This window comes from Streptomyces sp. NPDC001822, assembly GCF_042892135.1.
In the GTDB taxonomy this organism is placed as follows: Bacteria; Actinomycetota; Actinomycetes; order Streptomycetales; family Streptomycetaceae; genus Streptomyces.
Genome location: NZ_JBIATW010000016.1, coordinates 112698 through 170040, shown reverse-complemented (window position 1 = coordinate 170040; position 57343 = coordinate 112698). Strand labels below are relative to the sequence as shown.

44 protein-coding genes (1 of these 44 running past the window's edge) are annotated in these 57343 nt (G+C 72.0%); 21 read left to right on the top strand and 23 right to left on the bottom strand.

Annotated elements, in window-relative coordinates; all coding sequences use genetic code 11:
* Both ACFYY2_RS29635 and ACFYY2_RS29630 read left to right on the top strand, forming a co-directional pair.
* Nucleotides 1-354 (top strand): phospholipase D-like domain-containing protein (locus ACFYY2_RS29635; protein ID WP_388748641.1); only part of this gene is annotated, 354 nt, incomplete at its 5' end.
* A gap of 111 nt (nucleotides 355-465) precedes the next feature.
* A complete protein-coding gene (locus ACFYY2_RS29630; RefSeq protein WP_388748639.1) occupies nucleotides 466-894 on the top strand; it encodes a hypothetical protein in 429 nt (142 codons plus the stop codon).
* 127 nt (nucleotides 895-1021) lie between these two features.
* Here ACFYY2_RS29630 and ACFYY2_RS29625 read toward each other — a convergent pair whose 3' ends face one another.
* A complete protein-coding gene (locus tag ACFYY2_RS29625) occupies nucleotides 1022-2221 on the bottom strand; it encodes a GDSL-type esterase/lipase family protein (protein WP_388748637.1) in 1200 nt (399 codons plus the stop codon).
* A gap of 57 nt (nucleotides 2222-2278) precedes the next feature.
* Complete coding sequence (locus tag ACFYY2_RS29620) at nucleotides 2279-2851, bottom strand: TetR/AcrR family transcriptional regulator (RefSeq protein WP_388748635.1); 573 nt, start codon at nucleotides 2849-2851, stop codon at nucleotides 2279-2281.
* Between the two features lie 253 nt (nucleotides 2852-3104).
* Between ACFYY2_RS29620 and ACFYY2_RS29615 the strand changes: the two genes are divergently transcribed.
* The 7 genes from ACFYY2_RS29615 to ACFYY2_RS29585 all read left to right on the top strand — a co-directional run bounded on the left by ACFYY2_RS29615 (nucleotide 3105) and on the right by ACFYY2_RS29585 (nucleotide 10840).
* Complete coding sequence (locus ACFYY2_RS29615; RefSeq protein WP_388748633.1) at nucleotides 3105-3449, top strand: SAV_915 family protein; 345 nt, start codon at nucleotides 3105-3107, stop codon at nucleotides 3447-3449.
* Between the two features lie 15 nt (nucleotides 3450-3464).
* Nucleotides 3465-4799 (top strand): diaminopimelate decarboxylase, encoded by a 1335-nt coding sequence (gene lysA, locus ACFYY2_RS29610; protein WP_388748631.1) that lies wholly within the window; start codon nucleotides 3465-3467, stop codon nucleotides 4797-4799.
* Between the two features lie 493 nt (nucleotides 4800-5292).
* Complete coding sequence (kdpF, locus tag ACFYY2_RS29605; RefSeq protein ID WP_329034804.1) at nucleotides 5293-5382, top strand: K(+)-transporting ATPase subunit F; 90 nt, start codon at nucleotides 5293-5295, stop codon at nucleotides 5380-5382.
* Between the two features lie 8 nt (nucleotides 5383-5390).
* Nucleotides 5391-7055 (top strand): potassium-transporting ATPase subunit KdpA, encoded by a 1665-nt coding sequence (kdpA, locus tag ACFYY2_RS29600; protein WP_388748628.1) that lies wholly within the window; start codon nucleotides 5391-5393, stop codon nucleotides 7053-7055.
* Complete coding sequence (kdpB, locus tag ACFYY2_RS29595; protein ID WP_388748626.1) at nucleotides 7052-9151, top strand: potassium-transporting ATPase subunit KdpB; 2100 nt, start codon at nucleotides 7052-7054, stop codon at nucleotides 9149-9151. The genes kdpA and kdpB overlap by 4 nt, the downstream gene beginning before the upstream one ends.
* Before the next feature lie 21 nt (nucleotides 9152-9172).
* Nucleotides 9173-9850 carry a potassium-transporting ATPase subunit C gene (locus ACFYY2_RS29590; RefSeq protein ID WP_388748624.1) on the top strand — a complete coding sequence of 226 codons (678 nt, stop codon included), beginning with the start codon at nucleotides 9173-9175 and terminating at the stop codon, nucleotides 9848-9850.
* 174 nt (nucleotides 9851-10024) lie between these two features.
* A complete protein-coding gene (locus ACFYY2_RS29585; RefSeq protein WP_388748622.1) occupies nucleotides 10025-10840 on the top strand; it encodes an SAM-dependent methyltransferase in 816 nt (271 codons plus the stop codon).
* A gap of 81 nt (nucleotides 10841-10921) precedes the next feature.
* Here ACFYY2_RS29585 and ACFYY2_RS29580 read toward each other — a convergent pair whose 3' ends face one another.
* Entirely contained in the window at nucleotides 10922-11599 is a 678-nt protein-coding gene (locus tag ACFYY2_RS29580; protein WP_388748620.1) for a DUF998 domain-containing protein, read from the bottom strand.
* Nucleotides 11600-11834: 235 nt separating this feature from the next.
* On the opposite strand from ACFYY2_RS29580, the gene ACFYY2_RS29575 reads away from it, so the two are divergent.
* Together ACFYY2_RS29575 and ACFYY2_RS29570 are read left to right on the top strand one after the other, a co-directional pair.
* Entirely contained in the window at nucleotides 11835-12098 is a 264-nt protein-coding gene (locus ACFYY2_RS29575; RefSeq protein ID WP_388748618.1) for a DUF5133 domain-containing protein, read from the top strand.
* 115 nt (nucleotides 12099-12213) lie between these two features.
* Nucleotides 12214-12852 (top strand): TMEM175 family protein, encoded by a 639-nt coding sequence (locus ACFYY2_RS29570; RefSeq protein WP_388748616.1) that lies wholly within the window; start codon nucleotides 12214-12216, stop codon nucleotides 12850-12852.
* A 74-nt stretch (nucleotides 12853-12926) separates the two neighbouring features.
* On the opposite strand, the gene ACFYY2_RS29565 is transcribed toward ACFYY2_RS29570, so the two are convergent.
* From ACFYY2_RS29565 to ACFYY2_RS29530, 8 genes are all read right to left on the bottom strand, one after another.
* A complete protein-coding gene (locus tag ACFYY2_RS29565) occupies nucleotides 12927-13283 on the bottom strand; it encodes a hypothetical protein (RefSeq protein ID WP_388748614.1) in 357 nt (118 codons plus the stop codon).
* A gap of 153 nt (nucleotides 13284-13436) precedes the next feature.
* Entirely contained in the window at nucleotides 13437-15155 is a 1719-nt protein-coding gene (locus ACFYY2_RS29560) for an acyl-CoA dehydrogenase family protein (RefSeq protein WP_388748612.1), read from the bottom strand.
* A gap of 73 nt (nucleotides 15156-15228) precedes the next feature.
* A complete protein-coding gene (locus tag ACFYY2_RS29555; RefSeq protein WP_388748610.1) occupies nucleotides 15229-15795 on the bottom strand; it encodes a PadR family transcriptional regulator in 567 nt (188 codons plus the stop codon).
* A gap of 121 nt (nucleotides 15796-15916) precedes the next feature.
* Entirely contained in the window at nucleotides 15917-16846 is a 930-nt protein-coding gene (locus ACFYY2_RS29550; RefSeq protein ID WP_388748608.1) for an oxidoreductase, read from the bottom strand.
* A 74-nt stretch (nucleotides 16847-16920) separates the two neighbouring features.
* The gene (locus ACFYY2_RS29545) at nucleotides 16921-18573 is read right to left on the bottom strand and encodes an MFS transporter (protein WP_388748606.1); all 1653 of its coding nucleotides are present in this window, start codon (nucleotides 18571-18573) and stop codon (nucleotides 16921-16923) included.
* Between the two features lie 102 nt (nucleotides 18574-18675).
* Nucleotides 18676-19230, bottom strand: coding sequence for an NUDIX hydrolase (locus ACFYY2_RS29540; protein ID WP_388748604.1), 555 nt, complete (start codon nucleotides 19228-19230; stop codon nucleotides 18676-18678).
* A gap of 67 nt (nucleotides 19231-19297) precedes the next feature.
* The gene (locus tag ACFYY2_RS29535) at nucleotides 19298-20437 is read right to left on the bottom strand and encodes a PP2C family protein-serine/threonine phosphatase (RefSeq protein WP_388748602.1); all 1140 of its coding nucleotides are present in this window, start codon (nucleotides 20435-20437) and stop codon (nucleotides 19298-19300) included.
* Between the two features lie 234 nt (nucleotides 20438-20671).
* Complete coding sequence (locus tag ACFYY2_RS29530) at nucleotides 20672-21016, bottom strand: hypothetical protein (protein WP_388748600.1); 345 nt, start codon at nucleotides 21014-21016, stop codon at nucleotides 20672-20674.
* Here ACFYY2_RS29530 and ACFYY2_RS29525 point away from each other — a divergent pair.
* From ACFYY2_RS29525 to ACFYY2_RS29500, 6 genes are all read left to right on the top strand, one after another.
* Nucleotides 21015-21359 carry a DUF4232 domain-containing protein gene (locus tag ACFYY2_RS29525; RefSeq protein WP_388748598.1) on the top strand — a complete coding sequence of 115 codons (345 nt, stop codon included), beginning with the start codon at nucleotides 21015-21017 and terminating at the stop codon, nucleotides 21357-21359. The genes ACFYY2_RS29530 and ACFYY2_RS29525 overlap by 2 nt on opposite strands.
* 280 nt (nucleotides 21360-21639) lie before the next feature.
* The gene (locus tag ACFYY2_RS29520) at nucleotides 21640-22728 is read left to right on the top strand and encodes a tetratricopeptide repeat protein (RefSeq protein ID WP_388748596.1); all 1089 of its coding nucleotides are present in this window, start codon (nucleotides 21640-21642) and stop codon (nucleotides 22726-22728) included.
* A complete protein-coding gene (locus ACFYY2_RS29515) occupies nucleotides 22725-23840 on the top strand; it encodes a polyprenyl synthetase family protein (protein ID WP_388748593.1) in 1116 nt (371 codons plus the stop codon). Before ACFYY2_RS29520 ends, ACFYY2_RS29515 begins: the two co-directional genes overlap by 4 nt.
* A gap of 166 nt (nucleotides 23841-24006) precedes the next feature.
* Nucleotides 24007-24804: an SDR family NAD(P)-dependent oxidoreductase gene (locus ACFYY2_RS29510; protein WP_388748591.1), complete on the top strand. Its 798-nt coding sequence runs from the start codon at nucleotides 24007-24009 to the stop codon at nucleotides 24802-24804.
* Nucleotides 24805-25236: 432 nt separating this feature from the next.
* Nucleotides 25237-27144, top strand: a complete 1908-nt coding sequence (locus tag ACFYY2_RS29505) for an ATP-binding cassette domain-containing protein (RefSeq protein WP_388748657.1) — start codon at nucleotides 25237-25239, stop codon at nucleotides 27142-27144.
* Nucleotides 27145-27224: 80 nt separating this feature from the next.
* Nucleotides 27225-28427, top strand: coding sequence for an MFS transporter (locus ACFYY2_RS29500; RefSeq protein WP_388748589.1), 1203 nt, complete (start codon nucleotides 27225-27227; stop codon nucleotides 28425-28427).
* 94 nt (nucleotides 28428-28521) lie between these two features.
* Here the strand turns inward: ACFYY2_RS29500 and ACFYY2_RS29495 are convergent, their stop codons facing one another.
* Together ACFYY2_RS29495 and malX are read right to left on the bottom strand one after the other, a co-directional pair.
* Nucleotides 28522-29739 (bottom strand): MalY/PatB family protein, encoded by a 1218-nt coding sequence (locus ACFYY2_RS29495; protein ID WP_388748587.1) that lies wholly within the window; start codon nucleotides 29737-29739, stop codon nucleotides 28522-28524.
* Nucleotides 29736-31403, bottom strand: a complete 1668-nt coding sequence (malX, locus tag ACFYY2_RS29490; protein ID WP_388748585.1) for a maltose/glucose-specific PTS transporter subunit IIBC — start codon at nucleotides 31401-31403, stop codon at nucleotides 29736-29738. Before malX ends, ACFYY2_RS29495 begins: the two co-directional genes overlap by 4 nt.
* Nucleotides 31404-31803: 400 nt before the next feature.
* Here malX and ACFYY2_RS29485 point away from each other — a divergent pair, with 400 nt between their 5' ends.
* Complete coding sequence (locus ACFYY2_RS29485; RefSeq protein ID WP_370375332.1) at nucleotides 31804-31881, top strand: 50S ribosomal protein bL37; 78 nt, start codon at nucleotides 31804-31806, stop codon at nucleotides 31879-31881.
* Between the two features lie 142 nt (nucleotides 31882-32023).
* Here ACFYY2_RS29485 and ACFYY2_RS29480 read toward each other — a convergent pair whose 3' ends face one another.
* Nucleotides 32024-32236 (bottom strand): MbtH family protein, encoded by a 213-nt coding sequence (locus ACFYY2_RS29480; RefSeq protein WP_388748583.1) that lies wholly within the window; start codon nucleotides 32234-32236, stop codon nucleotides 32024-32026.
* A 229-nt stretch (nucleotides 32237-32465) separates the two neighbouring features.
* On the opposite strand from ACFYY2_RS29480, the gene ACFYY2_RS29475 reads away from it, so the two are divergent.
* Together ACFYY2_RS29475 and ACFYY2_RS29470 are read left to right on the top strand one after the other, a co-directional pair.
* The gene (locus tag ACFYY2_RS29475) at nucleotides 32466-33572 is read left to right on the top strand and encodes an alpha/beta hydrolase-fold protein (protein ID WP_388748581.1); all 1107 of its coding nucleotides are present in this window, start codon (nucleotides 32466-32468) and stop codon (nucleotides 33570-33572) included.
* A gap of 590 nt (nucleotides 33573-34162) precedes the next feature.
* Nucleotides 34163-35506 carry an MFS transporter gene (locus ACFYY2_RS29470; RefSeq protein WP_388748579.1) on the top strand — a complete coding sequence of 448 codons (1344 nt, stop codon included), beginning with the start codon at nucleotides 34163-34165 and terminating at the stop codon, nucleotides 35504-35506.
* 97 nt (nucleotides 35507-35603) lie between these two features.
* Here ACFYY2_RS29470 and ACFYY2_RS29465 read toward each other — a convergent pair whose 3' ends face one another.
* Nucleotides 35604-36098 carry a hemerythrin domain-containing protein gene (locus ACFYY2_RS29465; RefSeq protein ID WP_388748577.1) on the bottom strand — a complete coding sequence of 165 codons (495 nt, stop codon included), beginning with the start codon at nucleotides 36096-36098 and terminating at the stop codon, nucleotides 35604-35606.
* Nucleotides 36099-36217: 119 nt separating this feature from the next.
* Here ACFYY2_RS29465 and ACFYY2_RS29460 point away from each other — a divergent pair, with 119 nt between their 5' ends.
* A complete protein-coding gene (locus ACFYY2_RS29460; protein WP_388748575.1) occupies nucleotides 36218-38257 on the top strand; it encodes a prolyl oligopeptidase family protein in 2040 nt (679 codons plus the stop codon).
* A gap of 44 nt (nucleotides 38258-38301) precedes the next feature.
* Here ACFYY2_RS29460 and ACFYY2_RS29455 read toward each other — a convergent pair whose 3' ends face one another.
* From ACFYY2_RS29455 to ACFYY2_RS29420, 8 genes are all read right to left on the bottom strand, one after another.
* Nucleotides 38302-39999: an ABC transporter ATP-binding protein gene (locus ACFYY2_RS29455; protein ID WP_388748573.1), complete on the bottom strand. Its 1698-nt coding sequence runs from the start codon at nucleotides 39997-39999 to the stop codon at nucleotides 38302-38304.
* Nucleotides 39989-50881: an amino acid adenylation domain-containing protein gene (locus ACFYY2_RS29450; protein WP_388748571.1), complete on the bottom strand. Its 10893-nt coding sequence runs from the start codon at nucleotides 50879-50881 to the stop codon at nucleotides 39989-39991. The genes ACFYY2_RS29455 and ACFYY2_RS29450 overlap by 11 nt, the downstream gene beginning before the upstream one ends.
* A 60-nt stretch (nucleotides 50882-50941) precedes the next feature.
* Nucleotides 50942-52729: an ABC transporter ATP-binding protein gene (locus ACFYY2_RS29445; protein WP_388748569.1), complete on the bottom strand. Its 1788-nt coding sequence runs from the start codon at nucleotides 52727-52729 to the stop codon at nucleotides 50942-50944.
* A gap of 43 nt (nucleotides 52730-52772) precedes the next feature.
* A complete protein-coding gene (locus tag ACFYY2_RS29440; protein WP_388748567.1) occupies nucleotides 52773-53825 on the bottom strand; it encodes an iron-siderophore ABC transporter substrate-binding protein in 1053 nt (350 codons plus the stop codon).
* Nucleotides 53826-53941: 116 nt separating this feature from the next.
* Entirely contained in the window at nucleotides 53942-54787 is an 846-nt protein-coding gene (locus tag ACFYY2_RS29435) for an ABC transporter ATP-binding protein (protein WP_388748565.1), read from the bottom strand.
* Nucleotides 54788-54826: 39 nt separating this feature from the next.
* Nucleotides 54827-55888 (bottom strand): FecCD family ABC transporter permease, encoded by a 1062-nt coding sequence (locus tag ACFYY2_RS29430; RefSeq protein ID WP_388748563.1) that lies wholly within the window; start codon nucleotides 55886-55888, stop codon nucleotides 54827-54829.
* Nucleotides 55885-56943 (bottom strand): FecCD family ABC transporter permease, encoded by a 1059-nt coding sequence (locus ACFYY2_RS29425; RefSeq protein WP_388748561.1) that lies wholly within the window; start codon nucleotides 56941-56943, stop codon nucleotides 55885-55887. Before ACFYY2_RS29425 ends, ACFYY2_RS29430 begins: the two co-directional genes overlap by 4 nt.
* Before the next feature lie 111 nt (nucleotides 56944-57054).
* Nucleotides 57055-57343 carry the 3' end of a lysine N(6)-hydroxylase/L-ornithine N(5)-oxygenase family protein gene (locus ACFYY2_RS29420; RefSeq protein WP_388748559.1) on the bottom strand. 1058 nt of this gene lie beyond the right edge of the window, so the window shows 289 of its 1347 coding nt (coding positions 1059-1347); the start codon falls outside the window, past its right edge — the gene reads right to left on this strand; the stop codon is at nucleotides 57055-57057.

The following is a 57343-nucleotide window of genomic DNA, read 5'->3' as shown; positions in this document are numbered from 1 at the left end:
CCGCACACCGACAAGCGGGTGTGCCAGCTGGCGGGACAGCACCACTACGAGGACCTCACCGCCTGCGGCGTGAAGATCTACCAGTACCAGCCCACCATGCTCCACACCAAGACGCTCACCGTGGACCGCGTGGCCTCGCTCATCGGGTCGACGAACTTCAACCGCCGCTCCCTGGACCACGACGAGGAAGTGATGCTCACGGTCCTGGACCCGGATTTCACCGCGACCCTGGACGAACACTTCGAGGAGGACGTGCAGCGCAGCGTGCTCATCGAGGAAGGCCGCTGGAAGCGGCGCTCCGTCGGCCAGCGGGCGCGGGAGGTCGCGATCCTGCCGATCCGTCGCTGGCTCTGAGGCGGGGCCGGCCGGGGTTCGCCCGGTCCCCCGGCCATCGGGGTGTGGCGCACCGCGCGCGGGGCATACGGGCATTCACCTGCTGTTCGGCGGGCGAGAGGGAGTGATGTCATGATCGAGTCTGTCGAGGCACAGCCGGGGGCGACCGCGGTGACGACGGAGCCCGTGCCCGATCTGCAACTACAGCTGCTCATCCAGTTGCTGGACAGGGAGATGCGGTCCAGCCTCCCGATCACCCTCACCCTCACCGGGGGTGTCCTGCACGGCGACGTGATCGGACACGAGGCGTGGAAGGCGGACTGGGCCAGGAGCCTGCGCCAGGTCGAGGGCGAGGGAGCGAACCTCATCGCGGAGTTCCCGGAGACCGTCGACCAGGGGATCAGGGAGCTGGGGGCCGGCGACGGGCCCTCGCAGCTGCCCCGCTGGATTCATCTCCGGGACGCGACACTGCTGTTCGGCGGCACGGGATCGCTGCGGCTTCCCCTGTGGCGCGGTCGGCTGGCCGATGTGTCGGGCTGGGCACTCGGCCGGCCGCAGTGACGCGCAGTCCGCGGCGGCACTCGGCGCCGGGAAGCGACGGCCGTGCGTGGGGGCCGTGTGTGAGGGCCGTATGTGGGGGCCGTGTGTCAGCGCGAAGCCGACGAGGACACCGACCGCCCCCGCCGGATCAGTCGCCCGACACCGCGAGTGGGCCGTCCGCGGCGAACGCCAGCCCAGCGAACCGTTCCCCCATGCGCAGGTGGGTGGCGGCGTCGGGGTGCAGGCCGTCGGGCAGCGGGAGTTCGGCGTGGTCCGCCTCACCGTAGAGCTCACGGCCGTCCAGGTAGTACAGGTGGGGGTCCTCCGCCGCACGCTGCTCGACGATGCGCGCCAGTTCGTCCCTGACGACGGTCAGGGTGAGTTTCCCGGCGGCGGTCTCCGCCGGATCGCCCGCCGCGCGGAACCGCAACCGGCCTTCGCCGAGCGCGGTGAGGTCGGGGGCGCTCGGCCCGGGCGTGTCCTCGTGGATGGGGCACAGGACGGGTGAGACGACCAGCAGCGGTGTGGTCGGGTGCCCTTCGCGGACGGTGTCGAGGAATCCGTGGACGGCGGGCGTGAAGGCGCGGAGGCGCATCAGGTCGGTGTTGACGAGGTTGATGCCGATCTTGATGCTGATCCGGTCGGCCGGGGTGTCCCTGAGCGCCCGGGCGGTGAACGGGTCGAGCAGGGCGCTGCCGCCGAGCCCGAGGTTGATCAGCGCCACACCGCCGAGAGCGGCGGCGCGGGCGGGCCAGGTGGCCGTCGGACTCGCGGCGTCGGACCCTTGACTGATCGAACTCCCGTGGTGCAGCCACACCTTGCGGCCCCCGGCAGGCATCGCCTCGACGGGGGCGTCCGCGCGCAGCGCGACCAGCAGTGTCGTCTCGTTGTGCGGGAGCCAGATCTCGACGTCCTTCACGCCGGGAGCCAGTCCGGCGAAACGGGCGGTGCCCACGTCCCCCGGCCGGACCTCGGCGGATCCCGTGCTCATGTCGATGGTCAGGGTGTCGCCGCCGGCCACCGTGGTGCTGTCGGCGAGACTGCCGTCGACGAGCAGGTCGTAGACACCGTCCGGCCGGGGCGGTGCGCCCACGTAGGTCCGCTTGGTCGGCAGGGTGTCCAGCTCCAGGACGGTGGCACGGGTACGCAGCGCGAGCCGCACCCCGGACGGCTGCGCCTCCGCCATGGCGAGCTGTGCGTCGGTGTTCCAGGCCCGCGCCCGGGCGGGAAGACGGTGCGGCAGCAGGCCGCGCTCGGTGCGTTCCAGTTCGAGGAAGCCACGCAGGAGGTGTCCGGTGAGCGGAATCTCCGTCAGCTCACCGTGCGTGCTGTCGTGGTGGGTGTTCATTCGCTGCCGCCTGTCCGGTCACGCGTGGCTGGTGGGGTTCGAGAGGGCCGGCTGGTGTCAGCGGGTCGCGGGCCAGTTCCGCAGCAGGGCGTCCAGTGCGTCCAGGACCCGCTCCCAGGTCTCCTGCGTGCCGGGTGAGCTGTGGCTGAAGCTGCCGCCGCTCTCCAGGCTGATGTAGCCGTGGAACACACTGCCCAGCAGCCTGACGGCGTGTGTCTGGTCCGGCTCCGTCAGGTCGTAGCCGCGCAGGATCGCCCGCGTCATCTGCGCGTGCCTCACTCCCGCGCTCGCGGCCGCCGCGTCGGGGGACAGCCGGAGCTGTGCCGCGGCGTAACGGCCCGGATGTTCCCGGGCGTAGTCGCGGTAGGCGTTCGCGAACGCCTCCAGGGCGTCCTTGCCCGCCCGTCCGGCCAGCGCCGCGGCGACGCGTTCCGCGAGTTCCGCCAGGGCGAGGAGGGCGATCCTGGTCCTGAGGTCCTGGGAGTTCTTCACGTGCGAGTACAGGCTCGCGTCCTTGACACCGAACCGCCGGGCGAGGGCCGCGACGGTGACCTTGTCGAAGCCGGCCTCGTCGGCCAGTTCCGCCCCGGCCTGAGCCAGTCGTTCCGCGTTCAGTCCCGCACGCACCATGGGCACCATCCTCATCGACGACTTCGATTATGCATCTGCCTAACTCTCCTAGGCAAATACCTATACCTATTCGGCACAGCATCACCGCTCCGCCCGTCCGTGTCAGCGACCTGTATGGACATGGGCCCCCTGCGTCAAGGAGGTGTCAGGGGCCGTCCCGGACAGCAGCAGGCCGGGGATAGCTTCGGTGCGCGCCCCGGATCGCCTCTCGCTCCCGGGCTCCGCCACCCGTCACGCACCCCTTGGAGAAGCCATGTGCCTGATCTCGTACGAAAGTGAACCCGAGCCCGAGGAACCGCTCCCGGCCGGGCCCCTCCATGTGCCCGTCCGGCCGGGAAGAGGTACGGAGGCGGCCGCCGTCCGGCTGTTCCGCACCCCCTTGGGCACCCGCACGGCCGTCGGTTTCACGAGCGCGGCGCGCCTGGCGGCGACGCTCGGCAGCGGCCAGGCGTCCATCCGGCTCTCGGAGGCGCTGCTGCGCACCCTGTGCGAACCGCTCGGGGCGCACCTGGTGACGGTCGACCCGACTCTGTCCGCTCCCGCGGTGGTCACCGCCTCCACACCCCGGCCGGTCCGCACTCCGGTCCGTACCGCCTGAACGGGAGCTGTTTCCATGACCGTCACCACACCGTCCGTGAACACCGCGGGCACCGACGACCTGTCCGTCTGGCCCGCCTCGACCGGACGTCTGCCCCGGGGGGACCTCGCCGTGGGCGGGGTTCCGCTGTCGGAGATCGCCCAGCGCTTCGACACACCGGTCTACGTACTGGACGAGGGCGAACTGAGGGCCCGGTGCAGAACCTACCGGGACGCCTTCCCGGAGGCCGAAGTGATGTACGCCGCCAAGGCGTTGCTCTGCCGGGCCGTCACCCGCTGGGTCGAGGAGGAAGGGCTCGGCATGGACGTGTGCTCGGCGGGCGAGCTGGAACTCGCGGTCGCCGGCGGATTTCCGCCGGAGCGCATGCTCCTGCACGGCAACGCGAAGTCCCCGCGCGACCTGGAGACCGCACTGCGGCTCGGGGTGGGAAGGATCGTGATCGACAGCCCGTCGGAGATCGCGCGCCTGGCCGCCGCCGTGGGGCCGCACGGTTCCCAGCGCGTCATGATCCGGGTCACGCCGGGCATATCCGCCGGCGGGCACGAGAAGATCCGTACGGGCACCGACGGCCAGAAGTTCGGGCTCTCCCTGACGGACGGGTCCGCACAGCACGCGATCGCCCGCGTCCTGAGCCAGCCGCAGTTGCGGCTGACCGGTCTGCACTGCCACATCGGCTCCCAGATCACGGACATCAAGCCCTATGTCACCTCCCTGCGCCGCATGGTCGGCCTGATGGCCAGGGTGCGCGACGTCCACGGCGTGGTCCTCCCCGAACTCGATCTGGGCGGCGGGCACGGCGTCGCCTACAGTCCCGGCGAGCCGTCGCTGGCGCTCCCCGCCCTCGCCCGCGCCCTGCGCGCGGAACTGGCGGCGAGCTGCGCCGCCGCACGGCTGGACGTACCGCGTCTGCTGATCGAGCCGGGGCGTGCCGTCGCGGGCCCTGCCGGGGTCGCGCTCTACCGCGTCCTGGCCGTCAAGCACGGCGGCGGCCAGGTCTTCGTGGCCGTCGACGGGGGCATGAGCGACAACCCCCGGCCCGCCCTCTACGGGGCGCGCTACGTCCCGCGCATGGTCGGCCGGGACTCCTCGGCCGCCCCCGTACGGGCGACCGTGGTGGGCAGGCACTGCGAGGCGGGGGACATCCTGGCCGCCGATGTCGAACTGCCCGGCGACATACGCCCGGGCGATCTGATCGCTGTGCCGGTGGCCGGCGCGTACCACCTGTCCATGGCCTCCGGATACAACATGGTCGGCAGGCCTCCGGTGGTGGCGGTCGGCGAGGGTTCGGCGCGGCTGCTCGTACGGCGGGAAACCCTCGACGACTTCCGCGCGAGGGACGTCGGGGAATAGGAGCGGCCGGAATCCGCAATTCGCGCTCGGGGGGCTGTCCCGGTATACCCCCGGGCCGTGCAGCAATGCGGGACGAGTGACGACCGCCCCGCGCCCGAGGATGTGCGGCCCGGCGTGTGACCATGCGCTGAAAAGCCTCGGGATGCGGAAATCGCGACCGTTAACCGAACGGTTTCGCCCGCCGGTTCTCAGTCCCCTCGCGCGGTGTTCTTGCTGGTCGTCGGCGTATCGGCGACCCGGGAACCCCGCCTCGGACCCCGGCCGGCCCTGCCGGCGTAGAGACCGCATCAAGAAAGCCTCGGCTCCCGTATGGAGCCCGTCAAAGGCGCTCGGGGGAGCACCGGTCCTGGGGTTTGCTTTCCATCGGCCACACCGGCCGATCCCATTTCATTCACTTCACACAGGAGCCCACGATGGCCGATCTGGCCTTCGTCATCACCACGGCAGCGGTATTCGCACTGGTGGCGTTCGTCGCGAGGGGAGTGACGAAGCTGTGACCGCCGAGAACATCGCCGGCCTGGTCGTGGCCGTCGCCCTGCTGGTCTATCTCGTCGTCGCGCTCGTACACCCGGAGAGGTTCTGAGCACCGAAATGAACCCTCTGACAGCAGGTGTGCTGCAGCTGCTCGCGCTGATCGGCGCGCTCGCGCTCGCATACCGTCCCCTCGGCGACTACATGGCCCGGGTCTACTCCTCCGAGAAGCATTACAAGCCGGAGAAGTGGATCTACAAGGCCATCGGCGCCAACCCGTCGACGTCGATGCGCTGGCCCGCCTACCTGCGGGGCGTGCTCGCCTTCTCCGTGGTGAGTGTCCTCTTCCTGTACGCGCTCCAGCGCCTGCAGGGCCACCTGCCCGGCTCGCTCGGCTTCGTGTCGATCGACCCGGACCAGGCGTTCAACACGGCGGCCTCCTTCGTCGCCAACACCAACTGGCAGTCGTACTACGGCGAGCAGGCCATGGGCCACGTCGTGCAGACCGGCGGCCTGGCGGTGCAGAACTTCGTCTCCGCGGCCGTGGGAATGGCCGTCGCCGTCGCCCTCGTGCGCGGTTTCTCGCGCCACCGCACCGGCGAGCTCGGCAACTTCTGGACGGACCTGGTCCGCGGCACCCTGCGCATCCTGCTGCCCATCTCGGTGATCGGCGCGATCGTGCTGGTCGCGAGCGGCGTGATCCAGAACTTCGCCGGCATCCACGACGTCGCGCAGTTCAACGGCGGCTCGCAGCAGTGGAACGGCGGCGCGGTGGCCTCGCAGGAGGTCATCAAGGAGCTCGGAACGAACGGCGGCGGCTACTTCAACGCCAACTCCGCCCACCCCTTCGAGAACCCCTCCCCGTTCACCAACCTCTTCGAGATCTTCCTCATCCTGGTGATCCCGTTCGCCCTGACCCGGACGTTCGGGCAGATGGTGGGCAACCTGCGCCAGGGTTACGCGATCCTCGCCGCGATGGTCACCGTCTGGGTCGGATTCACGGCCCTCATGATGTGGACCGAGTTCTCCCACCACGGCCCGGCCCTCGACCTCGCGGGCGGAGCGATGGAGGGCAAGGAGACACGCTTCGGTGTGGCCGGGTCGTCGATCTTCGCCGTGGCGACCACCCTGACGTCGACCGGTGCGGTGAACTCCTTCCACTCCTCGTACACGGGGCTGGGCGGCGGTATCACCCTGCTGGGCATGCAGTTGGGCGAGATCACCCCCGGCGGTGTCGGTTCCGGCCTCTACGGCATCCTGATCATGGCGATCATCGCGGTGTTCATCGCGGGGCTCATGGTCGGCCGTACACCGGAGTACCTCGGCAAGAAGATCGGCACCCGCGAGATCAAGCTCGCGGCCTGCTACATCCTGATCACCCCGGCGCTGGTGCTCGGGTTCACCGCCGTGGCGATGGCTCTGCCCACCCCCGGCGACTCCATGACCAACAGCGGGGCCCACGGGTTCTCCGAGATCCTCTACGCCTACACCTCCGGCGCCAACAACAACGGCTCGGCGTTCGCCGGGCTCAACGCCGACACGCAGTGGTTCAACAGCACCATCGGCATCGCGATGCTGCTGGGCCGTTTCCTGCCCATCGTGTTCGTCCTGGCCCTGGCCGGCTCGCTCGCCGAGCAACGCCCGGTACCCGCCACCGCGGGCACGCTGCGCACCGACAAGCCTCTCTACGCGGGGCTGCTCGTCGGCACGATCATCATCATCACCGGACTGACCTACTTCCCGGCCCTCGCGCTGGGACCGCTCGCCGAAGGACTCGCCTCATGAGTACCGTCACCCCCACCCGTGCGCCGCACGACGACCTCTCCGGCGGCGGCACGGCGGACTCGGGCCGAGTGGGCGGAGGCCTCTTCGACCCGAAGCAGATGCTCGCCTCCCTCCCCGACGCGGTCAGGAAGCTCGACCCCCGCGTCATGATCAAGTCACCCGTCATGTTCGTGGTGCTCGTCGGCTCGGTGGTCACCACCGTGCTGGCGGTCAAGGACCCCGGTGACTGGTTCGGCTGGGCGATCACCGCCTGGCTGTGGCTCACCACCCTCTTCGCGAACCTCGCCGAGGCGGTCGCGGAGGGCCGGGGCAAGGCCCAGGCCGACACCCTGCGCAAGGCGAGGACCGGCACGGTCGCCCGACGGCTCGAGGGACACGACGAGGTCGAGGTCCCCGGCACCGACCTGCGGATAGGCGACCTGGTCGTCTGCGAGGCGGGGGACGTCATACCCGGCGACGGCGACGTGGCCGAGGGTGTCGCGTCCGTCGACGAGTCCGCCATCACCGGCGAGTCCGCCCCGGTCATCCGGGAGTCGGGCGGCGACCGCAGCGCCGTGACCGGGGGCACGAAGGTGCTGTCCGACCGGATCGTCGTCAGGATCACCACCAAGCCCGGTGAGACCTTCATCGACCGGATGATCGCCCTGGTCGAGGGCGCGGCCCGTCAGAAGACCCCCAACGAGATCGCGCTCAACATCCTGCTCGCGTCGCTGACCGTCGTCTTCCTGCTCGCCGTCGTGACGCTGCAGCCCTTCGCGGTCTACGCCGGCGCCCGGCAGTCACTCATCGTGCTGACGGCCCTGCTCGTCTGCCTGATCCCGACCACCATCGGCGCGCTCCTCTCCGCGATCGGCATCGCGGGGATGGACCGCCTGGTCCAGCGCAACGTCCTGGCCATGTCCGGACGTGCGGTCGAGGCGGCGGGCGACGTCTCGACGCTCCTGCTCGACAAGACCGGCACGATCACGCTCGGAAACCGGCAGGCCGCCGAGTTCGTGCCCACCCGTGGGACGACGGAGGCCGAACTGGCCGACGCCGCACAGCTGTCGTCGCTGGCCGACGAGACTCCCGAGGGCAGGTCGATCGTGGTGCTCGCGAAGGAGAGGTACGGGCTGCGCGAACACGGCAGGGGCGAGCTCGCCGAGGCCACCTGGGTCCCCTTCACCGCCCAGACCCGCATGTCGGGTGTGGACGTGGACGGCCGCAAGGCGCGCAAGGGCGCGGCCGGTTCGGTCATCGCCTGGGTGCAGGAACGCGGCGGCCATGTCGCCGACGACGCCTCACTCCTCGCCGACCGGATCTCCGAGGCCGGCGGGACGCCGCTGCTGGTGGCGGTCGAGGACGGCGCCGGCGCCAGGATCCTGGGCGTCGTCCACCTCAAGGACGTCGTCAAGGCAGGTATGCGGGAGAGGTTCGACGAACTCCGCCGCATGGGCATCAAGACCGTCATGATCACCGGCGACAACCCGCTGACGGCGAAAGCCATCGCCGAGGAAGCCGGGGTGGACGACTTCCTCGCCGAGGCCACTCCCGAGGACAAGATGGCCCTCATCAAGCGGGAGCAGGCCGGCGGCAAGCTCGTCGCGATGACGGGTGACGGGACCAACGACGCGCCCGCGCTCGCGCAGGCCGACGTGGGCGTGGCGATGAACACCGGCACCTCGGCCGCCAAGGAGGCCGGGAACATGGTGGACCTGGACTCCGACCCCACCAAGCTCATCGAGATCGTGGAGATCGGCAAGCAGCTCCTCATCACCCGGGGAGCCCTGACCACGTTCTCCATCGCCAACGACGTCGCGAAGTACTTCGCGATCATCCCGGCCATGTTCGCGGTGGTGTACCCGGGCCTCGACAAGCTCAACGTGATGGGTCTGGCGTCGCCGGAGTCCGCGATCCTGTCGGCCGTCATCTTCAACGCGCTGATCATCGTCGCCCTCGTGCCGCTCGCCCTCAGGGGAGTGCGCTACCGGCCGACCGGCGCGGACAGGATGCTCCGGCGCAACCTCGGGATCTACGGACTCGGCGGCCTGGTCGCCCCGTTCATCGGCATCAAGGTCATCGATCTCCTCATCTCCCTCATCCCCGGGCTCTCCTGAGCCAGAAACGGCTGATCAGCCATGAACACCTCTCTCAAGAACACCGCCCGGCTGCTCGGGGCGGGGCTGCGCGCCCTGCTCGTCCTGACCGTCATCTGCGGCGTCCTCTACCCGCTCGCCGTCACGGGTGTCGCGCAGTCGCTGTTCAACGACAAGGCCGACGGTTCCGAGATCAGTGACGCGAGCGGCAGGACCGTCGGATCGTCGCTGATCGGGCAGACCTACAACCTGCCGAAGCAGAACCCCGACGATCCCGACGAGGCCGTGGCCCCCGATCTCAGGTGGTTCCAGCCCCGGCCGTCCAACGGCCTGGGCACCAACAGCGTGAACCAGCGGTACACGCTGATCCTCTCCGGCGCCACCAACCGCGCCGCGGACAACGAGGACCTGATCGGCTGGGTCAAGGACGCCAAAGCCGCGGTCGTGGCCGACAACTCCACCGCGGCCTACAAGGTCCGGCCCCAGGACGTGCCCGCCGACGCGGTCACCTCCTCCGGGTCCGGGCTCGATCCCGACATCTCCCCCGCCTACGCGAAGCTCCAGATACACAGGGTCGCCGAGCGCAACCACCTCACGGTGGAGCGGGTGACCGCGCTGGTCGCCGCGCACACCGAGGGCCGCACCCTCGGCTTCATGGGTGAGCCCCGCGTCAACGTCCTGGAGCTGAACAGCGCGCTCAAGGACCTGGGCAAGGGCTGAACCCCGGAGCACGGCGAGCGCAGGGCGGCGGCGGATCCTCCGTGGATCTGCCGCCGCCCTGCGCTCGCGGTCGAATACGGCAGCCGAGTTGTCGTCTCCTCACACCTTCGGCACACAAGTTCCCTATTCTGGTCGCCGAGTGATCAACCATTGCTGCCCACACAGGAGTTCACCGTGCCCCGACCCGACGACGATGCACCCGCCCCGCGCATCGACACCAGCCGACCGCATCCCGCCCGGATGTACGACTGGTTCCTCGGGGGCAAGGACAACTACCCGGTGGACGAGGCGATGGGCCGTCAGATGCTGGCCGTCGAACCCGGCGTACCGGTCATGGCCAAGGTGAACCGCGCCTTCATGCACCGTGCGACGCGCTGGCTGACGAGCCAGGGCATCCGGCAGTTCCTCGACATCGGCACCGGCATACCCACCGAGCCCAACCTCCACCAGGTCGCCCAGCAGGCGGCACCCGACACGCGCGTCGTCTACTGCGACAACGACCCGATCGTGCTGGCGCACGCCGAGGCCCTGCTGAAGGGCACCCCGGAGGGTGCGATCGACTACGTCGAGGCCGACGCCCGCGATGTCGACTCCATCCTCGAACGGGCCGGGAAGACCCTGGACTTCAGCCGGCCGGTCGCCCTGTCGATGATCGCCCTGCTGCACTTCGTCAGCGACGAGGACGGTGCGTACGAGCTGGTGGAGCGGCTGACCGGGGTGCTCGCGCCGGGCAGTCACGTGGTGATCTCCCACCTCACCGCCGACTTCCATCCCGCGGCGGCCGGCAAGGTCGACGAGCTGTACAAGGCCAACACGCTGACGCTGGCGCCCCGGAGCCGCGACCGCTTCGCCCGCTTCTTCGACGGCCTCGACATCGTGGAGCCGGGCATCGTGGCGGCGGAGGCCTGGCACCCGGAGCTAGGAGAGCCGGTCCCCGGCCAGGACGACGTCATCAGCGCCGGATACGTGGCGGTGGGCCGCACGTCGTAAGGGATCGACCGTACGGGCGGCGGGCGGCGGGCGGCGGCACCGTCCCGTCCGCCGCCGTACGACCGGCCGTGAGCACGCCGTTCAGGCGGTCTGCCCGTCGTCGCCTTCCCATCGTGCGCAGGTGACGACCACGATGAGAGGCCAGAAGGACTGGGCGAACGTGATGACCCGTTCGGCCAGCCCGGCGGTGTCGAGCAGGAACAGGGCGAGCAGGAACCACCCTCCGCCGAGCCACATGAACACGGACGCGCCGACGGACGGCCAGGGGCGCAGACCCCACGGGGCGGTCCCGGCGGGCAGCGGTGCCGCCCCCCGTCGAACCGGCGCCGCCACCGCCACGGCTCCAGGCCCGTCCCGCCTGCTCACGGCACGGCGTCGCATGGCCAGGACCGGCCAGACCGCGAGCAGCGAGAACCCGATCGCCACGACCACACCGTGGGAGAAGGAACCACCACTCAGCGGGGCCGGGAAGAAGGCCAGCAGGATCGCCGAGAGTCCGCCGCCCGCCAGCGCCGCGCGGCCGAAGGGGGCGGCGGGGCGCAGCCCGCACGCGGTGACGACGTGACAGAAGCCCAGGGCGACCAGAGCCGATGTCATCACCCAGTAACCGTCGGCCCCGTCGGCGGCGAGGATGCTGATCGTCGAGGTGGCGGGGTCGTACCCGGGACCTTGCAGTTCGGCCGACACGGACCAGCCTGCGACCAGGAGGACCGGGGCCGCCATCGAGGAGAGCAGGATCCACCAGGGGACAGTACGCATCGGAGAACGGTAGAACGCCGGGGCCCGCGAGCCGGGGTGCACACGCAGGCGGGAACACCGATCGGCCCGGCGGTTGTTCACCCTGTACCCGGACGAGGGCCCGCCCGCCTCTCCGCACGACGAGTCCGCACGCTCGGACGTATTCCGCCGTCGAGGGGGTAGGCGCGTGATGCCGGCCCACCCGACGACGCGTGTCCGGCACCGGACCTGGATCGACCCAGAGGAGAGACCTGCTGTGCTGACACCCAGTCCCCAGGACCTGCGAGTGGCCCTCGCGCGCTACGCCGACGCCCGCATCGAGGACGCGCGTCATCCCACCGAAGCCACCGCGCGCGCCGTCGAGGACGCGACCTACACGCTCTGCGTGATGACCGGCACCAGGGACATTCCGCAGGCGCTCCACATCGCCGACACCATGCTCGGCATGCGGACCTCCGCCTCCCCCGCGACCGGTCCGCAGGACGGCCGCCAGCAGGGTGACAGTCTCCAAGCGGCCTGATCCGCCGTCAGCACTTCGGCAGGGACGGCGGGGTGGCCGGGCCCGGAGGGCTCCGGCTTGCCCGCCGTCGGCGTAATCCGGGCCGTCGTGGCGGCGGCCCGGGGAGTCTGAACGGGTGGACGACACCCTGGCCGGGAGCGGCGCGGAGAAGAACGCGGAACGCCTGACGGCCCTGTCCGACGGCATCTTCGCGATCGCCATGACGCTGCTGGTGCTCGACGTCCGCATCCCGCCGGGGCTGAGCACCGACGGCTTCAGAGAAGCCTTCATCGACGTGCTTCCGGACCTGGGCGCCTACGCCCTGAGCTTCTGGATCCTCGCGGGCTTCTGGCGGGACCACCGGCGGATCGTGCGGATGGTGCCTCCCGTGGAGAAGCTGCCGCTCAGGTTCGCGCTCGTCTGGCTCGGCGCCATCGCGCTCATCCCCTTCCCGACGTCACTGCTGTCCGAGTACGCCGACCAGCCCCTGGCCGTCTCGGTGTACGCGGGCACGGTGTGCGTCACCAACCTGCTGGAACTCGCGGTGCTCAGAACGAGTCTGCGCGGCTCCGGACCACACGGCCGGACCACGCAGTACACGGCCCGCTCGGTGTCGGCGGACCTGGTGTGCACGGCCGCGGTGTTCGCCGTCAGCGTGCCGCTCGCCTACGGATTCTCGACCCCCGTCGCCCTGTGGTCCTGGCTGGTCCTCGCGCCGGCCAAGATCGTCCTGAACCGCAGATACCCGGACACGCCACCGCCGGTGACCGGCTGACACATCGGAACGTTCCGGTGCCGGGCGAGGGCCGGGCAGGGGCCGGCGCCGTCACCCCTCCTGCCGGCCTGCCGTCACGCCGGGGCGGCGGCGAGGCTTTCGTAGTACGCGCCCAGCTTCCGCAGGTAGAAGAGGTCACCCGTGTCCTGATCCCGCTCGAAGCGCGGGGCTTCCTTGATCTGGTCCTTGGTGCACCGGACCCTGATCACCCGTTCGGCGTCGTCGACGGCGGTCACCATGCCGGCCGGGACGACGACACTCCTCCCGAACTTCCAGACCCCGGCATCGACGACCAGGTGGTCGTAACCCGGGACGGGCGAGAGCCTGACCACGGTGCCGACGCTCCCGTCGGGCGCTTCCACACCGTATTCGACCAGGTCGTCGCCCAGGGAACGGTTCAGCTCGGCCGGACATGCCCAGACGGTGTTCATTGTCGCCTCCTCCTGGCAGCCGACCGTTCCGGCCGCCGGACCTTCCATATGCCCCGCCGAGCGCACCCGATGCGCGGAGGGAGGAGGAGTTGTCGGCCAATCGGGCGTGCCGCCCGGGACATGCCGCCGCCCCGGGGACGGCGGCGTCACCCCCTACGGAGCCATCTCGTACGCGCCCGCGAGGGCTTCGACGCGCTCCCAGATCCGGCCCGAGCGGGCGCCGTCGATGACGGGACGCCGCACGGCGGCGAGCGCCCAGTCCTGCTGTGCCCCGGTGGCGGAGTCCTTGCCGTGCAGTTCGACGGCGTTCGCGGAGAAGTCACGCACGAGGACGGAGAACAACTCGTCGAGCACGTCCTCGTCCAGGCCGGTCAGGCGGGCCTGTTCCAGGATCAGCTGCCCGTGCACCACGAGGGCGAAGAGCTGCCCGACGGACAGCAGGAGGTCCAGGTCGCGGCTCTGTTCCTCGTCGGGCGCGTGGTGGGCGACGAGGTCGCACAGGGCGTCGGCCTGCTCCCTGAAGCGAGCGACGTTGGGTAGCTCCGCGTAGGCGTCGAAGGCGGGCCGCCAGTCGTGGAAACGCACGGAGCCGAGCCCCCGGGCAGGCCCCTGCCGGAAGAGGAACGCGTCGTCGGCCGCGTCCGCGCGCGTCTCCACGGGCTCGTGGGCGACCGGATCCAGCAGGTGGTTGCGCATGAACTTCAGGATGAGGGCGAGGTTGACGTGGACGGTGCCCTCGAGCTTCGGCAGGCTGCGGATCTCCACGGCCGCCTGGGCGAAGTAGGTGTCCTTCTCGAAGCCCTTGGCGGCGATGACGTCCCACATGAGGTCGATGACGCGCTCGCCCTCCGTGGTCACCTTCATCTTGGTCATCGGGTTGAACAGGAGGTACCTGCGGTCGTCCGGTCCTGCCGAGCGGAAGTAGTCGACGGCACGGTCGCTGAACAGCTTCATGCCGACGAGCCGCACGTAGGCGTCGGCCAGCTCACGGCGCACGTGCGGGAAGGCCGTCACGGGACGGCCGTACAGGATGCGCGTGTGGGCGTGGGTGACGGCCTCGTACATCGCGTGCTCGCAGATGCCGATGGAGGCCGTGCAGAGGTTGAACTTACCCACGTTGACCGTGTTGAGGGCGGCGTCGAAGGCGGCCCGCCCCGTGTGCAGGACGTCGTCGGGCGTGACCGGGTAGGCGTCGAGGCGGAACTCGCTGACGTATTTGGACGAGTCGACGACGTTCTTGACCAGGTGGTAGGCGGGGTGGCGGCTGTCCGCGGCGAAGAAGACGTAGCCGTCCGGTCCCTCGACGTCGGTGCGGCGGCCGAAGACGGAGACGAGCCCGGCGGCGTTGCCGTTGCCTATGTAGTACTTCGACCCGGTGGCGAGGAACCCGCCGTCGCCGTCGGGCTCCAGCAGCATGTCGGTGGAGTAGATGTCCGCGCCGTGCGCCTTCTCGGACAGGCCGAAGGCGAACACCTCCCCCTGGGCGAGAAGGTCCGCGGCCCGGCTGCGGGCGGCGGCGTTGTCGCTCTGCCAGACCGGGCCCAGGCCGAGGATGGTCACCTGCCAGACGTACCAGTAGTCGAGCCCGTAGAACCCGAAGATCTCGTTGAGCGCGGCGATCCGGGCGGTGTCCCAGCGCTGGTCGTCCCGGCTCGCTTCGGACATGGGGGTGAGGAAGGTGGCGAACAGGCCCTCCTTGGCGGCGAACGCGAGGAAGTCCCCCAGCCAGGCACGCGAGCGGTAGTCCTCGATGAGCCGGCGCTTGCCGCGGTCCTCGAACCAGTCGACGGTGGCGCGGAGCAGCCTGCGGGTCTCGGGGTCGAAGTGCGCCGGGTCGTAGGCACGGGGGTTGAACAGCAGCGGGTCGGCCATGGTGATACGCCTTCCGGAGGATCGGGGACGGGAGTGGGCGGGGACGGGAGTGGGCGGGGCGGGGCGGGGCGGTTCAGTTACGCGGCGGGGTGCTGCCGAGCCTTCGGAGGGTGGCGAGCACGTCGTCGAGCCAGGCCACGGTCATGCGCTCGTACGCGATGCCTCCGCGCAGCACCACGTGCTGCAGTTCCTGGCCCGCGTCGAGCGGTTCGGGGGCCCCGGGACCGGTGAAGTCGCGCAGTTCCCCGGCGAGGTAGTGGGCGAGGCGGTCGCTGTGCACCGCGTGGTGGCGCTCGACCTCGCGGAGCAGGGCGGCCGGGTCGTCGAAGGCCGCCCCCCGGATCTTCACGGCGAGGTCGTGACGGAGGCTCTCGGGTTCGATCGGCTCGTGCAGCCACGCGGAGAGGACCACGCGGCCCGGGCCCGCGACCGAGTACTCGCGTTTGTCGGGGCGCCGCTCCTGCGGGATGTCGCGGACGTCGAGCAGGCCGTCGCTCTCCATGCGCTTGAGGACGCGGTAGATCTGCTGGTGCGTGGCGGTCCAGAAGTAGCCGATGGACCGCTCGAACCTGCGGGCCAGCTCGTATCCGGAGCCCGGCTTCTCCAGCAGGGAGACGAGGATCGCGTGTTCGAGCGCCATGCCCCGATCGTTCTATGCACCTTGTTGCATAGCAAGCCGCGACGGCCCGGTGAGACACGCCTCACTCGGCATGAGCCCGATGTGTCATGAGTCCGATGTGTCATGAGCCCGATGTGTCTCCTCAGATGACGTCGCCCGCGATCCCGGTCAGGCAGACCGACTCCTGCCACAGCGCAAGAGCCGTGTTCATGTCCTGGGCGCGGGCCGACATGCGCGCGGGTGCGGGTCCGCCCCTGGTCTCGCCGAGCAGACGGGGGCCGTAGTAGCTCCCGCCGAGTGCGTCCGGCAGGGTGGCCGCGTACAGGGTGGGCAGTGCCCCGGCGGATGCCGGCTGTGTGAAGACCCGCGTGGCGCGCTCGGCCCTCGCGGCCCAGGTCCGTCCGGCCAGACGCGGGCCCGCCTGCCCCAGTTCCGTCGCGGACAGACCGGGGTGGGCGGCCAGGGCGAGCACCTGCTTGTCCGCCGCGTCCGCCCGTCGCTGGAGTTCCGCCGTGAAGAGCAGGTTCGCCAGCTTCGACTGCGCGTAGGCACGCCACTTGTCGTACCCGAGTTCGGCGTTGAGGTTGTCGAAGTCGATGCGGCCGATGCGGTGGGCGAGCGAGGAGAGGGTCACGACCCGGGAGGGACCGCCGGCCCCGAGGAGCGGCATGAGGTGCAGGGTGAGAGCGAAGTGGCCGAGGTGGTTGACGCCGAACTGCATCTCGAATCCGTCGGCCGTACGCAGCAGGGGCAGGGCCATCACTCCGGCGTTGTTCACCAGGAGGTCGAGCCTGCCGTCGGTCTCCTTGCCGATCCGGTCCGCGGCTTCGGCGACGGACGACAGGTCCGCCAGATCGAGCGCGACCAGCCGGGCGTCCGACCGCGGCGCGGCCCGGCGCACGGCTTCCAGTGCGCGTCGCCCGCGCTCGGGATCCCGGCAGGCGAGAATCGTCCTGGCGCCGGACCGTGCCAGGACGAGCGCGGTCACCGCCCCGATCCCGCTGTTGGCACCGGTGACCACCGCGGTGGTGCCGGAGAGGTCGGGCATGTCGTCGAGGGTCCATGAGTGCATGCGGTACGCCTCCCCCGCGACGGCCTGCGCACACCCCCGGCGCGTCGGGCGGGAGCGGGGCCTGTGCGGGGACGTCAGCCGCCGTGCCGCTCCTGCGGCGCGTCCGGGGCCGGGGTGACGGGCCCGTCCGCGTCGGTGTTCCCCGTGACCCGGGTTCCCGGATGCCACAGCGAGCACAGGAAGGCGACGCCGAGCGCGATGGCCATCCCGTAGAAGACCCACTGGTTCGCCTCGGCGAAGTCCATCCTGACGGCGTCCATCGAGTCCCGCATCAGGGTGGCGATGCGCCCGTCGCCGCCCGGCTCCTTCGCGTCGGCGTGCCCGGTGACCGCCTCGGCCACCGACCGGGCCGCTTCCCGGGCGGGGCCCGCCGGCACGCCCTTCGCGGTGAGGGTCTCGACGACCTTGTCGGTGGTCACGTGGGTCAGGACGGTGCCGAACACGGCGATGCCGATGCTGGCCGCGTAGTTGCGCACGGTCTGGGTGATGCCCGTGACCTCGCCGTACGACGCGCCGATCGACCGGTTGACCGCGTCGGTGGACGCCGGAGCGAGGAGGAAGCCGATGCCCGCACCGGCGAGCGCGGCGTACGGCCACTGGTCGTGGATCGAGAGGTCCGTCAGCTTGCCCGCCCACAGGGCGAAGCCGACCGCACCCAGGGCAGTCCCCAGCTTCATCGCCGGCCGGGCTCCCCGCCGGTCCAGGATCCGGCCGCCCCACTGGGACGCGATCCCGAAGCCGATGAAGAAGTACAGCAGGTACAGCGCGGCCTGGTTCGGCGATGCGCTCAGGGAGACCTGTGCGTAGACGGAGGCGAAGAAGAACACGGGGACGAAAGCCGTCATCGCGAAGAACAGCACGAGGGAGTCGACGGTGAACGCCCGGTCGCGGAAGACCCGCAGGGTGATGAGCGGCTCCGCCACCCCGAGTTCGTATCGGCAGAACACCCCCAGGACGGCGAGACCGCCCACGATGCACGCCCACGTGGCGACGCTGCTCCAGCCCCACGCCGACGCCTGCTGGAAGCCGAGCACGCTCAGCCCCATCCCGACGGCGACGAGGACCGCGCCGGGTACGTCGAGCCTCTCGCGCCTGCGTGCGTCGGGGATGTGGGCCAGCGCGGCGAGAACCAGCGCGACGGCGGCGACCGGCACGTTCACCCAGAAGATCGCGCGCCACGTCCAGGCCGTCAGCCAGCCGCCGAGCAGCGGCCCGACGGCGGTGAGCGCGCCGGACAGGCCGAAGAACAGCGCCAGCGCCCGGCCGCGCCTCTCGACCGGGAAGACGGAGATGACGACGGCGAGCGCGGCCGGGAACATCAGCGCCGCGCCGAGCCCCTGGGTGGCACGGAAGACGATCAGCCAGCTCTGGGCGAACGCACCGGTGGGCACGCATCCGCAGAGCACGGAGGAGACCACGAAGACGAGCGTGCCGGTCAGCATCACCCGGCGGTGCCCCATGATGTCGGCCAGCCGGCCGCCGAGCGCGAAGAAGGCCGCCAGGGAGAGCAGGTACGCGTTGACGACCCATTGCATCCCGGAAGAGGAGAGACCGAGTTCGTCGATGATGCTCGGCGCGGCGATGGAGACGATCGTCTGGTCGATGAACGTCATCGACACCGCGAACAGCATCGCGGCGAGGGCGAGGGTCTGATGGGGCGCGCCCTGTCCGGCCCGTGGCCCCGCGGGGTCCTGGCCGGGCGCCGGAGGGCCGCTGTCCTTACGCATGATCCGAGTGTGGGCCGGACGCGGACCGCGCGCACATCAGGACGGGCCGCCCGGTCCCGCGACGGCTGTGGTGGCGGTGGAGGTGATGGCGGTGGCGGTGGCTCAGTCCTTCCGCACGAGCAGCCCGGCCGCGAGGAGTCCGGCGTGGCCCATGTCGGCGTCGGTGTACTCGCCGCCGAGCAGATGGGCGACGTACGCGTCCCGCTCCAGGGTGAACGGCTCGACGAACTCCTCGGCGTCGGGTGTGGGTTCGGCGACCTTGCGGCAGTCGCGCGCCAGCACCCCGTACCGCAGGTGGGTCGCGTAGGACGCGAGGTACGTCCTCATGAAGACCTCCAGCGTCCCCGCACGGTATCCGCTCTCCTCCAGCAGTTCGCGCGCAGCCGCGTCGAGCACGTCCTCACCGGGCTCGACCATGCCGCCCGGGAGCTCCGCCAGCACCTTGCCGGGCCCGGGACGGAACTGGCGTACGAGAACACCCCGGCCGTCCTCCGTGAACGCGACCAGGGCGACCGTCGGTGCACCGTGGAGGATGTCCCACCGGGAGTCCTTGCCGTCGGGTTGGACGTAGGTGCGGCAGCTCACCGTCAGGTAGCCGGCGGATTCGGGGCGCTCACTCTTCAGCGCCCATGTCAATGCGTCAGGACTCTCCGTCACGACCGGGATCATGTCCGTCCCGCGGCAGGACAAACGGGTCGGATCGCTCGTACGCCCGGCCGTACGCTCACCCCGGAGCGGCGGCCGGGGCCGGCCGGTACGGCGGGGGTTCGCGTCCGGCGTGGGCGCGGTGCAGGGCGAGGAGCGCCTGGTCGTCCTTGGGCCGGCCGCCGATGTGCCGCCTGACGTCCTGGATCAGCGCGTCCAGGATCTGCCCGGGCGCGAGGTGGCCCCCGGAGCGTGCCCGGCGTCCGAGCGCGAGGGGCAGACGGGCGACGGGGTCGTAGAAGCTTCCGGCGGCGTCCCGGGACTCGGTGATGCCGTCGGTGTAGCAGAGCAGGGTGGAACCGGCCGGGAAGGCGTGGCTGTCCACCGGGGCGGACCAGACGCCGAGGTCGCCCATGCCGAGCGGCGGCGCCTCCTCGGACGCCTCCAGCAGCGTCGCCCGGCCCCTGGAGTCCAGGAGCACGGGCGGCGGATGGCCTCGGTTCACCAGGCGTACGGTCTCCAGGTCCACGGAGAACTCCACGATGAGCGCCGTGGTGAACCCCTCGGCCTGCTGCTGGCCGCCACGGCGGCCGCCTTCACGCAGGAGGGCCCGTTCCAGCCTCGTCACCAGCTGCGGCAGGTCCTCGGCCTCGTCCGCCGCGTACCGGAACGCGCCGAGGTCCGCGCTGACGGCACTGACCGCGCCGAGCCCCTTGCCCCGTACGTCGCCGACCATGACGCGGATCCCGAAGGGGGTGCTCTGCACCACGTACAGGTCCCCTCCGATCAGGGCCTCGCTCTCGGCGGGGACGTACCGAGCGTCGATGTGCAGGTCGCCCAGGCGTGACGGCGGCCTGGGCAGTACGGCGTGCTGGGCGACGGCGGCGACGTGCTGCGCCCGTCTCGCGCGGGCGTCCTGACTGCGCAGCGTACGGTGGATCAGCACGGCGAGGGCCGTGACCGCCGCCAGGGTGATCTGGTTGGCCAGACCGGCCCGCCAGCCGAAGGTGCCGTCGAGGCGTGCGAGGAACGCGTGGACGATCATCGCCGTCACACCGATCCCGATGATCCCGCGCACCCCGAAGAGGGGCGCCGCCGCGACCGGAGCCGCTATCAGGAGCGGCGCGGACGTGACGTCGTGCGGGGTGACCAGGTCGATCACCACGGCCAGCACGATGAGGCCTACGGGGATCCACTGGGTTCTCGGCGGGTGCGGCACTCCCCCACGTTGCCCGCCGGGACGGCCCTCCGCATCCGGGCGAACCGCCGTTCGAGGCACATGGCCGGGCGTCAGGCGGGCACGAGCCCCCCGTGATGGCGGGCCGGCGGAGGTTCTCTCCGCAGAGCGGTCTCCCGCCGGGCGGGCCGCCACCTGCTGCACAATCGCGTGTACCAGGCACGCACGTGCTCGTACGGAGCAGCCGGTGCCTCACCGAGGGGAACTCATGCACCTTCAGAAGACGTCCGCCTTCCTCGTCGCCGCGGTCGCGGCGGCCCTTTCGCTCACCGCCTGCACCGGTGGCGGAGCCGACGGCGGCGCGCCCACCGGCGCGTCGGCGGGCGCGTCGGCGAGGACGTCGTCCGGAGCCGGCGCCCCGGCGAGTCCGAGCGCGTCCGGGAGCCCGGGTGGCGCGGGAAGCCCGAGCGGCGCCAGGAGTCCGGGGGGCGCCGCCGCCCCCGGGAGCCGGGAGCCAGAGGCGGGCGACGTGCAGGCGTCCGCCTCCGCCGACGGCTCGTCGGCGGCCGAGGGCAGCTTCTGCCGGACCTCGCAGTTGACGTTCAGCAGCTCGGGCGGCATGGCAGAGGGTGAGGTACTGATCAACCTGAGGAACGCCGGCTCCACCACCTGCACGATGCACGGGTTTCCCGGCGTGGATCTGAGCGGAAAGGACGGCACCGTGAGCGCCGAGCGCGGGGACAGGCCGGTTCCGGTGGTCACACTGTCACCCGGGGAGGGCACCGACTTCCCGGTCCACTTCCCGTCGGGCGACAGCGGCGGCTCGGGCGTCACGTTCACCTCGGCGGTCGTGACACCGCCGAACGAGACGCACTCCCACCGCGTGTCACTTTCCGTCCGCGTTCCCGTGGGTCCCGGCTCGACGCCTCGCATCACGGTGGAGCCGGTCGGCTCGGGCAGGTAGCCGACGCCCGCGCGCCGTTCGTCGTCACCGGTGGCCCGACCGTATCAGCCGGTGCGACGCGGTCACTTGACGCGTGGAGGGACCGGACGGCGGTGACACGTCGTCCGTCGTGCTGACGAGACCGGCCCCTTCGCGGTGGCACTCAAGTACCACGTGCAGGACCCGCACGGAGAGGGATTCGGCTACCCCGCGCCGCTTCGTAGCGTCGTGATCATCCCGGCGGCCGACCACCGCCGGGACGACGGATCGCGAGGACGGGCGAGTGGAAAAGGTGACACGGGTGACTCAGCAGCAGCGACCGACGGACAAGGCGTTCGCCCCCGAATACCAGGGAGCCCTGGGCTCGTTGTCGGTGAACTCCTCGCTCACCGACGTACTGGCGAAGGGCATCGAGGAGCTGCGGGCGGCCGAGGCGGCGGGGCAGCCGGGGGACGTGGCGCGCTGTGGACTGGCCGTGGCGGAGGCGCACCGGCGGCTGGGGCACGTGACGGACGCCGACCGTGCCTGGAAGGCGAGTTACCGTGCGGCGCGCACGGCCGCCGACACCGCGGCGATGGCGTGGGCGCTGTGGAGCGGTGGCACGCTCGCGCGGCAGAGGGGTTCGCTCGCCCTGGCCTACCGCCTGCTCGGGCTCGCGGCCGAACTCGGGGAACGCGGGGGTGACGTGGTGGTGCGCGGCTACTCGCTGGCCGGCCTCGCGGAGACCGGGCGCATCCAGGGCGACTACCAGGCCGTCGGTGAGCTGCACGAACAGCTGCTCGCCGAGGCGCGGAAGCGCGGAGAGGCCCGGCACACGGTGTGGGCGCTGGAGGGCATAGCCCAGATGCACCGCAACACCGGGTCGTACGACCGGGCCCTGGCCCTCTTCGAGGAGGCGGCCGACACGGCGGGCCGGGCCGACGACCGGCGGGGCCGGGCGTGGGCACTGCGGGGGATCGCCGACGTGCTGTCCGTGCGGGACGGAGACGTGGACCGCGCGCTGGCCCTGCTCGCCGAGGCGGAGTCGGTGTGCCGTGAGATGAACCTTTCCAGTGCGCTGGCGTACAATCACAGAATGCGCGGCAACGTGCTTTACCGGGCGGGGTGTTACGCGCAGGCCCGCGACGACTACGCGCAGGCCCTCGCGGAGTTCCGGGAGATGGACGAACCGCGTGGCACCGCGCTCGCGAGGCTCGGTCTGGCCAAGTCGCTGGCCCGGCTCGGGCGGAACCCGGCCGAGACGGCCGTCGAACTGGCCGATCTGCGCCGGACCCTGGAAAGGATCGGCCTGCGGCACGCGCGGGACATGGTCGACAAGGCGACGGACGAGCTGGGGGTGGGGCCCCTCCCGGGCGAGGACAGGCGCGTCGAGGAAACGGCGGCGCGATGAGCTCCCCGACGACCGCGCGGGCGGACGACTCGTCCGCCCCGGCGGCCGGCGGACCCTCGGACACCGCGCCCGGGACGCCCGGGGCCGACGCCGGGCGCACGCTGGCCCGTTGCCGCGCCCTGGTACGGCCTTCGCTGTCCGCCGCGATAGGGCGACTCCACCCGTGGACCGGCGAGATGGCGGCCTTCTCGTTCGGCTGGTGCGAGGCCGGGGGCGCGCCGAGGGACCCGTCCTCCGAGGGCAAGGGTGTCCGTCAGGCTCTCGCCGTGCTGTGCGCCGAGGCTGTCGGCGCCCCCGGGGAGAGTGCCGTCGCCGGCGCCGTCGCCGTGGAGCTGGTCCACGCCTTCTCGCTGATGCACGACGACATCATGGACGGGGACGGCACGCGACGGCGGCGGGCAGCGGTGTGGAAGGCGTACGGCACCGGTCCCGCCGTGCTCGCGGGCGACGCGCTCCTCGCCCTCGCCGTGCAGACCCTCGCCGAGGCGCCGGGGCCCCGTACCGGCGCGGTCGTCGGACGCCTGTCGGAGACTCTCGGCGAGCTGGTACGCGGCCAGGCGGAGGACCTGCTCTTCGAGTCCCGCCCCTGGACGGGTGCCGAGGCGGTCCGACCGGAGGAGTACCGGTCCATGGCGGAACTCAAGACGGGGACCCTGCTGGGCTGCGCCGCGGCGCTCGGCGCACTGCTGGGCGGGGCTCCCGCCCGGACCGTCACCGCGCTCGACCTGGCGGGGCGTCATCTGGGTGTCGGCTTCCAGGCCGTCGACGATCTGCTCGGCATCTGGGGCGACCCCGAGGTGACGGGGAAGCCCGTGTACAGCGACCTGCGGCAGCACAAGAAGACCTACCCCGTGCTGGCCGCGCTCGCCGCGGACACGGTCCACGCCGGGGACCTCCTCGCGCTCCTGACGTCCTCGCGTCCCCTCGACGGCGAACGCGCGAAGCGCGCCGCGGGACTCGTCGAGGCGTGCGGGGGCCGTAGTGCCACGGTGGCTGAGGCCCGCCGCCACCTCGACGCCGCCCGGACCTGCCTGCGGAGCGTTCCGCTCGCCCCGGGGGCGGCGCGCGAGATGGAGGGACTGCTCGGCTTCCTGCTCCACCGCACGGTGTGACCGGCACGGGTGCGGGCGGGGAGGCACGCGGGCACCGCGTTTCTGGACCCAGGTTCTGGACTTGCCGGTCCATTCGGTTTCCCGCACCTTGGGCGTTGACGCACCTCGCTCCGGAATTCCGGAGGGGAAGCCGTCGTGAATCGTCCGTAAGAAGGGAAGCAGTCCGATGAACCTGGAACTGGAAGGCAGGCGAGCGCTCGTCACGGGGTCGAGCGCGGGCCTCGGCGCGGAGATCGTGGAGCGGCTGGCGGCCGAGGGGGCGGCCGTCGTGGTGCACGGCCGGGACCGGGCGCGGGCCGAAGCGGTCGCGAAGGCCGTCCGTGGAGCCGGTGGAAGCGCCACCGTGGCGATCGGAGACATCGGGACGGACGCCGGGGCCGACGCCGTGGCGGCTGCGGCGCTCGCGGGCGGGCCGGTGGACATCCTGGTCAACAACGCCGGTGTCTACGATCCGGCCGCCGACTGGGACGGCACGTCGTCCGCCGAGTGGGCGGACATCTACAACATCAACGTCATCGCCGGTGTACGCATGATCCAGCGGCTCGTGCCGGCCATGCGGGAGCGCCGCTGGGGGCGGGTGATCCAGATCAGCAGCGTCACAGGTCACCTCCCCCAGGCCAGTCAGCCCCACTACGCCGCGTCCAACGCCGCCAGGGACAACCTGGCCGCCTCGCTCGCCCGCGAGCTGGCCCGCACGGGCGTGACGTCGAACGCGGTGGCGGCGGGCGGCATCCTCGTCCCCGCCACGCAGGAGATGCTCACCGGGCTCGGCAGGGAGAAGGGCTGGGGCGACACCTGGGACGAGATCGAACCGCACGTCGTCGACAACCTGGCACCGAACGACTCCGGGCGGATCGGCCGGCCCGGGGACTACGCCCGGCTGGTGGCGTTCGTCGCGAGCGCCGGGGCCGGGTACATCAACGGCACGACCCTGCGCGTCGACGGAGGATGGCGCGACGCCTGAGCCCCGGGTGGGCCGGGCCCGGTGTCCGTTCACGTCCCGTGGACGCGGGGCGGACGCCGGGTCGCACTCCACGGGGCCGCCGCCCCCCGGCCGCCTCGGCGGCGCTCGTCCCGGCGTCCGCCCCGCACCCTGTGCCCCCGCGCGCCCCCCTGTTGCCCACTTCGCTTCGGCGGGCGGGGCCGGCCGTCTGGTCTCCGCGGCCCGCGGCGGGGATCGTCTAGGGGCAGAGGGAACCGGTCCGCGGGGTGCGTCCGAGGAGGGGGCGCGGTCGTCCGCAGCCTCGCCGGCGAACTCCTCGTCCCCGGTGCCGAACTGGATGGACCTCACCCGAGGAGGCGGCAATTGAGGCAACTGTTCAAACGGGTCAGGGCGGTCGAGCCGACGGTGTCCGAAGCCGAACAGGAGCTGTTCGGCGGACCGTTGCGCTACGACATGGGCTTCTCCGAGCACGAGAGTGCCCGGCTGGAACTCACGATGCTCTCGGCGATCCGGGCGATGCCCCGTCTGGTGGCAAGCACCCTGCGCCGGGCGTGGGCGGCCGACCGGCCCGCCCTTCTCGTCGTCGGCGTCAGCGAAGTGGGGCAGGGCCTGGCGGCGGCCGTAGGCCTCCTGGCGGTCAATTCCGTGATGCACGCCCTGCTCGGCGGCGGCGACGCGGCCGACCGGCTGCGCGCCGCGGTGCCCGCCCTGATCGTCGCCGCCTGCGTCGCCGTGGCCAACGCCGCTCTCGCCGGGCTCTCCACGTCGCGGGCCGGCCGCCTGGAGCCGCTGGTCGAACGGATCGCGACCACCGAGTACCTGGCCGCGGCGACGGCGGTGGAGCTGGAGGCCATCGAGGACCCGGAGTTCCGTCGGCTGATCGACGTGGCCCAGTACGGTGCGGCGTCGGCACGCCGCATGATCGGGGCGTGCGTGGCCGCGCTGAACGGCACGATCTCCCTGGTGGCGACGGCGAGCATCCTGACCGTCCTGCACCCGGCCCTGCTGCCGATGCTGCTGCTGATCGCCGCCCCGCGCGGCTGGGGCGCGATGAGAGTGGCCCAGCAGCGGTACGTGTCCGTGATGACGTGGGTGGAGCACATCCGCGCCGGCCGTCTGATCGGGAGTCTGCTGACGGAGCGCAGCGCTGCCCAGGAGGTCCGGATCCACGGCGTCGGCGCCTTCCTCCTCGACAAGTACCGCGTCATGGCCCTGAGCGCCGAGGCCGAGCAGAAACGGCTGGCGAACGGGAAGGCGCTCACCGAACTGGCCGCCGCCGCGCTGTCCGGCCTGGCGACGACCTGCACGTACGGCGTGATGCTCTGGCTGATCATGACCGGCCACATGGGTCTGGCCGTCGCCGGAACCGCGGTGATCGCCGTGCGGTCGGGGTCGGCGAGTCTGGGCGCCCTGGTCATGAACGTCAACCAGCTGCACGAGGAGAGCCTCTACGTGCGGGACCACGACCGGTTCCTGGCCGGGGCCGCTCGGCGGTCGATCCCCGCTGAGGGGGCGGACCTGCCGGAGCGGGTGGGGCAGATCGTGCTGGACAAGGTCACCTACCGCTATCCGGAGCGCGACGAGCCGGCGCTGGACGGAGTGTCGATGACCCTTCCCATGGGCTCGGTGACGGCCGTCGTGGGTGAGAACGGCTCGGGCAAGAGCACCCTGATGAAGGTGCTCGCCGGGCTGCTGCTCCCGCAGAGCGGCACGGTGCGCTGGGGCTCGGCGGAGCTGTCCTCCCTCGATCGCTCACAGGTGTTCGACCGGGTGGCTCTGCTCACCCAGGACTTCCAGCGGTGGCCGGTGACCGCGGGCCTCAACATCCGCATCGGGCGCCCTCACCGGCACGCCGGACACCAGGACCTGCAGCCCTCGGTCGACTACGCGGGAGCCTCCCCGGTGCTCGCGAAACTCCCCCGCGGCCTGGACAGCCTCCTGGCCCGCGTCTTCCGCGGGGCCTCCGAACTCTCGGGTGGCGAATGGCAGAAGATGGGGCTGGCCCGTACCCACTGGCGCACGGTGACCGGCCGTGCGGACAGCGTCCTCGTCGTCGACGAACCCACCTCTGCCCTCGACCCCGAGGCCGAGATCGCCGCCTTCGAAGCGGTCCGCCGCCTGGCCGGACCGGACAGGGCGGTCGTCCTCGTGACCCATCGCATGTCCGGTGTCCGGGAGGCGGACACCATCTACGTACTCGACCGGGGCCGGCTCACCGAGCACGGCAGCCACCACGAACTCATGGCCGCCGGGGGGCGCTACAGCTCCATGTTCACCACGCAGGCCGCGCAGTACGCCCCGGAGCCCCGGGCCACCGTGCCGCGTCCGGACGGCCCCGCCGCACAGCCCACGGAGGGGTGACCGGACACGCCCGCGCGAGGCGGCGCGCCGAGCGGGGCGGGGGCCCGCCGCGGCGCGCCGCCGCTCGTAGGGTGACCAGCGTGAACGTGCGCGAGGACGGAACGAGGCCGGGCCGTGCTCGACGGCCGGGCTACGTGGCGGCGGCTGTGGTGTTCGCCATCGGGATGGCCGGGACCACCCTGCCCACACCGCTGTACGGGCTGTACCAGGAGCAGATCGGATTCTCCGAGCTGCTGGTGACGATCGTCTTCGCGGTGTACGCGCTGGCGGTCATCACGGTGCTCCTGGTGGCGGGGAACTACTCGGACGCGGTGGGCCGGAAGCCGGTGCTGCTGTGCGCGATGGCCCTGTCGGCGGCGAGTGCCGGGTGCTTCCTGCTGGAGAGGGGACTGCCGCTGCTCTTCGCGGGCCGGGTGCTGTCCGGGTGCGCGGCCGGTCTGCTCAGTGGTGCGGCGACCGCGGCCGTCATCGAGCTGGCCCGCCCCGGGCAGCGGGAACGGGCGGGGTTCGCTGCGACGGCGGCGAACATGGGCGGCCTCGGCTGCGGCCCGCTGCTCTCCGGCGTCCTCGCGCAGTACAGCTCCCGGCCGCTGTCCCTGCCGTTCTGGGTCCATCTGGGACTCGTGGCCGTCGCGTGCCTCATCACCTGGCTCCTGCCCGAGACGGTGGAGGCTCCGAAGCGGTGGCCGCGGCTGTCCCCTCAGGGGGTGGCGGTACCCCCCGAGGTGAAGCGGGTGTTCGCGTCCGCGTCGGTGGCGGCGTTCGCCGGCTTCGCGCTGCTCGGGCTGTTCACGGCGGTCGCGCCGGCCTTCGCCGCGCAGACGCTGGACGTGCACAACCTCGCCGTGTCCGGCGCCGTGGTGTTCTCCGTGTTCCTCGCGTCGACCTTCGGGCAGTCCCTGACGCGGTGGATCAGCGCCCGCCGCGCACTCCCCACCGGGTGCGGCGTCCTCATCGTGGGCCTGCTGCTCGTGGCGTCCTCGCTCGTCGCCGAGTCCCTGATCCTGCTCGTCCTCGGCGCCCTGTGCGGCGGTACGGGCCAGGGGCTGGCCTTCCGCGCAGCACTCACCCTGGTCAGCGGCGCGGCGCCGCCGGAGCACCGCGGCGGGACGATCTCGGCCTTCTTCGTCGTCGCCTACACCGGCATCTCCGTGCCGGTGGTGGGTGTCGGCGCGCTCGCCACCTGGCTCGGGCTCCGTGAGGCCGGGCTGGTCTTCACGGGCTGCGTGATCCTGCTGGCGGCCGGGGCCGGAGCCTACGCCGCGCGCAGACCCGCCGCCTGATGCGCGAGGCCCGCGCCCGGACCGGCTCCTGACGGCGGGACGGGGCCCGCGCACGGTCACCCGTCCGCGGGCCCCGTCAGGCCTTCGGGGGCCCTCAGGCCGGGTGCGGCGCCTCTCCGACCTCGGTGAGCCGTCGCAGCGCCCTCACCAGGGCGTCCACCCCCGCCTCGGCCTTCGAGCGGGGGCATCCGACGTTCAGCCGGACCCGGCCGGCGGAACCGTAGGCCGTGCCCGGCATGATGGCCACCTTCTCCACCTCGACGAGTTCGCGCTGCAGCGCGTCGTCGTCGACGCCGAGCGGCCGCAGGTCGATCCAGGCGAGATACCCCGCCTGCGGAGGCTCCCAGCCGAGCTGCGGAAAGGCCTCGCGGAGGCGGTCGGCGACCATCGCGAGACTGCCCGCGAGGTAGTCGCGCAGTTCGTCCAGCCACGGCGCCCCCTCCCGGTAGGCGGCGATGTGGCCGACCAGTGAGAGCACCGCCGGCGAGGAGAGGCCGTCCGCCTCCTTGAGCTGCCTGAGGTAGGCGTCACGCGAGGCGGTGTCGCGGATGATCCCGTAACTTCCGGTCAGCGCCGGGATGTTGAACGACTTGGATGCGGAGGTGACCACGGCCCAGCGACCGTCGCCCCCGTGCCGCGCCCAGGTGCGGTGGACGTGCGGGGCATGGGCCAGATCCGAGTGGATCTCGTCGCTGACGACCGCCACGCCGTACCGCGCGCAGAGCCCCGCCATGCGGTCCAGTTCGCCCGCGGTCCACACCCTGCCCGTCGGGTTGTGCGGTGAGCAGAGCAGCAGGACCGCCGTGTCGGGGAGCGCGAGGAGACGTTCGAACTCGGCCCAGTCGTCGAGCGGGCACTCACGGATCTCCCGGTCGTGCGCCGCCACCGTCCTGGGGAAGGCGTCGTACATGGGCGTGTGGACGACCACGCCGTCGCCGGGGCGGGACCACAGGCGCAGCAGCTGGGACACCTGGTACATGACGGAGGGGGCGTACACGATCGACTCCGGGTCCACGGACGCCGAGTGCCGTGCGGCGTACCAGTGCACGATCGCGGACAGGAAGTCCTCCTGCCGCCAGCGCGAGTAGCCGAGCACCCCGTGGTCGAGGCGGCCCCGCAGCGCCGCCAGGATCTCCGGGGCCGTCTCGAAGTCCATGTCGGAGATCGTGAACGGCAGCAGGCCCGGCACACCGAAGCGGTCCTCGACGTAGTCCCACTGGGTGCACCAGGTCCCGTGCCGGTCCACGGCGGTGTCGAACGCGTACGGGGCCCGCTCCGCACCACCGGCCGCTGGGGAAGGGGCGGACGTCATGACCGGCCCACGGGAAGCATCGTGGCGATGGCGTCCTTCACGGACTGGACCTGCGGCCCGATGATGACCTGCACGTTGCGGGCGTCGAGCTTGACGACGCCCACGGCGCCGAGCTTCTTCAGCCGTGCCCCGTCCACCAGTTCGGCATCGCCCACCGTCATACGGAGTCGGGTGATGCAGTTGTCGAGGGACTCGATGTTGCCGGCCCCTCCGATCGCGTCGAGGATGGCGACGGCGTCGTACTTGCCCGCGATCAGCTCCCGGGCGGGCTCGGGCCGCCCGGCGGGTTCGTCGGACGCTTCGTCCTCGCCGTCCTCTGCGCTCTCTGCGTTCTCTGCGTCCTTGCCGTCCTTGCCGTCCTTGCCGTCCTCCTCGGGCTCGTCCTCCCGGCCGGGGGTCTTGAGGTCGAAGCGGGTGATGGCCCAGCGGAACAGGAAGTAGTACACGGCGAACCACACCGCCGCGATCACCGGCACGAGGTACCACTTGGTCGTCGTGCCCTGGAGCACGCCGAAGACCAGCCAGTCGATGACGTTGCCGTCGGTGTTCCCGATGAAGACGCCGAGCAGGGCGGCCGTGAGGAAGCCGAGCCCCACGAGGACCGCGTGGATCGCGTACAGCCACGGCGCGACGAACAGGAACAGGAACTCCAGCGGCTCCGTGATCCCTCCGACCACGCAGGCGACCACGCCGGACACGAGGAGCGCCTTGATCTCCGGGCGCATCTCCCTCCTGGCGCAGTGGTAGATGGCGAGCGCGGCGCCCGGCAAACCACCCAGATAGGACGCCATCTTGCCCTGGGAGAGGAAGTGCGTCGCGTCGGTGACGGCGGCGTTCGGCGGGGCCGCGCAGTCGAGGTGCGCGTAGAACATGTTCAGGGCGCCGGAGACGCTGTCCCCGCACACCGTCCCGGAGCCGCCGACGTCCGTGAACCGGAACATCGCCACGAGGATGTGGTGCAGCCCGATCGGCCGCAGCAGCACCTCCCCCATGCCGAAGAAGAACGGCCCGAAGACACCCGTGTGCCCGATGCCGCGGCCCACGGCGGTGATCCAGCCGTTGAAGGCCGGCCACACCAGGGGGATGAGCAGCCCGAGCGCGCTCAGGACGAGGGCGGAGACGATCGGCACGAAGCGCAGACCACCGAAGAAGGCCAGTGCGTCAGGCATGCGCTGCGCACGGAAGCGCTGGTGGAGGAGGCTGACAACGATGCCAACGGCCACGGCTCCGAGGAGTCCGGTATCGATGGACTGCACACCCAGCACGTCGGCTATGCCGTAGTGCTCGATCACCTTGGCGTCTTCGAAGTCGACGCCCTTCGCGGTGAGGTAGAAGTTCACCGCGAGGTTCATGGCGGCGAAGCCGACGAAACCCGAGAAGGCCGCCACCCCTTTGTCCTCGCGCGCGAGTCCGAGCGGGATCGCCATCGCGAAGAGGACGGGCAGGAAGGAGAACGCGACCAGCCCCGTGTTGGCCATCCAGGTGAAGACGAGGTGGAAGCCCTCGGCCTTCAGGAAGGGGAGGTTGTCGGTGACCGCCTCACTGGAGAGCGAGGAACCGACGCCCAGGATGATGCCGCAGAACGCGAGCAGGGCCACCGGGAGCATGAACGTCTTGCCGAGCCCTTGGAGGAATTCCCACAGAGCGGCTTTGGTCTTCTGCATGTGTACGGAACTTTCGGAGCATGGGGGGACGCACCCCGGCGCTCGCCGTGGCGATGCGCGGACCCACGGCGCAGGGTGGAGGACATGGCGAGGGGACTCGGGCCGTCCTCGCGCGATGCACCTGGGGATCGCCCGGTGACCGGCGCCGGACAGGGCCCTTTCGCCGCACGGATCACATCACAGCAGGTCGGCGGCTGTCCATGGAGGTCATCGCCGGCTCCTGGGCGATGCGCGGCGATCCTCCCGCCTGGCGAGCCGCCGCTGCGCGCACGGCCTACGCCACCCATGTGCGGGCACCGCGGGTGTTTGCCGACGCCTCGACGGGTAAGGGGCTCGTTGATCGCCGGAGGTGACAATCCGGCGGAAAGTTCATGAAACACAACAGGAAGAGGAGGGTTCGATGTCCTCGAAGCGACGTCGCAAGAAGAAGGCCCGCCGCAAGAACGGCGCGAACCACGGCAAGCGTCCGCAGACCTGAGGACCGCTCCGACGCGACGGGGGGTGGCGCCGCCACCCCCCGAACGCGTTCCCCGGGCCGTTGGACGGCCGTCCACCGGCCCGGACACGGCCGGTGCCGCTCCGTCAGCCGGGCCCGGTGGTGCCACTCTCCGTCGGTCCGGTCAGGCGTCCGTGACGGCCGCGAGCGAACGGGGGCGCAGATCGGTCCAGTGGACCTCGACGAAGTCCAGGCACGCCTCTCGGGTGTTCTCCTCGAAGACGGTCGTCCAGCCACCCGGCACCTCGGCGAAGGACGGCCAGAGCGAGTGCTGGCCCTCGTCGTTCACCAGGACCAGGAAACGGCCTTCCGGGTCGTCAAAAGGGTTGGTGCTCATGGGTGATTGCCTCCTCGGCTCCGGTGTACGGGGCCGGGAGGCCGCCGCGTAAGGACGGGTTGCGATTAGGTTAGGCTCCCCTAATCAGTCCGAGCCTATCCTTTCAACTTCACCCTCACAAGGAGATGTTCATGCGCATGGTGACGGAGCGGGTGCCCGCCGGGCGCGACGCCAACGGGCCTGCCGCCGCGCACGACCGGACGCCCTTCCGGCGCCGGGCGGCCCGGTCATGAGCACCTTCGCCGCCGGGGCGGATCAGACCTTCGCGACATTCGGCCTGTCCGGCGATCCCGGCAGCGAGGCCTTCTGGGACCGCGTGAGGACGCCCGCCTCCGTGCCCGCGGAGGGCGGGGGCTGGCTGACGCTGTTCCTCCGTCGTGGGTCTCCGGCGAGCATAGGTTTCGAGAGCTGGTCGGGCCCGGTGCCGCTTCGCAGATGGGCGGAGACGGACTGCTGGTACGCGCAGGTGCACATGCCCGCCAGGCTCCGGGTGACGTATCAGTTCCTCACGGACGACGGGGCGTACGCCGACCCCTTCAACCCGGCCGGCGCGGGCGGCGACCGCTCCATCGTCTCGACCCCCGACGCGGCGCCCCAGCCTCACTGGCCCGCCGTGGGCGCCGATGACGTCCCCCCCGTCCCTCCGACGCGGCTGCGCTGGGCCCCGGAGGGCTTGGGCGGGGGGCGGCGCACGGTCCGGGTCCACCCCGTGGGCGGCGGGGGCCCGGTCGTTCTGCTGCTCGACGGGGACGACTGGCTGTATCTGCACCCCGCGACGACCGCGTTCGAGTCGGCCGTGGCCGAGGGCGCGATGCCCCCCGTCACGCTCGTCTTCCTGCCGGCCAAGGACAGGTGGGCCGAGTTCGCGGGCCGGCCCGAACTGTGGCGGGCCGTCCGGGACGAACTGCTGCCGCTGGTCGCGGGATGCGGCGTACCGTCCGCCCCGGAGACGCTGGTGGTCGCCGGGCAGAGCCTCGGCGGGCTGAGCGCGATGTACGCGGCGCTGGAGTTCCCCGGCCTGGTGTCGCGGGTCGCGTGCCAGTCGGGGTCCTTCTGGTGGGGCCCCGGGGCGGAGAAGCTCCCCGACCCCTTCGCCGGGCCGCTCGGCGGGGCCGTGGCGGCCCGGCTTCGGGAGGACCCCGACCTGACCGGACTCCGGGTCGCGTTCGACGCGGGGGAACACGAGACGCGGATGCTGCCCCACTGCGAGCTGGTCGAGAGCCTGACCGGGCGCGCGGGGGCGGCCGTCAGGGTCTCCCGCTCACCGTCCGGACACGACCGCGCGGGCTGGCGGCACGCCCTGCTCAGGGACGTCGCCTGGGCGCTGACCCCGTAGCCCCGCGTCACCCTGGGCGACCGTGAGTGATGTCGAGTGACCATTCACGGCGCTCGCGCGCCCCTGAGGCCGGCCGCCGCCGGATCCACGCGCTCCGGACGACCTCCGCCCGGCCGCCGGGCGACGTACCGGCGTGGACACGCGTTTCCCGCGGAGACACCCCGCACCACCTCCCCGCCCGAACCGCCCCTCCGGGCGGGGGCCGGACATCGAGGTGTGCGGGGTGTCTCCGTGCGCCCGGATGACTCGCGGACGCGCCATTGCGAGCCGGTCCGCACGGCGTGACGGGCCGGATCCGATCGAAATCATGCAGATCACACCCATTTCCGTGCGACGCGTTTGCCATTTTGGATGAGGTGCATCATCCTCAATGTGGATGACGAAAGTACTCCACATGCCATGGACGAACCTCGGCACCGTCCCACCCCCTCCGTGCCGAGGCTCATGAGTCCGAGCCCTGGGTGACGCACGTCGCCCACGGTCCGGAGTCCCGCGGGCACACCGCCCGGCCCGGGGCGAGGCGGTCCGAGGCATGTTTTCCCTCCACTCCAGTTCCCGCCACTCCAGCCGATCCCCGCAGAGAGGAAATCGTGACCACAGCAGCAGCCGCCATGCCGAACGCGAAGCGCGGAACCATTCCCGTCTTCGCCGCCGCCACCGCCGTGACCGTGTCGAACATCTACTTCACACAGCCCCTGCTGGAACAGATCGCCCGTAGCTTCCACATCTCCGCGGCGGCCGCGGGTCTCGTCGCGACCGCCGGCCAGATCGGATACGCCCTGGGCATCGTGGCGATCGTCCCCCTGGCCGACGGAGCCAAGCTGCGGCGGCTGTCCGCCGTGCTGCTCACGGTGACGACGCTGGCACTCGTCGCCGGAGCGTTCGCGCCCTCCATCTCTCTGCTGAGCCTCGCGGCCCTCGTCCTGTCCGCGACAACCGTGATCCCCCAGGTGATCATGCCCACCGCCGTGGCCATGGCCGCGAAGGGGCAGGCGGGCCGGGTCCTCGGAGCGATCGGAACCGCACTGACGCTGGGGGCACTGGTCTCCCGGAGCGTCTCCGGCGTCCTCGCCGAGATCACGGGAACATGGCGCGCCGGATTCCTGTTCTCGGCGGTCGCCACGGCGGCCCTGCTCCTCGTCCTCCCCCGCTACATGCCAGCCAAGGCCCCGCAGGGCAGCGGGGAGACCCTGGGCTACCGCAGGCTGCTCAGGTCGCTGCCGGCCCTCTTCCCGCGCTACCCCGCCCTGCGCATCTCGGCAGCACTGGGCTCACTCGTCTTCGCCGCCTTCTCGGGCTTCTGGGCCGTCCTGGCCTTCCACCTCACCGAGCAGCCGATCGGGCTCGGGTCCGCCGCGGTCGGACTCTTCGGCATCGCCGCGGTCCCCGGTGCGCTGGCCGCCCGGTATTCCGGCCGGATGGCCGACCGGTGGGGTCCGACGGTCGTCAACGCCGCCTCGCTCACCGCGGTGGCGCTGGCCCTCGCGCTGTTCCTGATCGCCGGCGACTCCCTGGTCGCCCTGTTCATCGGCTGCAACCTGCTGGGCTTCGGCACGACGAGTGGCCAGATCGCCAACCAGGTCCGCGTCTTCACCGCCGGGCCCGAGGTCCGCGCCCGGATCAACACCCTCTACATGTTCTCGGTGTTCGCCGGTGGCGCCACGGGGACAGCGGTCGCCGGAGCGCTCTTCGCCGCCTACGGCTGGTCGGGGGCGATCGGGGGCGGGTTCGGCTTCCTCGGCCTCGCGGTGGTCGTGCTCGCTCTGCACGCGGCCTCGAACCGGCGCAAGGCGGCCGGAACGGCGGTCGCGCCCGACTCCGTGTCCCTCCCCGGAGCACGTGTCGCCCGTGACTCCGCGCCCCTCCCGGACACCGGTTCCCCGAGTGGTCGCGTCCGGGCCGGCGTCGGTTCGGAAGGCGCCTCGGACCGGTAGGCACGGTCGTGGGACGGGGGCGGGGCCGCAACCGCCCGCCCGCCCCCGCCCGCCCGCCGCCTGCCTGCCTGGAGTGGGCAGCGCGCGGCCCTGGACCTCAGTGGGCCCGTACGACCGCGCGGACACCGTCGATGCTGCCGCAGCCGGCCTTCAGGCGCCTGTCCCGGTCGCGGAGGAACACGGCGCCGAGTTCGGCGCGCCGCTCGCCCGGCACGTTCTCCCGGGCCCCGTTGAGAATCGTGCGTTCCTCCTCGTCGAGGTGGTGCGTGATGGCTTTCGCCAGGCCCTCCAGCTTCTCGTCCCACTCGTCGGAGCCGACGTCCCGCACCTCCATCAGGGCGAGAAGCGCCTCGTTCCCCTCGTGGTGCTCCTCCGCCCCGTGCTCGATCTCCTCGTCGTCCACGTCACGGAACCTCTTGAGCGCGGGGTAGACCTCGGCTTCCTCCGCCTCGCCGTGCGCGATCAGCAGCGCGGCGAAGTCGTTCAGAGCCGCCCGCCGGTCCTCCTCCACACTCCTCATCCGCCGCAGCAACTCCTCCATGCGGCGATGGTCCGCGAGAATCTCGGCCACCACGTCGTGCGCCTCGGACACCACAAGCTCCTCCTCTGGACGGTGCTTCGCTGCTACCCCCGGGACGGGAGGGCAAGCAGGGGCCGGGCACGAGGACGGAGCCGGACGCGATGTGGTCCCGGGCCGCTCGGGCCTGCACAATGCTGCGTGTGACTGATCAGGACCCGTATCTGTGGCTGGAAGACGTCGAGGGGGAGCCCTCTCTCGCCTGGGTGGCCCGGCGGAACGCAGAGACCGCGGCGGCGCTGCACACCGGCGGGGGCGGCTTCGCCGCGCTGAGGACCCGCCTGCGGGACGTGCTGGACGCGTCGGACCGGATCCCGTACACCACCCGCCGGGGCGCGCACCTCTACAACTTCTGGCGGGACGCCACGCAGGTGCGGGGCGTGTGGCGGCGTACGACGCTCGAGCAGTACCGCAAGGACGCGCCCGAGTGGGAGGTCCTCCTCGACCTCGACGCGCTCGCGGCGGCGGAGGGCGAGAAGTGGGTGTGGGCGGGCGCGCGCGTCCGCGAACCCGCCCACGACCGCGCCCTGCTGAGCCTGTCGCGTGACGGCGGCGACGCGGTCGTGGTCCGCGAGTTCGACCTCGCCCGCATGGAGTTCGTCGAGGACGGCTTCCGGGTGGCGGAGGCGAAGACGCGGATCGGCTGGATCGACTCCGACACCGTCTTCGTCGGCACGGACACCGGGCCGGGTTCCCTGACCGACTCCGGATATCCGCGCACGGTGCGCAGGTGGCGGCGCGGGACACCGCCGGCCGAGGCCCCCGTGGTCTTCGAGGCGGACAGGGGTGACGTCTCGGCCGGTGGCTGGCACGACAGCACCCCCGGTTTCGAGCGGGACTTCGTCGTCCGGACGCTGGACTTCCACCGGAGCGAGCTTCATCTGCTGGGCGCCGACGGCACGCTGGAGCGGATCGACGTCCCCGACGACGCCGTCGCCTACGCCCATCGCGGACACCTCGTCGTCACCCTGAAGTCCGCGTGGCTCGGCCGGCCGGCGGGTTCGCTGCTGGCGTTCGACTTCGACGCGTTCCGGGAGGGCGACCGCAGCGCGCAGGTGCTGTTCACCCCGGACGAGCGCACGGCCCTGGCCGGCCACGCGTGGACCCGCCACCATCTGATCCTCACGACCATGCGCGACGTGAGCACGCACATCGAGGTGCTCACCCCGGCCTCCGGCGGCACCTGGACGCGCAGCCCGCTGGCCGAGGTGCCCGCGCTGTCCGACGCCACCGTCGTGGACACGGACCCCGACGTGTCGGACGAGTTCTTCCTCGACGTGTCCGGATTCCTGCAGCCCTCCACGCTCTACCACGGTGAGGCCGGGCGCGGGATGGAGATCCTCAAGCAGGCCCCGGCACGCTTCGACGCGACCGGCCTGCGGGTGGCTCAGCACTTCGCGGTCTCCGAGGACGGCACGCGCGTGCCGTACTTCGTGATCGGCCCCGCGGGCACCGGCCCCGGTCCCACCCTGCTGTACGGCTACGGCGGGTTCGAGGTCTCCCTCACGCCCTACTACGGTGCGGTGACGGGCAGGGGCTGGCTGGAGCGCGGCGGTACGTACGTGATCGCGAACATCCGGGGCGGCGGCGAGTACGGCCCGACGTGGCACCGGGCCGCGCTCGGCGCGGACCGGCACCGGGCCTTCGAGGACTTCGCGGCCGTCGCCGCCGACCTCGTCGCCCGGGGCATCACCACCCCCGCGATGCTGGGCGCCGAGGGCGGGAGCAACGGCGGACTGCTCATGGGGGCGATGATCACGCGCTGTCCGGAGCTGTTCGGGGCCGTCGTCGCGGACGTCCCGCTGCTGGACATGCTCCGTTTCCACAAGCTTCTGGCGGGCGCGTCCTGGATCGCGGAGTACGGCGATCCGGACGACGAGACCGATCGCGTGCACCTGCGGGAGCTCTCGCCCTACCACCGGCTGGCGGCCGGACTGCCGTGCCCGCCGGTCCTGCTGATGACGTCCACCCGCGACGACCGGGTCCACCCCGGCCACGCCCGGAAGACGGCCGCGCGGATGCGCGAACTCGGCCTTCCGGTCCTGTTCCACGAGAACGTCGGCGGCGGCCACGCGGGCGCGTCCGACAACGAGCAGGCCGCTCACAACCGCGCGCTGGTGCACACCTTCCTCTGGCAGCACCTGGCACCGCAGGATCCGCCCGCCGCACCCTGACGGGGGCAGGCCGGGGCCTGCCGGGGCCCTGCCCGCCCCCTGGGTCATCGCGCCACGGCGAGGCAGTAGGCCTCGTCGGTGGCCAGCAGGTTGCGGTGGGTGTCCTCGGCGGTGATCACGCCGTCGTCCAGGACGAGTACGCGGTCGGCCGCGTCCAGGAGGGCCGGGCTGCTCGTCAGCACGACGGTGGTCCGGCCCCGGCGCAGCTTCGCGATGTTGCGGGAGATGAGCTGTTCGGTGACCGCGTCCACCGCGGTCGTCGGGTCGTGGAGCACCAGCACCTCGGCGTCCGCCGCCAGGGCCCGGGCCAGGGACAGCCGCTGTCGCTGCCCCCCGGAGAGGTTGGCCCCCCGGTCGCGCACCCCGTGGTCCAGCCCCTCCCTGTGCAGGGCGACGACATCGGTCAGCATGGACGCCTCGACGGCCTCGGCGACCGTCGCGCTGGTGCCGGACGGGTCGATGTTCGTGCGCAGGGTGCCCGCGAAGATCTCACCGTCGTAGGGATTCACCAGCATGTGCTCCCGGACCGCCTCGACCGACATGTCCGCGAGGTCCCGCCCGCCGAGCCGCACCACTCCCTCGTACGCGTGGGGCGGGGTGTTCATCGCCAGCACGGAGGCGAGGTCGGCGGCCGCGCGGGGCTGATAGGCGGTGACCGCCACGAACTCCCCCGAGCGCACCCGGAAGCTCAGCTTGCCGAGGCATCCGTGACCGACGTCGTCGATCTCGAGGTCTCCCCCGGTGGCGGGGTGTGCCGGCCCCGGGGCGGCCGCGGGAGGTGCGGTGAGGACCAGAGCCATCCGCTCCGCCGAGGCGCGCGCCATCATGACGTACTTGGGCATCTCCGAGAACATCTTGAGCGGTTCCATGATGAACTGCGCCAGTCCCACGGCCATCACGAGTTCACCGATGGTGATGCGGCCCTCGAAGGCGAGCCAGCCGGCGGTCAGGGTGACCGCGGCGGCGAGGACCGCGTTGAGGGCCAGGGCGGTGCCCGCGTACACGCCGTTCACCCGGGCGACGGTCACCGCCTGGCGCCGCGCCTCGGAACTGACCCTGCGGTAGGAGAGGAACGCCGCGTGGTTGCCGCCGAACCCGTGCAGCGGGCGCAGGCCGGTGATCAGGTCGGCGACCTTCGCGCCCGCCCGCGCCACCCGGGCCTGCTGCTCCTGGGTGCTGGAGCCGATCCGCCCGGACATGACGCTCAGGACCGACAGGATCGCCACGGTCCCCGCGATCACCAGGAGTCCGAGCCGCAGGTCGGCCAGGCCGAGTGCGACCGCGGCGACCACCACCGCGACCAGTGAACTGATCAGCAGCGGGACCACCTCGATGATGTCCGCGGTCTGGTCGGCGTCCTCGGTGGCGATGGTCAGGACCTCACCGGACTTCAGGTCGACGTCCCGGGCCACGGGCTGGAGGCCGCAGGCAGCGACCCGCACCCGCCAGCGGTGCGCCTCGGTCGTGTTGGCCTTCTGCAGGACGCGCATCCCGAAGCGCCACGACAGCGACACCGTCGTGATGATCACGGCGAGTGCGGCGATCGAGAGACCGAGCGAACCGAGGCTCCGGTTCCGCATGGTGTGTTCGACGATCAGGCCGAGGGCGATGGGGAAGGCGGTCTCACCGGCCTGGTACAGACCCATGAGGACCGTGCCCGAGGTCATGGCGCCCAGGTTGCGGCGCAGGGCCGTCCTGAGGATGTCGGACCCCTTGTGGGGCCGCTGCGTGTCAGTTGTCATCGAGGTGGTGGGCAATCGCTTCCGGGGTTCGCAGGGTGAGCAGGTCGCGGATGGTGATGACGGGGCCGAACTCCCGCCGCAGCAGGCCGACCAGCCGGACCGCCACCATGGAGTGACCGCCCAGCGACACGAAGTCGCTCACCGCGCTCACCTCGTCATCATCCAGGTCGAGTGCCTCGGCGAAGAACTCGCACACCAGGGTCTCCGTCGCCGACTGCGGGCCGCGCTCGCCCCCGGTGCTCAGCACACCCAGGGGCTTGGCCTCCGGCAGTGCCTTGGTGTCGGCCTTCCCGTTCACCGTCAGCGGGATCGCGTCGACCTGGGCGTAGTGCGTCGGGCGCAGGAAGTCGGGCAGCCCCGCCCCCGCTTCCGCGGCGACCTCGGCCAGGTCGGAGCCGGCCTCCAGCACCAGGTAGGCGGCCAGCCGGTAGGCGCCGTCGACCTGCGGGGCGGGCTGGGCGACGGCCGCGGCGAAGCGGACGGCGGGATGCCGTGCGAACGCGGCCTCCACCTCGCCCAGTTCGACACGGTGGCCCCGGATCTTCACCTGCTGGTCGGTGCGGCCCAGGTACATCAGGTTCCCGTCCGGGCGCCGTACCACCAGGTCGCCGGTGCGGTACATGCGCTCCCCTGGCACCCCGAACGGACACGCCACGAAGCGGTGGGCACTCTGCGCGGGCTGCCCGAGGTAGCCGCGCGCGATGCCGATGCCGGCGACGTACAGCTCACCGGGGACCCCGTCGGGCAGGGGCCGCAGCCAGGGGTCGAGGACGTACACGTCGGTGTTGTCGATCGCCACGCCGACCACCGGGTCCTGGCACTCGAAGGTGCCGACGCCGAGGGTGTTGATGGTGTATTCGGTGGGCCCGTACAGGTTGTAGCCGACGGTGCCCTCGGTGTCGGCGAGCCGCCGCCACAGCGCCGGGGTCACGGCCTCACCGCCCAGCAGCACCAGGGCGGGCCGCCGGTCGGGGTCGTCGAGCAGGCCCTCGGCGACCAGTTGCTGGGCGTACGTCGGGGTCACGTTGACGACGTCGATCCCGTGCTCCGCGCAGTACTCGACCAGGCGGGGTGCGTCGCGGCGCAGTTCCTCGTCGCAGATGTGCACCTCGTGGCCGTCGGCCAGCCAGAGCAGTTCCTCCCAGGACATGTCGAAGGCGAAGGACACGGTGTGCGCGATGCGGAAGACGCGGTGGCCGTGCTGCGCCAGCACCGGTTCGAAGATGCGGCGCTGATGGTTGATCAGCATGTTGGTGAGACCGGCGTACTCGGTCACGACGCCCTTGGGCCTGCCCGTCGATCCGGAGGTGTAGATCGTGTAGGCGGGATGCCGCAGCCGGTCCGGGTCGTCCGGTGCATACGTCACGAAGGGCTCGGCCGGGGGCAACGGCCGGTCCAGCTCGATCAGTTCGCCCGTGAGCCGCAGTGACACGGCGCTCACCGTGAGGATCACCTCGGGGCGGGCGTCGTCCACGATCGCGGCGATCCGCTCGTCCGGGTGGTCCAGTTCCAGCGGTACGTAGGCGGCGCCGACGCGCAGCACGGCGAACAGGGCCACGATCGAGTCGAGGGACCGGGGGATCGCGAGGCCCACCGTCGTCTCCGGGCCGATGCCCCGCCCCGCGAGCACTCCCGCGACCGCGCGGCTGCGGTCGCGGAGCTGGGCGAACGTCAGGGTGGAGCCGTGGGCGACGAGGGCGGTCCGCTGCGGGTCGAGGTCCGCCGCACGGTCGAACCGGTCGACGACCGTGTCCGTGCCGATGTCCGTGCGCTCGGCGGGTCCGGCATCGCCGCCCAGCCCGGGGAGGGCTCCGACGGGACCCGTGGACCGGACGAGGTCGTCGAGCACCCGCAGGTAGTCGTCGAGGAGGCGGCGGGCACGCGCGGGATCGTCCCCGCGGTGTTCGAGCTTGACCGTGAGCCGGTCGCCGGGTGTCACGACCCAGGTGTACGGGTAGTGCGTCGAGTCGTCCGCCTTCACCGAGGTGATGCCGTGCTCGGCGTTCATCTCGGCGAACGCGTCCATGTCCAGGAAGTTCTGGAGCACGAACAGGTTGTCGAACAGGGTGTCGTGGCCGCCGGCCCGCTGGATCTCACCGAGCCCCAGGTGCTCGTGCTCCATCGCCTCGACCCTGGCCGCCTGCACACCCGCCAGGTACTGCCCCACGGTGTCGCCGGGCCGTGCCCGCGTCCACATCGGGACGGTGTTGAGGAGCACACCGACGATGCCGGCCAGACCCTCGCCCTCCCGCCCGGACACGGTCACGCCGAAGACGGCGTCGCTCCGGCCGGTGTGCGCGCCCAGCAGGAGGCCGAAGGCACCGGTCAGCACCGAGTTCAGGGTGACGCCGTGCGTCCTGGCCGCCTCCCGCAGGGCCTCGGACCGGTCGTCTGAGAGCGTGTGGACGAGCGCGCGCGGCAGGTCGTCCGTGAACGACGGCTCAGGTCCTGCGAGGAGAGTCGGCCCGGGGAGGCCGGACAGCTGCTCGGCCCAGAAGCGTTCCGAGACCGCGTGGTCCCTGGAGTCGAGCATCCGGGCGTAGTCCTCGAAGCCCGGGCCCGCCGGGGCGGGGGCCAGCGGCTCGCCCGCGACGACCGACCGGTAGGCGTCGAAGAGGTCCCGCAGCAGGATCTCGCGCGACCAGCCGTCCCACAGCAGCAGGTGGTAGCTGAGCAGCAGGCCGTCGTGGCCGCCGGGCAGGCGGACTACGGTGAGCCGGATCAGCGGGGGCGCGTCGAGGTCGAATCCGGTCTCGCGGTCCCGGGCGCGCAGGGCGTCGACCTCGGCGTCCGTCGCCAGGTCGAGGGTGTGGACCTCGGCCCGGCGGCCCGCCCGCAGGACCTGGACCGGGTTGCCGTCGCCGTCGGTGGTGAAGCCGGCGCCGGCGACGGGGTGCCGGGCGATGACGTGGGCCATCGCCTCGCCCAGGGCCTCGGTGTCCAGGCGCCGGTCGAAGGTGAAGTAGGACTGCGCGACGTAGTGTCCGGCCCGGCCCGCCATCTGGGCCTGGAAGTAGAGGCCGCGCTGGAGCGGGGTGACCGGTGCGGTGCGCTCGGCCGTCGTGGCGGCGTCCGCGACACGTTCCAGTGCCCGGTGCCAGTGGCCGGCGACCTCGTCGGGGATGCCCTCGGCGAGGGTGAAGGCCGCGTGCAGGCTTCCGGTGGCGTCGTCGGTCCAGGCGTTGACCTCGACGGCGTAGGGGCTGCCCTGATCGCCGGTGGTGAGGCGCAGCGCCTGGGACTCGCTGCCCCGGCCGAGGTAGTTGAAGAGCACCTGGGGCCGGGCGGTCAGCAGGGGGGCGGTCTGCGGGTTCAGGTACCTGAGCTGCCCGTAGGAGACGTGCCCGGTCTCGTCCGGCTGGCGTTCGGCGATCTCGCGCGCCGCGGCGAGGGGGTCGGTGTGGGCCGTGAGGCGCACGGGGGCGACGGAGGTGAACCAGCCGACCGTGCGGGTGTAGTCGTGGTGTTCGAGTGCCGGGACGCGTCCGTGCCGTTCCAGCTCGACCGCGAGGTCGGTGGGCGACTCCTGGACGTGGGTGAGCGCGACCCGGAGCGCTCCGCAGAGCAGCTCGGTGAGGCCGATACCGAGGGCGCCGGGCGCGGTACGCGTCACCCGGTCGCTGAGCGCGGGGCCGAGGACGAGCGTGCTCTCCCGGTGGTTCGTGACCGCCGGCAGCAGCGCGGGGGCTCCGAGGGTGTCCAGCCAGTGTCCGAGGCCGTCGAGGAGCTGGGAGGAGCCGGACTGGAGCGCCTCGGCGTACGCGGCGTAGGGGGTGGTGGGCGCGCCCGGGGGGTTCCCTCGCATGGCCGCTGTCAGGTCGTCGGTCAGGACGAGCCAGGACACCGCGTCCACCGCGAGATGGTGCACGGTGATCACCAGCGTCCGGCTCTCCTCCAGCCAGGTGAAGGCGATGACCTCACCCGATTCGGGATCGAGCCGACCGGCGGCCTCGTCGGCCGCGGCCGTCGGGTCGGCGGCCTGTGCGCGGACCACGGTGACGGCGCTCGGGGGCTCGGTGCGCAGCGCCCACACCCCGTGCTCGGCGCGCAGGCGCAGCCGGAGGACCGGGTGCGCGGCCACGACCTCGTTCGCGGCGCGCTCGGCGTCGGCGAATCCGGTGCCCTCGGGTGCGACCAGCGCCCTGGCCTGGGCGAACCGGTGGAGCGTGCCTCCGAGTTCGCGCTGGCGGAGGATGATCGGCGTGGCGGGCAGCGGGCCGTCCTCGCGGCGGGCCGGTACGGGTGCCACGGTGCGCGGTGCGCTGGTCTCCAGGTGGGCGGCGAGCGCCCGCGGTGTCTTGAGCAGGAACACGTCCCGGGGCGCGATCGGCAGGCCGAGCGCCCTGGCCCGGTTGATGACGGTGATGGCGACGATGCTGTCGCCGCCGGCCGCGAAGAAGTCGGTGTCGGCGTCCACGGCGACGTCGCCCGGCAGGGCCTCGTCGAAGACGCCGACCAGCGCGGCGAGCGCGGATCCGGTCACCGCCGCCGGGGCGTCGTCGGCGGCGGCGCGCAGGATGAGGGCCTTGCGGTCCAGCTTGCCGTTGACGGTCAGCGGGAGGGCGTCGGCGGGCAGCACCCGCCCCGGCACCATGTGCGAGGGCAGCTTCGCGGACAGGAGGGCGGCGAGGTCCTCCGGGGCCCGGCCCACGACGTGCGCGACCAGGTGGTCGGCGGTGTCCGCGACGGTGACCGCCACGTCGACCACGCCGTCGAGCTCCCTGACCGCGGCCTCGACCTCGCCGAGTTCGACACGGAAGCCCTTCAGCTGCACCTGGTCGTCGGCGCGGCCCACGAACTCCAGCTCGCCGTCGAGCGTGCGGCGCGCGAGGTCGCCCGTGTGGTACATCCGGGAGCCGTCGCCCGCGAACGGGTCGGCGACGAAACGTCCCGCGGTGAGCCCCGGCCTGCCGAGGTAACCGAGCGACACCTGGTCACCGGCGACGTAGATGGCACCCACCCGGCCCGGAGGCACGGGCCTGAGCCGGTCGTCGAGGAGATGGGTGACCAGACCGGGGACCGGACCTCCGATGGGGCTGACCTCGCCCAGGAGGTCGGCGGCGGTGAGCACGCGGTGCGTGACGTGGACGGTGGTCTCGGTGATGCCGTACATGTTGACCAGTTCGGGCGAGGCGGTCCCGTGCCGCTCGGCCCAGGGGCGCAGGCGCACGGGGTCCAGCGCCTCGCCCCCGAAGATGATCCGGCGCAGCGAGGTGACCGGTTCGGCGGCCCGCCGGTCGGCTTCGATGAACTGGTGGAAGGCCGACGGGGTCTGGTTGAGCACCGTCACGCCGCGCTCGCGGACGAGCCGGTGGAAGTCCACCGGGGAGCGGGTCAGGGCGTAGTCCGGCACGAGCAGTTCACCGCCGTGGGCCAGCGCGCCCCACAGCTCCCAGACCGCGAAGTCGAAGGAGTAGGAGTGGAACTGCACCCAGACGTCCCGGGGCCCGAAGTCCATGGCGGGCCGGGTGTTGGCCAGCAGTGTGACGACGGCCGAGTGCGGGACGACCACACCCTTGGGCCTGCCGGTCGAGCCGGACGTGTAGATCACGTAGGCGGGTTCGTGCCAGTCGGGTTCCCCGCGTACGTCACGGGCGGGGGCCGCCGGCTGTTCCTCGCCCATCACGAGCAGGCGGGCGGCGGCTCCGTCAGGCGCGTCGGACAGCAGCCGGGCGAAACGCGGGCGCTGTTCACGGTCGACGAGCACGACCTGCGGCGCGGCGTCGGCGAGGACGTATCCCAGCCGTTCGTCCGGGTACGCCAGGTCCAGCGGTACGTAGGCCCCGCCGGCGCTGACGACCGCCACCAGGGCGACGACCTGTTCGAGCGAGCGCGGGACGGCGACCGCGACACGTGTGCCCGGCCCGACTCCGGCCGCGCGCAGCGAGGCCGCCAGGGAGTCCTTGGCCTCGGCCAGTTCGCCGTACGTCAGGGACGTGGTGGAGCCGTCCAGGGCGCACAGGGTCACCGCCGTGGCGGCCGGGTCGCGCTCCGCGGCGGCGTCGAACAGCCCGTCCAGGGTCGCCGGGGTGACGGCGGCCGGGAGCTGGGCCTCCTCGGCGGCGAGTTCGCCGGCGAGGGCGTCCGGCCGGGTGAGCAGGCCGGTGAGGGCCCGGGTGAAGGTGTCGAGGATCGCCTGGGCCGCCGGCTCGCCGAGGAGTTCGGCGTCGTAGATCAGGTTGAAGCGCGGGCGGCCGTCCGGGGTCCGCTCCACGACGAGGGTCAGCGGGTAGTGCGGAGCGCCCTCGTTGGCGATGCCGGTCACGGCCGGCTCGTCGCCGGGCCTGCTCAGTGCGGCCACGTCGGTCGCGACGTCGAACACCACGAGGGTGTCGAACAGTGCGCCCGCGCCGCTCCTGCGGCCGATCCGCGCGAGGGAGACGTGCTGATGCGGCAGTACGGCGCTCTGGTGCTCCCGGACCGAGGCCAGCAGTTCGCGCGCGGTGGTCGTGGGTGCCCAGCGGGCGCGCACCGGGACCGTGTTGATGAAGAGGCCGACCATGTCCCCGATGCCGGGCACGTCGGCGTCGCGCCCGGACACGGTGGAGCCGAACACCACGTCGCCGCCGTGCAGGAGGCCGCCCAGCGTCAGCGCCCAGGCGCCGTGCACGGCCACGCTCAACGGCACTCCGGCGGTGCGGGCTCCCGCGTCGATGTCGTCCACCGGGTCCACGGCCGTGTCGGCGAACCGGTCCGACGGACTGTGCCCCCCGGCGACGAGCGAGGGGCCGGGGAGACCGGCGAGCTCGTCGGCCCACACCCGGTCGCTCTCCTCGTCGTCACGTCCGGCGAGCCAGCGGACGTAGTCGGGGAAGCCGCCGACCGGATGGACGGTGCCGGGTGCGCGGTACTCGGCCAGCAGGGTGCGCAGCATCGGCGGCACGGACCAGCCGTCGGCGACGATGTGATGCACGGTCTGCACGAGGACGGAGCGGCGCGGGCCGGTACGGACGAGCGTGAAGCGCATCAGCGGGCCGGTGGCCAGGTCGAATCCTGCGCGCCGGTCGCGTTCGGCCAGGTCGCGGATCTCCGCCTCGGTGACGCCGGGGCGGTCGAGCACGGTGAACGGCGCCCTCACCCCGCTCTCCAGTACCGAGACCACGCGGCCGTCGGCCAGGGCGACGAACCGGGCGGCCAGGTTGGGGTAGAGCGCGAGCAGCCGGGTGGCCGCCGTCGCGAGCCTGTCGGCGTCCACCTCGCCCTCCAGGGTGAGCAGTTGCTGCTCGACGTAGCTGCCGGCCGAGTCGTCGTCGAAGACCGAGTGGAAGTACAGGCCCTCCTGCAGCGGGGTGAGCGGCAGCACGTCACGGAGGGCGGGGCCGTCCAGGTCGTCGACGTCGGCCTGCGTGAGCGGCACGAGGCCGAAGTCGCTCGGGGAGTGCCCGCCCTCGTCGAGCGAGGCGAGCCCGGTGAGCGCCGCCTCGAAGTACGCGCCGATGGTGGCCACGTCCCCGTCGGTGAACATGCCCTCGGGCCAGGAGACGGTGGTGACCAGCTCGTACGCGCCGTTCGCCGTGGGTTCGGCGATCGCGTTGAACTCCAGGGCGCGCGGCAGGCGCATCCTCGGGTCGCGCTTCTCCCCCAGGTGTCCGGTGGTGCCGCCGACCTGCCAGTCCCCGGACGCACCCGACTCGAAGCGGCCCAGGTAGTTGAACAGCACCTGGGGTGCGGGCGCCTCGAAGCCGACGCCGTTCAGATACCGCAGGGCCCCGTAGGACAGGCCGTTGCTCGGCACACGTGCGAGGTCGTCCTTGACGGCCTTCAGCGCGGCGGCCAGATAGCCGGGGGCGGTGGGATCGTCGGTCGGACCGGGGTCCACGGTCACCGGGAAGAGGGTGGTGAACCAGCCCACGGTCCGCGACAGTTCCGGCTCGGAGCCGGCGGGGCCCGCCACGAAGCGCGCCTCGCGGCCGTGGCCCTCCAGCTCGATGTGGGCGAAGGTCTGGTCCTGCCCGAGGTCGCGCCGCCATCCGGCGAGGGCGACGGCGAGCGCGGTCAGCAGTACGTCGTTGACGCCGGCGTGGAACCTGGCGGGGACCTCGCCCAGCAGCGCGGACGTGGTCCCGGGACCGACCCGCAGGGTGCGGGTCCGCTCGCGGGCGACGACGTCGTCCGGCGACGCCGGACGTCTGCCGAGCGGCCCGTCCGGGCCCGGCAGCGGGCGCCGGAAGTAGGCGCGGTCTGCGTCGAAGGCCGAACCGGCCAGCAGCTGCGTCCAGTGGCGGAACGAGGTGCCCACGGGGGGCAGGTCGACGGGCTCACCGGAGGCGAACTGCCGCCACGCCGTGGCAAGGTCCTCCATCAGGATCCGCCAGGACACCCCGTCGACCACGACGTGGTGGACGACGAGGACCAACTGCCGTGCCGCTGGCCGGCGAACGGCGCTCAGCATCACGCCGGCGTCCGGGTCGAGTGCCCCGGTGGCGAGCGCGACACACGCGTCCAGGGACGCGTCGCTCTCCTGCCAACGGGCCGCGCTCCCGCCGGCCGCCGGGATGTCGAAGCTCCACCGCTCGCCGCGCACGAGCCTCGCGCGCAGCATGTCGTGCCGTTCGAGAAGGGCGGCGAGGATCGCGTCGAGCCCCGTCCCGGTCAGTTCCGCCGGGGTGTTCAGCACCACCGACTGCACGAAGCCGTCGACCGCGTCCGTGGTCTCACCGAGCCACTGGACGACCGGCGATCCCACCACGGGTCCGGTGGCCACGTCGCCGTGTCCGGCCGGGGTGACGTCCTCACGGCTCGCCACCGCGGCCAGGGCGCCGACGACGCTGTGGGTGAAGATCTGCCGCGCGGTGACGTAGAGGCCCGCGTCCCGCAGGGCGCCCAGCAGCGATATGGCCAGGATGCTGTCGCCGCCGAGCCGGAAGAAGTCTTGGTCGACGCCGACTTCGTCCAGTCGCAGCAGGGAGGCGACGGTCGCGCACACCAGGCGCTCGTCGTCGGTGGAGGGCTGGACGATCGAGCCGGTGTCGTTCACGGGCTCGGGCAGCGCGCCCCGGTCGATCTTCCCGTTCGCGGTGAGCGGGAACTCCTTCATCACGACGAGCCGGGCGGGCACCATGTACTCCACCATGTGCGCGGCGGCCCACGCCCCGACGTCGTCCGCCCGCAGGTCCTCGTACCCGGCGGACGGGATGACGTACCCCACGAGGTAGGTGCCGCCCGCCGTGTTCTTCTTCGCGACGACGCAGGTGTGCCGGACCGCGGGGTGTTCCGCGAGTCCCGCCTCCACGTCCTCGATCTCCAGGCGCATCCCGCGGATCTTGATCTGGTTGTCGGCCCGGCCGAGGAAGTCCAGTGAGCCGTCGGGGGCGAACCGCGCGAGGTCGCCCGTCCGGTACAGGCGCGAGCCGTCGGCGGCGAAGGGGTTGGCCACGAAGCGGGACGCCGTGAGACCCGGCGCGCCGACGTAGCCGCGTCCGAGGAGGAAGCCGCCCACGTACAGCTCGCCGCCGACCCCGACGGGGACCTGGCGCAGCTCCTCGTCCAGGACGTACAGCTGGGTGTTGGGGTTGGCCCTGCCGATGGACGTCGACAGGCGTTCGGCCTCGCCGCGGTAGATCACGTGCGAGACGCCGATCGTCGTCTCGGCCGGGCCGTAGCCGTGGTACATCGGGATGTCGAGCCGTGTGCGGAAGCGTTCGTACAGCTCGGGGGTCAGCACCTCCCCGCCGCACCAGACGTGCCGCAGGCTGTCCAGCCGGTCCGAGTCCCCCGCCATCTCCAGGAGCACGTCCAGCATGGACGACACGAGGTAGGTGAAGGTGACGCGCTGCTCGGCGATCACGCGCAGCAGGTGGTGCGGATCGCGTTCGCCGCCGGGCCGCAGGACGACGAGCCGTCCGCCGGTGACGAGCGGGAGGAATATCTCGTTGATGGAGATGTCGAAGGAGAGCGGCGCCTTGAAGAGTGACGCGTCGTCATGGCCGAAGCCCAGGATCTCGCGCGACTGCCACAGGAGGCGTTCGCTGATCGCCTCGTGCCGGATCATGGCGCCCTTGGGGCGGCCGGTGGAGCCGGAGGTGAAGATCACGTAGGCGAGGGCCGTGCCGTGCACCGTGACGTCGGGTGCCTCGGCGGGGTAGGCGTCGAACGCCCGGTCCCGGAGGTCCAGGGCGACCGCGGGCGGCTCCGCCGCGTCGTGCTCGCCCGTCTCGTTGAGCTGGAGGACGACTTGGGCGTCCTCGATGACGACGGCCCGGCGCGCGGCGGGCCACTGCGGGTCGAGCGGTACGAAGGCGCAGCCGGCCTGGAGCACGCCGAGCAGCCCGACCACCATGTCGGCGGACCGGCTGAGCGAGATGCCCACGACCTGCTCGGCGGTGAGGCCGAGTCCGATCAGGTGGTGGGCCAGGCGCGCGGACAGCTCGGCCGCCTCGCGGTAGGTGAGCGAACGGTGCTCGTCGACGACGGCGACGGCGTCGGGCCGGGTCCGCGCCTGCTCGCGGAACATCTCCACCAGGGTGGGGCGGACGCGGTCGGCGTCCGTGTCGTTCCACACGGCGAGGGCCGCGGCCCTCGCCGCGGCGCCGGTCGCGCTCATCGTCCCGAGCGGCCGGTCGGGGAAGTCGGCGAGGTCGTCGAGTGCGGCCTGCGCTTCCGCCGTCACGACGCCGGCGGGGACGGTGATGCTGCGGCCGTCCGCACCCGCCTCCCACCCGGCGCTCCCCGCCCCGCCGTTGTCGGCCCATCCGAGCACGTCGGCGAAGAGCGTACCGGGGGTGAGGTCGAGGCCCTCGGGACTCCGTCCGGCCGACCAGTGGGCCAGGGCGATGGCACAGGCCTCGGCGAGCGTCCTGTCGGAGTAGTCACCGGTCCGCCGGCGCAGGTCGGTCAGGTTCGTGGGAGAAAGCCGCACGAAACGACCGCTCGGTTCCAGCATCGAAGACTCATCGCCCTTCCGAAGTAAGAGAATTTACTGACCTGACCTGCTCAGGTGTGTCTAGCTGCCCTCGCGCCAGGCCTGCCACAGCCGGGCGTAACCGCCGCCCAGGGCGACGAGTTCGTCGTGGGTTCCCTGCTCCACCACGCGGCCGGCGTCCAGCACGGCGATCCGGTCGGCCGCCATCGCCTGTGTCAGGCGGTGCGCCACGAAGAGCGTGGTCCTGCCCGCGCAGGCGGCCGTCACGGCGCGCTCCAGCTCGGCGGCGCCCTCGCTGCCCGCTTCCGCGGTCGACTCGTCGAGCACCACCACGGGGGCCCGTCCCAGCACGAGCCGGGCCAGGGCGATCTGGGCGACCTTGGTGCCGTCCAGCCGCTCCCCGCCCTCCCCGACCTGGGTGGCGAGCCCGTCGGGCAGGTTCTCGACCCACTCGTGGGCGCCGACCGTCCGCAGCGCGTCGGCGAGTTCTGTGTCGTCGGCCCCGGGCGCGGCGAGCCGCAGGTCGTCGGCGAGCGATCCGGAGAAGACGTGCGTCTCCTGCGTCAGGATGCTGACCAGTGCCCGCGCCCCGGCCTCGTCGAGACCGGCGAGGTCCTGCGAGCCGATGCGCACCGATCCGGACTCCGGGGTGCCGATGCCGGCGATCAGCGCCGCCAGCGTCGACTTGCCGGCGCCCGTCGCGCCCACCAGGGCCAGCGAGCCGCCGGACGGGATCGTCAGGTCGACGTCCAGGAGCACCGGGCTCTCGGTGTCCGGGTAACGGTAGGTCAGCCCCCGGACGGTGACCGGGTACGGCGTGGCCCGCGCCTTCGTCACGGAGTCGTCGCCGACCAGCCGGGACTCCGCGGTCTCCCCCAGCACTCCGACCAGACGGGTCAGGCTCGCGCCCGACTTCTGCGCCTCGTCGAATGTGAACATGATGGCGCCCAGCGGTGTGAACAGCCGGTGGAACATGAGCGGGGCGGCCGACACCTCGCCCAGGGTGGCGGCGTCGCCCTCCAGGAGGGCGTATCCCACCACGAGGATGAGGACCAGGCCGATGAACTCGGCGCGGTTCTCCCGGCCCACGAAGCGGCCGAAGAAGCGGAAGACCTCGACGCCGAGGTCCCGCACCCGCCAGGACTCCGCGGTGACCTTCTCGCGGACGGCGCCCTCCAGGCGGTAGGCCCGGACGGTGTCGATGCCGTTCAGTCCGCTGATCAGTGCCTGCGCACGGTCGGCCTGGGCCACCCGCTGCTCGCGGTAGAGCGGGGCGGACCTGGGCAGGTACCAGCGGAGGGCGAGGGCGTAGGCGGGCAGCGCACCGGCGCCGGCCAGGCCGAGCCGCCAGTCCAGCCCGAACATGCCGACGGTGGCGATGGCGACGAGGACCCCGGCGGTGAACACCGTGGGGATCGCGCTGCGGATGCCCCGGGACAGCACGGCCACGTCGTCGCCGACCCGGGACAGCACGTCCCCTCTGCCGACCTGCTCGATCCGGGCGCTCGGCATGCCCAGTACGGCGCGCACCGCGTTCTCGCGCAGCCGTGCGAGCAGATCCGCACCCAGCCGTCCGATCAGGTACGTCGACAGGGCCGTCGCCGCCGCGCCGAACAGCGCGGCGGCACCCAGGAGGACGCCGACCGTGACGAGGGCGGAGCCCGACGCACCGTCGACCACTCCGTCGACGACCTGTCCGAGCAGCAGGACGGGAAGCACCTGGAGTGCCGCCCCGGCCACCGTCGTCAGCACGGTGGCCGCGGTCAGCCAGGGGATCTCACGGCAGTGCGCCGCGACCCATCCTGCGGCCTCTCTCCCGGACGCGGTGCGCAGGGCCTCCGGAGCGGGGCGCGTGTCCGTGGTGCTCACGCGCCGGCCGGAAGGAGCGGGGCCGTGGCCGGGGCGGTGGCCGTCACTGGTCGACCGACTTGACGAGCTCGTCGATCGCGTACGGCAGCGAGAGCAGCGTGCCCTGGGACATGGCGGCGCCGACCGCGGGGCCCTCGCTGTCCAGGAGGTAGGAGACCTTGCCGTTCTTCGCCGCGTCGAGGTTGGCGAAGAGCCTGAACTTCTTCAGGGCCTCCGTGTCCGCCTTGTCGTTGATGACGAAGATGCGGTCGACGTCGACGAGGTCGATGCGCTCGGGCGAGAGCTGTGTGTAGAACTTCCCGCCGGCGACCTCGTCGATCTTCGTGGCGCCCTTGAATCCGATGCCCGTCACGAGCCGGCCGCGTACGTCGGTCGTGGTGAAGGGTGCGACGGAGTCCTCGTACCAGGACAGGGCGACCGCGGTCTGGTCCGCGAACTCCGGGTGCGCCGCCTTGGCGGCGTCGAGCTTGCCCTGGATGCCCTTGACCAGCTCGGCGCCCTCGGCCTCCTTGCCGAGCGCCTTGGCGATGTGGACCGCGTTGTCCTGCCAGGGTGCGCTGAAGGGCTCCTTCTCGGCCTTCGTGCGTCCCACGGTGGGGGCGATCCTGGAGAGCTTGTCGTATGCCGCCTGGTCGACCTCGGAGTAGACCGCGATGATCAGGTCCGGCCGAAGGGCCGCGATCTTCTCGTAGTTGGGGCCCGTGTCGCCGTTGCTCATGACGACCTCCGGGCGGGTGTCGCCCCACTTGTCCTTCACCCAGGGCCACTGGGTGTTGATGTCGGGCGACTTGCCCGCCGGGTTCGGGTACTGGTCGACCATGCCGACCGGCTTGATGCCGAGGGCGAGGATCGCCTGGTCGTCGGTGTAGCCGACGGACACGACCCGCTTGGGGGCCTTGGTGACCTTCGTCGATCCGAACGCGTGCTCCACGGTGACCGGGAACGCGCCGGTGGCGGCGGACGGGGCGCTGTCGCTCTTCGTGTCCTCGGAGTCGGAGCCGCATCCCGTGAGGAGAGCGGCGCCGAGAACCGCCGCCAGCAGTACGGCCGCCGGCCGACGTCCTGGCTTCGTAAGAGTCGTTCTGTGGAGAAGCATCCCGGATCCCTTTGCTTTCACGCCGCCGACCGCCCCCCGTGTGAGGGCAGCCAAACCTTACCTTGAAGCAGGAAGGTAAGCCTAGCCTAACCTTGCCATGAACCGTCACGCGCCCCCTAGTTGAGCTGCACGTGGACGTGGGCGCGGCCGATCGGCACGATGAGCGGGCGGTCCCCCACCGGATCGTCGATCACCATGGCCCGCAGCCCGAACGCCTCGTACAGCAGCTCCGCCGTGATCACGTCGCGCGGATGACCCTGCGCGAGGATCTCGCCCTCCCGCATCACCACGAGGTTGTCGCTGTAGCGCGTGGCCAGATTGAGGTCGTGCAGCACCATGACCACGGTGCACCCCGACTCGTGCAGATCGTCGACCAGATCCAGCACGTCCATGGCGTGCGCCAGGTCCAGATACGTCGTCGGCTCGTCCAGCAGCAGCAGGTCGGTCCCCTGGGCGAGCGTCATGGAGATCCACACCCGCTGGCGCTGGCCTCCGGACAGCGAGTCCACCGGCCGGTCGGCCAGGTCGGACACGCCCGTCATGGCCAGCGCGCGCTCGACGACGTCGGCGTCGTCCGACGACCACTGGCGCAACCAGCTCTGGTGCGGATGCCGTCCCCGCGCGACGAGGTCGGCGACCGTCAGGCCCTCGGGCGCGACGGGTGCCTGTGGAAGCAGTCCGAGCTTCTTCGCCACGTCCCTGGTCCTCAGTCCGGCGATGTCCTCGCCGTCCAGCACGACCGCCCCCCTGGCCGGCTTGAGCAGCCGCGTCAGGGTGCGCAACAGGGTCGACTTGCCGCAGCCGTTGGGTCCGATGATCGTGGTGACCACGCCCGGCGGGATGGCCACGTCCAGCCCGTCCATCACCGTCCGCGCGCCGTATCCGACCGTGATGCCCCTGGCGGCCAGCCGTGCCGTGCCGTCGGCGCCCGCCCCCTCACCGGTGATCCTCTCAGCGGCCACCCGTGTCCCTCCGTCTCGCATGCTTGACCCTTCCGTGAGCTATCTGAGGTTGGCCCGCACGAGCAGGAAGACGAGGAAGGGGCCGCCGATCGCGGCGGTGACCACGCCCACGGGGAGGGCCATCGGCAGCGCCGTACGCGCCGTCAGGTCCGCGCCGGTCAGCAGCAGCGCGCCGACCAGCCCCGAGGCGATCATCGGCGGCGTCGGGTGCCGCACCAGGCGCATCGCCACCTGGGGCGCCACCAGTGCGACGAAGGGCACCGGGCCGGCCGCGCTCACCGCCACGGCTGCCAGGAGCACCGCGCACAGAAGCAGGACGGCCCGCACCCGGGAGTACCGGACGCCGAGGCCCGCGGCCACGTCGTCGCCGAGGTGCAGGGGCTTGAACTGGAAGGCGGCGCACGCCACGATGGCCATGAGGGCGAGCGTCGACCAGAGCGCCACCCCGACCTCGCCCCACGACCGGTTGTCCAGGGAGCCGACCAGCCACGCCTGGGCCCGCGCCACGTCCCGGATGTCGGCGGTGGACAGCAGCCAGGTCGTGACCGCCTCCGTCACCGCGCTCACCGAGATGCCGATGAGGACGAGCCGGAAGCCGTCGATCCCCCGACGCCACGCCAGGAAGTACACCAGCAGCCCCGCGCCCAGGCCCCCGGCGAGCGCCGCGGCGGACACGCCCACGGAACCCACGACCGCGGCCGCCGTACCGCCCGACACCGTCACCAGGAACACCGCGACCGCCCCGGCCCCGCCGGTGATGCCCAGGATGTCGGGACTGGCCAGCGGATTGCGGGCGATGGACTGCGTGATGGCCCCGGACACCCCGAGCGCGGTCCCGACGACGAGACCGGCCAGCGCGCGCGGCATCCGCAGGTCCATGATGACGAACTCGTCGACCTGCTCGCCCCGGCCGGCGATCGTCGCGATCACCCGGTCGAGCCCGAGGGGGAAGTCGCCCACGCTGATGGACAGGCAGAACACCAGGAAGGTCGCCACCGCCAGGAGCAGCGTGACGCCGACCATCCAGGGGCGCCATACGAACGACAGGCCGCCGAGCCGCACGCCCGGCGTCACCGCCGGCTTCACCGCTGTCCCGTTCACGCGTTCCTGAACTTTCCCCGCCACACCAGGACGGCGAAGAAGGGGGCTCCGAGGAGGGACACGACGACACCCGCGTCCAACTCGCCGGGGCGCACGACCAGTCGGCCCACGATGTCACAGACGAGCAGGATCACCGCGCCGAGCAGACCGGCGTACGGCACCAGCCACCGGTAGTCCGGACCCGTCAGGTACCGGGCCACGTGGGCCACCATGAGCCCGAGGAACGCGATGGGGCCGCAGGCCGCCGTCGCCGCGCCCGCCAGCAGCGTGACGGCGACGATGCCGGCGGTCCTGCTCAGTGCGATGTTCACGCCGAGTCCGCGTGCCACGTCGGCGCCGAGGTTCAGCAGGTTGAGCGAGGGGAGGGTGGCGAGAGCCGTCACGAGGCCCGCCGCGACGAACCCCGTGACCGGCCAGATGACGTCGAATCCGACTCCGGCCACCGAGCCCGAGTTCCAGAACCTCAGGACGTTCAGGGACTTCAGGTCGGAGAGTGCGACCGCCATGGTCATGGCCGCGAGGAACACCGTGACGCCCTGCCCGGCGAGCGCGAGCGTCAGGGGGTTGCCGGCGCCTCTGCCGATGCTCGCCAGGCCGAACACGACGACGCCCGCGGCGCCGGCTCCCAGGAAGGCGAACCAGACGTACTGGAAGGGGTCGGAGAAGCCGAAGAGCGCGATCACCGACACCACGGCGAAGGACGCCCCGGTGTTCACCCCGAGCAGCCCGGTGTCGGCGATCGGATTGCGTGTGTACCCCTGGATCAGGGCCCCCGAGACCCCCAGCGCGATGCCCGCGACGATCGCGAGGACCGTCCGCGGCACCCGCACGGTCTGCACGATGAGCCGGATCTCGGTGAGTCCGCGGTCGGGGTCCGGTGCCGCGAACAGGCCGTGCCAGACCTCGGCGGGGCTGAGCGCCCGCGCCCCGACGGCCAGCGACACCGCGCAGGTGGCGACGAGAACCGCCGCCAGGACGACGGCGCCCCCAACCCGGCGCCGCTGGGCCCCTGTTGCACCCTTCGGCGCGGCTCGCTCCACTGCAGTCGTGCTCATGTCGACGTACGTTATCCCTTTGATCCATCGGTGGACGCACGCGCCCGGCGCCCACGCGGTCCGGGCGGAGGTCCGCCGCCGGCGGGGCGGCCGGTGGCGGACCCGTGCCCGCTAGCGGGCGCTCGTACCGGGGACCGGACGCGCCTCGTCGGAGGCCGCCTTGACGCCCCGGTCGAGCAGCGAGTCCAGGATCTCCCCGACCCGGATCGCGATGTTGGACAGCAGGGCGGAGGTGATGCCGTGCGTGTGCTCCGTGCCGCCCTGGAGGTATATGCCGCAGCGCAGTTCGGGGTCCGTCGCGATGCGGTAGTCGCGCTCGACACGGACCCGGCCCTCGTCGTCGCGGAGGCAGCGGTCCGCCACGTCGCCGAGGAGGGCGACCGGGTCGACGGGGCTGTAG

Excerpts from the sequence above, each read along its gene's own strand:
- ACFYY2_RS29450 (WP_388748571.1), bottom strand. The coding sequence starts at position 50,881 with ATGCTGGAACCGAGCGGTCGTTTCGTGCGGCTTTCTCCCACGAACCTG.
- ACFYY2_RS29565 (WP_388748614.1), bottom strand. The coding sequence starts at position 13,283 with ATGAACACCGTCTGGGCATGTCCGGCCGAGCTGAACCGTTCCCTGGGC.
- lysA (WP_388748631.1), top strand. The coding sequence starts at position 3,465 with ATGACCGTCACCACACCGTCCGTGAACACCGCGGGCACCGACGACCTG.
- ACFYY2_RS29460 (WP_388748575.1), top strand. The coding sequence starts at position 36,218 with ATGCTGCGTGTGACTGATCAGGACCCGTATCTGTGGCTGGAAGACGTC.
- ACFYY2_RS29615 (WP_388748633.1), top strand. The coding sequence starts at position 3,105 with ATGTGCCTGATCTCGTACGAAAGTGAACCCGAGCCCGAGGAACCGCTC.
- ACFYY2_RS29525 (WP_388748598.1), top strand. The coding sequence starts at position 21,015 with ATGGCAGAGGGTGAGGTACTGATCAACCTGAGGAACGCCGGCTCCACC.
- kdpA (WP_388748628.1), top strand. The coding sequence starts at position 5,391 with ATGAACCCTCTGACAGCAGGTGTGCTGCAGCTGCTCGCGCTGATCGGC.
- ACFYY2_RS29425 (WP_388748561.1), bottom strand. The coding sequence starts at position 56,943 with ATGAGCACGACTGCAGTGGAGCGAGCCGCGCCGAAGGGTGCAACAGGG.
- ACFYY2_RS29580 (WP_388748620.1), bottom strand. The coding sequence starts at position 11,599 with ATGCGTACTGTCCCCTGGTGGATCCTGCTCTCCTCGATGGCGGCCCCG.
- malX (WP_388748585.1), bottom strand. The coding sequence starts at position 31,403 with ATGCAGAAGACCAAAGCCGCTCTGTGGGAATTCCTCCAAGGGCTCGGC.
- ACFYY2_RS29510 (WP_388748591.1), top strand. The coding sequence starts at position 24,007 with ATGAACCTGGAACTGGAAGGCAGGCGAGCGCTCGTCACGGGGTCGAGC.
- ACFYY2_RS29515 (WP_388748593.1), top strand. The coding sequence starts at position 22,725 with ATGAGCTCCCCGACGACCGCGCGGGCGGACGACTCGTCCGCCCCGGCG.
- ACFYY2_RS29550 (WP_388748608.1), bottom strand. The coding sequence starts at position 16,846 with ATGCACTCATGGACCCTCGACGACATGCCCGACCTCTCCGGCACCACC.
- ACFYY2_RS29625 (WP_388748637.1), bottom strand. The coding sequence starts at position 2,221 with ATGAACACCCACCACGACAGCACGCACGGTGAGCTGACGGAGATTCCG.
- ACFYY2_RS29485 (WP_370375332.1), top strand. The coding sequence starts at position 31,804 with ATGTCCTCGAAGCGACGTCGCAAGAAGAAGGCCCGCCGCAAGAACGGC.
- ACFYY2_RS29440 (WP_388748567.1), bottom strand. The coding sequence starts at position 53,825 with ATGCTTCTCCACAGAACGACTCTTACGAAGCCAGGACGTCGGCCGGCG.
- kdpB (WP_388748626.1), top strand. The coding sequence starts at position 7,052 with ATGAGTACCGTCACCCCCACCCGTGCGCCGCACGACGACCTCTCCGGC.
- ACFYY2_RS29480 (WP_388748583.1), bottom strand. The coding sequence starts at position 32,236 with ATGAGCACCAACCCTTTTGACGACCCGGAAGGCCGTTTCCTGGTCCTG.
- ACFYY2_RS29455 (WP_388748573.1), bottom strand. The coding sequence starts at position 39,999 with ATGACAACTGACACGCAGCGGCCCCACAAGGGGTCCGACATCCTCAGG.
- ACFYY2_RS29545 (WP_388748606.1), bottom strand. The coding sequence starts at position 18,573 with ATGCGTAAGGACAGCGGCCCTCCGGCGCCCGGCCAGGACCCCGCGGGG.
- ACFYY2_RS29630 (WP_388748639.1), top strand. The coding sequence starts at position 466 with ATGATCGAGTCTGTCGAGGCACAGCCGGGGGCGACCGCGGTGACGACG.
- ACFYY2_RS29505 (WP_388748657.1), top strand. The coding sequence starts at position 25,237 with ATGGGCTTCTCCGAGCACGAGAGTGCCCGGCTGGAACTCACGATGCTC.
- ACFYY2_RS29555 (WP_388748610.1), bottom strand. The coding sequence starts at position 15,795 with ATGGCGCTCGAACACGCGATCCTCGTCTCCCTGCTGGAGAAGCCGGGC.
- ACFYY2_RS29620 (WP_388748635.1), bottom strand. The coding sequence starts at position 2,851 with ATGGTGCGTGCGGGACTGAACGCGGAACGACTGGCTCAGGCCGGGGCG.
- ACFYY2_RS29590 (WP_388748624.1), top strand. The coding sequence starts at position 9,173 with ATGAACACCTCTCTCAAGAACACCGCCCGGCTGCTCGGGGCGGGGCTG.
- ACFYY2_RS29495 (WP_388748587.1), bottom strand. The coding sequence starts at position 29,739 with ATGACGTCCGCCCCTTCCCCAGCGGCCGGTGGTGCGGAGCGGGCCCCG.
- ACFYY2_RS29475 (WP_388748581.1), top strand. The coding sequence starts at position 32,466 with ATGAGCACCTTCGCCGCCGGGGCGGATCAGACCTTCGCGACATTCGGC.
- ACFYY2_RS29530 (WP_388748600.1), bottom strand. The coding sequence starts at position 21,016 with ATGCCGCCCGAGCTGCTGAACGTCAACTGCGAGGTCCGGCAGAAGCTG.
- ACFYY2_RS29560 (WP_388748612.1), bottom strand. The coding sequence starts at position 15,155 with ATGGCCGACCCGCTGCTGTTCAACCCCCGTGCCTACGACCCGGCGCAC.